This is a genomic window from Catenulispora sp. GP43, assembly GCF_041260665.1.
Taxonomy (GTDB): domain Bacteria; phylum Actinomycetota; class Actinomycetes; order Streptomycetales; family Catenulisporaceae; genus Catenulispora.
The window spans coordinates 57672-113249 of the sequence record NZ_JBGCCT010000040.1 but is presented as its reverse complement, the minus strand read 5'-3'; the positions used below and the strand labels follow the sequence as shown (position 1 = coordinate 113249).

The following is a 55578-nucleotide window of genomic DNA, read 5'->3' as shown; positions in this document are numbered from 1 at the left end:
CAAAAAACGCCTGTCGCTTGCAACCCAGGTTCCGGCGGCGGCCCTCAGCCCTGAAGCTGGTCCGCCTTCTTCTCCTTCGGCAGCGGCGCTCCGCCGCTGATCCCGGTCGCGATCGAGACGTTCGAGGCGGCCTCGGCGACCGTCGTGCCCAGGTCCGTGTACAGCGGCGCCTTGGCCGCGCGCAGCGCCCTGCGAAGCCTGGTGAGGAACTCCATGCCCGGCAGGCTAGCTGAGGCCCGCATCACTGTGCGACCCACCAGCGTGCGACCCACCAGCGTGCGACCCGCCACCGTGCGACCCACCCACAGGACCCGCCTACAGCAGCGGCCGCAGCGCTTCCCGCACCCGCCGCTCGACCACGGCCAGCGCCAGGTTCGCGTCCTCCCGGGCGAACGGGGCCCCCTCGCGGTCCACCAGCGGCCCGCGGCCCCCGGACCGCCCGCCCGCGACGCCGAGTTCGCGCAGCGAGGTCCGGGCGCCGTCGGCCGCCGGCAGGCCCCGGGCCGCGGCGCGGTCCAGGACCGCGCGGCGGTGCCGCCAGCGCCAGGGGTCGGCGGCCGCGCCGGCGGCGGCGTGCGGGGCGGCGAACAGCAGGCGCGGGGCCGCCGCGGCGGCGTGCCAGCCCTCGACCAGGGCCGCCGCGACGCCCAGGCCCGGCAGCCGGTCCACGCCCCGGTAGGCCGCCGCCACCGGCTCCAGGACCAGGCCGTGGATCTCGATCAGGGCCAGGCCCGGGGCGGCCGAGCCGGACAGGTAGACCGTCACCACGGTCTCGGCCGGGTCCGCCGCGATGCGGAAGCGGCGGAAGACGCGGGGCGCGGCGGCGTTGCGGGGCGAGGGCAGCAGACGCAGGGAGGCGTCGGTGGTCTGGCCGACGGCCAGGACCGGGCCGGTGGCCACCACGAAGTCGTCCCAGGCCACCTTGTCCAGCAGCCCGTCCGGGCCCAGGCCCGGCACGCCGGCGGCCAGCGTGTCGGTCACGCGCTCGATCAGGTCCTCGACGTCGTAGCGGATGGGGCCGGTCTCCAGCAGCCAGCGCCGGCGCAGGACCTGGCGGCCGGAGCCGGCGAAGGGGCGCGCGGGGTCGGCCAGGACGTGGCGCTCGCTGGCGGCGCGCGCCGCGAGTTCGGCCAGTGCGCGGCGGGCCCAGACGGTCTCGGTGGTGATCCAGCGGTGCGTGCCGAAGCGGTCCCGGCGCAGCTTGTCGACCAGCACGTGGCGGGCCGCCAGCCGTTCGGCCAGCACGATCAGCCACGCGGTCAGGGCCCCGGCCAGCGGGACGAACAGCCACGCCACCCACGGCGCGCCGGGGCCGGCGTCGTGGAAGCGTGCCGGGACCCGCAGTCCGAAGGGCCGCGCCAGGCCCGCGGCGGAGGCGATCGCACCCGCGCCGGCGACGCCCCACACCAGGGCCACGAAGCGGGCCAGCGGCGCGAAGGAGGGCGTCGCGACCCGGCCGTGCGGCGCGGGCGCCGGGCCGGTCTGCGGCGGCCGCAGGGCCTCCGCGGGCCCGGAGCCGGCCCAGTCCTCGGCACCGCCGGCCTGGCCGCCCGACGCGCCGCGGCCGGCACCGGCCAGCAGCAGCCGCAGCCCGGCGCCCCACACCAGCCAGGCCGCCACGGTCCACACCGACACCAGCAGCGCGACGCCAATGAGGGCGACCAGCGCCGTGTCGCGGTGCAGACGGCGGGTGCGCGCGGCCAGCGCGTGGCGCAGCACCAGGACTTCGTCGACGCCGGTGGTCGGGGCCGGGGCGCGGCCTTCGTCGAAGACGAACTCCTTCAGGGCGCGCCGCGTGAAGGCGGCGTCGAGGTGGGTGGCGGCGCACAGGTAGCGGGTGGCTTCGTCGCCGGGGGCCGGGTCGGACCAGGTGGGGGTGGTCATGCGGGACGCGGCCGGGGCGGCGGCCACGCTCGGTGCGGGCTCGACGGGTTCTGGGGCGTGGGTGGAGCGGGCGGAGTGGGTGGAGCGGGCGGAGTGGGTGGAGCGGGCGGTCCTGGGGCTTTGTCCGAGGCCGCGTCCGAGGTCCTGCCCGAGGTCCTGCCCGGGATCTTGTCCGCGGTCCTGCCCGGAATCCTGCCCGGGCTCGGTCCGTCGGCTCTCGCCCTGTTTGGCACGTCCGGCCCCGCCGCCGAACAGCACCTCGCCCAGGACGTCCGAAGCCCGGCGTAACCGTCCGCCCTCGCCGGCCTCGCCGGCCTGCTGCGCGGGGGCGGCTTCGAGGCCGGCGTCATCGCCCTCGGCCGACCCAGCATCGTCCGCCGCCCGGCCCGCCGACTTCAACCCGCACTCCCCACGCTCGCTCACGCCATCGCGCCCTCAGCAAACCACGAACCTCGCTCCCCCCGGGCTGCGATCGCATCAGAGTATGGACTGCGGCCCGGCCCCGCATGCCGCCACGCCCACTTTGATGAAGTTGTGACCCGCGGCTTGGGATACTTGCGCCCATGTCCGCCCGCACCGCCCGCCACGCGTTCCTCGAGCACCCCGGACCCATCGCGTTCGCCCACCGGGGCGGCGCGGACGGTCCGGCCGGCGAGAACACCCTGTCCGCGTTCAAGATCGCCGTCGACACCGGCTACCGGTACCTGGAGACGGACGTGCACGCCACCTCCGACGGCGTGCTGCTGGCCTTCCACGACCGGCGGCTGCAGCGCGTCACGGACACCAAGGGCCGCATCCGGGAGCTGACCGCCGCCGAGGTGGCCCAGGCGCGGATCGGCGACGAGCCGATCCCGACGATGGCCGACCTGCTGGAGGCCTTCCCCGACGCGCGGTTCAACATCGACGTCAAGGAGCCGAACGCGATCGAGCCGCTGACGGTCCTGCTGCGCCACATGGACGCGGTGGACCGGGTCTGCATCAGCTCCTTCTCCGACACCCGGCTGGCCGCGATGCGCGCCGCCTTCGGGCCCGACCTGTGCACCAGCGCCGGGCCGCGCGAGGCGTTCCGGTTCTGGCGGGCCTCGCGCCGGCTCAAGCCCGGCGAGGTGCCCCAGGCGGCCGCGCTGCCGCCGCTGGCCGCCGCCTGCCTGCAGCTGCCGCCGGCGCTGGGCCGCATCATCGTGGTCGACGACCGGCTGCTGGCCGCCGCCCACGCCGCCGGGCTGCCGGTGCACGTGTGGACGATCAACGAGGCCGCTGACATGGAACGGTTGCTCGACCTGGGCGCGGACGGCATCATGACCGACCGGCTGGACACGCTGAAAACCGTGCTGACGAAACGAGGGACCTGGTCCTGATGCCGATCGACGACACCGCCGACGCGTTCACCGCCGACGGCGCCGGGGCCAGACCCAGAACCGGCTACGACCCGGGGGCGCTCGACTCCGCGGGCCTGCTCGGTGCGGGGACGGCCGGTGCCGGGACAGCCAGCCTCGGTGCCGCGCCGCAGCCGCAGCCGCCCACCGCCGCCACGCTCGCCGACCCAGCACCCGCGCCCGCCGCCACCACCCCCGACCCGGCCCAGCTCTCCCGCCGCAAAGGCTGGTACCGCTACGCCTGGGGCGCCCACGCCTTCCCCACCACCGTCACCGCGGTCTTCCTCGGCCCCTACCTCACCGACATCGCGCGCACCGCCGCCGGCGGCCCGGACCACTACCTGCACCTGGCCGGCCTGAGCGTGCGCGCCGAGTCCTTCTACCCCTTCGCCGTCACCGCCGCCGCGCTCCTGCAGGCCGCGATCCTGCCGCTGGTCGGCGCCGCCGCGGACCGCAGCGGGCGCACCCGCAGCCTGCTGACCGCCGCGATGGGCGTCGGCGTCGTGGCGACCCTGCTCTTCTACACCGTCAGCGGCGGCGCCTACCTGTGGGGCGGCGCGCTGTTCCTGGCCGCCTCGCTCGGCTACTCCACCGCCAACGTGCTGGCCAACGGCTACCTGCCGACCCTGGCCGCCCCCGACGAGCGCGACGCCATCAGCTCCAAGGGCTGGGCTGTGGGCTACCTCGGCGGCGCCGTGCTGCTCACCGTGAACCTGGTCGTCTACACCGCGCACAGCGCCCTGGGCCTGTCCCAGGGGCACGCCGCACGCGTCGCGCTGGCCTCGGCCGGCCTGTGGTGGCTGGTGTTCGGCACGGCCGGCATCCGCCGCCTGACCGCCGGCACCTCGCGGCTCCCGAAGGCGCAGCGCCCCGAGTCCGGGACCGGCTACCGCCAGCTCGGCCGCACCCTGGCGGCGCTGTCCCGCAATCGGAACGCCTTGCTCTTCCTGCTCGCCTACATGGCCTACAACGAGGGCGTGCAGACCGTCATCTCCTTCGCCTCCACCTACGGCACCAAGGAGCTGGACCTCGGCCAGTCCGTCATGGCCAGCGCCATCCTGGTGGTCCAGTTCGTGGCCTTCGGCGGCGCGCTGTGGATGGGGCGCCTGGCCGCCCGGCACGGGACCCGGCGCACCATCAGCGGCTCGCTGCTGGCCTGGATCCTGCTGCTGGCCTCGGCCTTCGCGATGACCAAGCACGCCGCCTGGCAGTTCTACGTCCTGGGCTGCGCGATCGGCCTGGTGCTCGGCGGGACGCAGGCGCTGTCACGCTCGCTGTTCGCCCAGATCATCCCGGCCGGGCAGGAGAGCGAGTACTTCGGGCTGTACGAGGTCAGCCAGAACGGCGTGGCCTGGATCGGCTCGCTGACCGTGGCGCTGGCGATCCAGTTCACCGGCTCCTACCGGCTGGCGATCATCTCGCTGGTGGCGTTCTTCGTTCTGGGGCTGGTCCTGCTGGCCCGTACCGACCTGCGGACCGCCATCCGCACCGCGGGCAACCCGGTCCCCGAACGGCTGTAGCCCGCCAGACCCCTCCCCCAGGTCACCATCACGCAGTGTGACAAACACCACGTCGCACTACTCCTATGAGCTGACTAAAGACGTTTGCCCGTTTTTGCCCGGTGGAACCCATCCGTGGGAGGCTCGGACCGGCACACCCGCCCACGCCGACCGGCCCACGGCCCGGAACAAAACGTACGCCGCGACGCGTTGTGAGCGGGTGAGACGATCTGGAGGGAACACCAATGAGCGAGCGGGCACTGCGCGGGACGCGCCTCGGCGCGACCAGCTATGAAAGCGACGCGGGGATCGACTTCGCCCCCCGCCAGGACATCGAGTACGTGTGCCCGAACGAGCACCGCTTCGTGATGCCGTTCTCCGTGGAGGCCGACGTTCCGGCGACCTGGGAATGCAAGGTCTGCGGGGCCACCGCCCTGCTGGTCGACGGCACCCCGCCGGAGGAGAAGGCCGGCAAGCCGGCCCGCACCCACTGGGACATGCTGCTGGAGCGGCGCACCGTGGCCGACCTCGAGGAAGTCCTGGCCGAGCGGCTCGCCGTCCTGCGCGACGGCGGCATCACCACCAGCGACGCCATCCGCCCCACCCCGGCCCGCACCATGGCCGGGCGGGCCAAGAAGTCGGCGGCGGCGGCCAAGGCATCTTCGGTGAAGGGCCCGACCGCACCGGCCGGGAAGCCGAAGCCGGCGGCGGCGCGCGCCGGCGCGCGCAAGGCCGCGGCGCACACGTCCGACTGAGTCCTGCGTCAGGCGGCATTGATCCGCGCACAGAACCCATCGATACGACTACAGTAGGAACAGCGCAGTCACCCCGTCATCGGTGACGCGCCCACAATCCCCGAGCCGCACTGCATCCCCCCGACAGTGCGGCTCGGGCCTTTTTCGCCTCCAGGGCTGCCCTAAGAGGCGCCCCCTCAGGGCAGCCTCAGAGCTGCCTCAGGGCCGCCCTCAGCGCCGCCCCAGCAACCGGTTCACCCGGTACTGCATCCCCCACACCGTGGTCCGCCACAAGGCCTCGACGACGATGTTCGAGCTCATCTTCGACGCCCCGAGTTCGCGTTCGACGAAGGTGATCGGCACCTCGACCACCTTCATGCCGGCCCGCACCGTGCGCCAGGCCAGGTCCACCTGGAAGGTGTAGCCGGCGCTGGCGACGGTGGAGAGCTCTATGCGCTCCAGCGTCTCGCGGCGGAACAGGCGGTAGCCGCCGGTGGCGTCGGCCAGCTTCATGCCGGTGACCAGGCGGACCCAGGTGTTGCCGCCCTTGGACAGGATCTCGCGGTGCTTGGGCCAGCCGACGGTCTTGCCGCCGGGGACGTAGCGCGAGCCCAGCACCAGGTCCGCCTTCTGCTCCACCAAAGCCTTCAGCAGCGCCGGGAAGTCCTCGGGGCGGTGCGAGCCGTCGGCGTCCATCTCGCAGATGACGTCGTACTCGTGCTCGATTCCCCAGGCGAACCCGGCCAGGTAGGCCTTGCCCAGGCCCTCCTTGCCGGCCCGGTGCAGGACCTTGATCCGCTCGTCGTCGTCGGCGAGCTCGTCGGCGAGCTTGCCGGTGCCGTCCGGGGAGTTGTCGTCGGCGACCAGGATGTGCACGTCGGGATTAGCCGTGTGCACCCGGGCGACGATCTTGGGCAGGTTCTCCGCCTCGTTGTACGTCGGGATGATCACCAGGACGCGCAGGTTCGTCAACGTGCTCGGCCTTTCGCAGGGGTCTGGACGGGTTGGAGGCCGGCGTCGGTGTCGGACCCGTCGGGGGCCGCCTCGCCGTCCGGGGCACCGGGCAGGGTATCGGCTGGACTTCTGAAAGCCGGGATCAGGGCCCGAGTACGCCGCCATGTCGTGGCCGCGCCGCCCAGACCGATCGCGGCGAGCAGCCCGAGCAGCGCGAAGACGTACTCCGGCCAGGCCCCGACCCGGTCGGCCAGGGTGATCGCGGTGTTGCGGTGGACCTGCATGTCCAGGTAGCGCGCCTGGTACTCGCCGGTCTGCGCCAGGATCCTGCCGTGCGGGTCGATGACCGCCGACACCCCGGAGGTGGCGGCCTCCATGGTCCAGCGGCCGTGCTCGACGGCGCGGAAGCGGGCGATCGCCAGCTGCTGGTAGGTCTGGCCGGTGCCCATGTAGGAGGCGTTGTTGCTGGGGACCAGCAGGACCTGGCCGCCGCCCTTGACCGCGTTGCGGACCACGTCGTCGTAGGCGACCTCGAAGCAGATGACCGCGGCGACGGTGACCCCGCCTAGCGTCAGCACGCCCTTGCCGTGGCCGGGCACGAAGTCGCGCGGGATCATGTTGAACCGCTTGATCATCTTGGTCAGGATGCCGCGGAAGGGCAGGTACTCCCCGAAGGGCACCAGGTGGGTCTTGTCGTAGGTGGCGCCCATGCCGCCGGTCGGGCCCGGGGTCCACACGATCAGCCGGTTCAGCACGTTGGTCCCCGCCGCGTTGGCGTTGATCACCGCGCCGATGAGCACCGGGACGCCGACGTCGTCGACGGCCTGCTGGATCTGCGCCGCCACGCCCGGGTCGGAGTAGGGGTCCATGTCCGAGCCGTTCTCCGGCCAGACCACCAGGTCCGGCTTGACCGCCTTGCCCGAGCGGATGTCGGCGGCCAGGACCTCGGTCTCCTTGACGTGGTTGTCCAGGACCGCGGCCTCCTGCTCCTCGCGCCCGAACCCGACGCGCGGCACGTTGCCCTGGATCAGCGCGATGCGCACCGGCGTACCGGAGTCCGGGGACTGCAACGGCACGGCGAAGCCCAGGGCGGGGATCACCAACGCCCCGGCGACCAGAGCGGCGACCCATTTGATCCCGGCCCGCTGATCGCGCCGCAGCACCACCACGGCGCGCCACAGCAGCGCGCCGGACAGCGCGACCGCGAAGGTCACCAGCGGCGCCCCGCCGACGGCGGCCAGCGGCGTGAACGGCGAGTCCGGCTGGGAGAACGCCAGCCGGCCCCAGGAGAAGCCGCCGAAGGGCCAGCGCGAGCGGCCGTACTCCTCGGTGACCCACAGGCACGCCTGCCACAGCGGCGCGAAGCGCATCATCGACACCCGCGCCATGCCCCACCCGAACGGGATGAAGTAGAGCGACTCCACGATGCCGACCGCTTCCTGCGCCCCGGGCCCGAAGACCCGCAGCCACTGGAACATGACCCAGCAGAAGCCGGTCCCGAACCAGAACCCGATGAGCATCCCGCGCCGTCCAGTCCTGCCCGACACCAGCGCCGAGAACGCGGCCACCGCCAGCGGCGCCACCGGCCACCAGCCGATCGGCGCGAACGCCAGGTTCAGCGCGGCCCCGGCGAACAGCGCCAGAGCGGCCAGGCGCACCGACTGCGCGCTCGGCCGGCGGAACCGGAACCGCCGCCGCCGGCGGGTACCGGCCTCATCCACGTTCGCCACCAGCGGGACCCACCCTAGAAAAGATCTGCGGACACACGTTGAGCGCACCCTATACGAGCAGGGTGTGAATCCAGGATCTCAAGATTGGCGGCGCCGGGAAACAGTCTTCACCTGCCGGAAAGCCCCAGGACACCTTCGGCGGTGAGCATGAGGGCGGGTTCACCAGCTCGAAGCCGCCGGCGGCGCGCCGCCGGTGCGGGGTGCCCGGTTCCGGGCGCCCGCAGTCCACGCGAAAACCCGGCGGCACCCTTCGGACCGGCTGCGGACCCGTTGGTTGCGAGTCCCGCACGCCGTTGTCTACTGGATCCGCCGGGTTCCCGGTGAAGACCCACCATCGTTCGCCGCAACCGCCGCCGTGCCCCCGTTCCGACGCCCCGGCGCCGGATCGCACCGCGGCCAGACAGGACCACCGTGCGACGCGTGCGGCCGGTGGACGTGGTCACCCACGCTACGCGGACTGCAGGGACTCCTGTCAACCAGTGATCCGACCAGTCGTGGCCTGCGCGAACGCACTTAAAGTGCAGGTCACGGCATCGTCGGCGAAAGCGGGAGGCACCGACGACGATCACTCGGAAGGGCGTGGCGGATTTTCGTGACCGAACCGTGCTGAAACGACGGGACGTCAGACCGCCGGCACGCCTCAGACCTCGGGCAGCGACGGGTCGGGCGTCCAGGGCTTCGGGGCCGTGATCGACCACCGCTCGTGGTCGCGCCACGCCCCGTCGATGAACAGATAGTCCTCCGAAAGGCCTTCGTACTTGAAGCCCAGACGTTGAGCCATGGCCAGGGACGCCTTGTTGCCCGGCTGGATGTCGGCCTCCAGCCGGTGGAGCCGCAGGGTGGTGAAGGCGTAGTGCAGGGCCAGTACGAGGCCCTCTGTCATATAGCCCTGCCCTGCGGACGGAGCGAAGGCCGCATAGCCCAGCGACGCGCCCTGGTAGCGGCCCCGGATGATCGAGTTGATGTTGATCATGCCGGCGGCCGCCCCGGTCTGCCGGACGCGGACCAGGAAACCCAGGTTGGTCCCGACGGTCCCGTCCTCGAAGCGGCGCATCCACTTCTGGAAGTCCTGCGCGGTCGCGGGCAGCTGCATCCACGGTGCGTGCAGGTCGGCGCTGGCCCGGACGAGCGAGCAGAACTCGTCCTGATCGGCCGCTGTGAGCGGGCGGAGTTCGACGCGTGCGGGTATCTCGGGCATGGGGGCAAGGCTAGGGCCCGCGCCGGGCCGTCGATCAGCCAGGTGATCAGTCAGTCCGCGAGCCGCCCGGAGTCGAACACCGTCCGCCCCCGCACCACGGTGCGCGCCGCGACCGGCAGCGGACGGCCCGGCGTCAGGTCCGGCAGGCCCGGCACGCCCGAGCGCGGGTCCGTCGACCACGCCGACAGGCGCTCGTCGGCCGCCTGCACGACCACGTCCTCCGGCGCCACGTCCCACACCGCGTACGTCGCCGGCTCCCCGACCCGCAGCACGCCGGTCGACGTCGCCCGGGCGCCCAGCGCGCGCCAGCCGCCGCGGGTGTGGGCCGCGAACGCCGCGCGGACCGAGATCCGGTGCTCGGGGGTCTGGTGGAACGCCGCGGCGCGCACCGTGCCCCAGGGGTCCAGGGGCGTCACCGGGGCGTCCGAGCCGAACGCCAGCGGGACCCCGGCCTTCTGCAGCGCCGCGAAGGGGTTCATCGCGGCGGCGCGGTCGGCGCCGAGCCGCTCCACATACATGCCGTCCGGGCCGCCCCACGCCGCGTCGAAGGCCGGCTGGACGCTGGCCACGATGCCGAAGTCCAGCAGCCGGCCGATGCCGCCGGCCGGGATCATCTCCGCGTGCTCGACCCGGTGCCCGATCCGGTAGAGCGCGTCGCGCCCGACCTTGGCGGCCGCGGCGTCGAAGCCGTCCAGCAGCGTCGCCATCGCCGCGTCGCCGATCACGTGGAAGCCGGCCTGCATCCCGGCCTGCGTGCACTCCACCACGTGCTCCGCGACCTGCTCGGCGCCGGCATAGGCGGCGCCGTGCGTGTCCTTGTCGGCGTAGGCATGGGCCAGGCGCGCCGTGTGCGAGCCGATCGCGCCGTCCAGGAACAGGTCCCCGCCGGCCCCGACCGCGCCCAGGAAGGCGGCCTTCTCCACACCACCGAACTCGCCCCAGTACCCGAACACCTCGGGCCCGGGCACCGCCAGCCCGGAAGCCAGCACCTGCAGGAAGTCCGCCTCGCCGCCGATGTCCGGACCGCCGCACTCGTGCAGCGCGCCGATGCCCAGCTCCGCGGCCCGGCGCAGCGCCGCGGCCTGCACCTCGCCGCGCACGGCCGGACTCAGCATGCTGAAAGCCGCTGTGCGCACCAGGTGGTGTGCCTGCTGCCGGAGCTGGCCGGACTCGTCGAAGCCGACCGCCCCGCGTACCTCCGGGACCGCGGCGATCAGCGCCGAGGAGGCCAGGGCGCTGTGCACGTCGGCGCGCGACAGGTAGGCCGGGCGGCCGCCGACCGCGCGGTCCAACTCGGCCGGGGACGGCGCGCGCCGCTCGGGCCAGCGCGACTCGTCCCAGCCCTGGCCGATCACCATCTCGCCAGCCGGGACGGTCGCGGCGAAGGCGGCGACGCGGTCCAGCGCGGCGGCCAGCGAGGGCGCGTCGTGCAGGTCCAGGCCGGCCAGGGTCAGGCCGGTGGAGGTCAGGTGCACGTGCGCGTCGACGAAGGCCGGGGTGACCAGCGCGCCGCGCAGCTCGACGATCTCGTCGACGGAATCGGCGTGCGCCACGTCCGCCGCGCTGTCCGAGCCGAGCCAGGCCACCGCGCCGTCCTCGACCAGCATCGCCGTCGCGAACGGCTCTTCCGGGGAGTGGATGGTGCCGCCGCGCAGCAGGACGCGCTGCGGGAGGGGGCGTTCGGGATCGAGCTCGGCGGTGTTCGTCATGATGACCAGTGTCTCGTACGCCCGGGGGCGCCCCACGCCTGCCTCAGGGCATCCTCAGGGTCAGGGCAGGCATCCTCAGGGTCAGGGCATCCTCAGGGCGACCCGTTGTTCCCGCGCATCCGGGCCTCGAACGGTGTCGACAGCACGACGGTGGTCCGGGTGGACACCTCAGCGGCGGTACGGATGCGGCCCAGCAGGGACTCCAGCTGTCCCGGCGTCCCGACGCGCACCTTCAGGATGTAGTTCTCGTCCCCGGCGACGCTGTAGCAGTCCTCGACCTCTTCCAGGCCCTTGAGGCGGTCCGGCACGTCGTCCGGCGCCGCGGGGTCGATCGGCTTCACCGAGATGAACGCCGTCAGGCTCAGCCCCAGCGCCTCGGGGTCCACCACGGCCCGGAACCCCCGCAGCACCCCGCGCTCCTCCAGCTTCTGCACCCGCTGGTGCACCGCCGAGGTCGACAACCCGATGAGCTTGCCGAGGTCGGTGTAGCTCATCCGGCCGTCGGCGACCAGGGCCGCCACGATGTGCCTGTCGATATCGTCCACGCGCCCACGGTAAGTGCTGCGGTGCCCGGCCGCCTACACGGCATACCCTGCCGTTCCGGAACCGGCTTGAGTCTCCATCTACTGGAGCCCCGAAGGTGAGGCCATGAACGAGGACGGCACCCGCTACACCATCGGCGATCTCGCACGGCGCACCGGCCTGCCGGTGAAGACGATCAGGTTCTACGCCGACGCGGGCGTCGTCCCGGAAACCGGCCGCACCCCGGCCGGCTACCGCGTCTACGACATCGAAGCCGTCGCACGCCTGGACCTGGTCCGGACGCTGCGCGAACTCGGCGTGGACCTGCCGACGGTGCGGCGCGTCCTGGCCCGCGAGGCGACGCTGAGCGAGGTCGCGGCATCGCACGCGCAGGCGCTGGACGTACAGATCCGCACACTGCGACTGCGGCGCGCGGTACTCGGCGCGGTGGCCACCCGGGATGCCACACATCAGGAGATGGACTTGATACACAGGATCGCCAGAATGTCCGACGCCGAACGCCGGCGCATGATCGAGGACTTCGTCGAGAGCACCTTCGGCGGCCTCGACGCCAACCCGGAGCTGGTGGAGCTGGTCCGGGCCGCCACCCCGGACCTCCCCGAGGACGCCACCGCCGAGCAGGTCGAGGCCTGGATCGAGCTGGCGGAGCTGACCCAGGACCCGGACTTCCGCACCAGCGTCCGGCGCATGGCCGAATACCAGGCCGCCGAACGCGCCGACGGCGACACCACCGGCCTGCACAACGAGCTGACCACCCTGGTCCGCGAACGCATCACCGGCGCGATCGCCGACGGCATCGATCCGGAATCGCCGGCCGCCGACCCGATCATCGCCGACCTGGCCGCGCAGTACGCCACCACCTTCGGCAAGCCGGACGACCCGGAGCTGCGCGCCTGGCTGTGGCGGCGGCTGGAGGTGGCGGCGGACCCGCGGGTGGAGCGGTACTGGCGGCTGCTCGCGGCCGTGAACCGGTGGCCGGAGCCGGAGAGCCTGGGGCCGGTGTTCGAGTGGTTCCAGCGGGCGCTGCGGGTGCGGATGGGGCGGTTGGAGGACGCCTCTGCGGAGTAACCGCAGGGTCCCGGCGATCGGCGGGTGCGCCGGCGCCTGTCAGGAAGTAGCCGGGCGCTGACCATCCGGCCCGCCGACTCCGCCGTCCACCTCTCCCCCCACCACCGCCCGCAGCCACCGTCCCAGCACCTCGAAGTCCATCCCGGTCAGCCCGAGCAGCGCCCCCACATGGTGCACCAGCGCGCGCCCCGGGTGGTTCTGCGCGACCCACTCGCGGTCGGCGGCCGTGACCTCGTCGTCGGCCCAGGCGAAGTCGCGGCCGCCGGCCCATGCGACGACCTGGCGGGTCTTCCAGTGCAGGCCGAAGTAGTCGTCGAGGGTCTCCTCGGCGCGGGTCGGCAGCTGCCACTCCACCACCGGGAGGCGGGGCAGGCCTATGCGGGGGGCGATCTCGTCGTTCGCGCCGTGTTCCCAGGCGGTGGCCCAGACCAGTTCCGCCGGGAGTGCGGTCAGGCGGGGGCCGAGGTCGGTGGGGAGGTCGTCGGGTTCCGCGCCGAAGGGCAGGACGACGCCGTCCACGTCCAGGAACAGCAGGGGCGCGCTCATACTGAACACAGTATGTCAGTGTCCTCAGAATGCCAGCCGAAGGGGTCGATCTCGCCACGGTCCACCCCCGTGCGCCGCACCGTCCGTTCCCCTGCGTCCCGGGAGTCACTCGCGTGTGCTCGGGACCTGTCAGACGCGTGTCCTAGCGTGAGCCTCGGTCCGTCCGGTTGTGCCGTGTGGCAGGCTGGGAGGCGGGCCAGTTATCTGTAGCCCATCGGCCACCAGGGAGAGGAACGCGCCGTGCCGAAGCAGCCATCACCGGCGGAGAAGGCAGGCAAGCCGAACCCGGCGAGCACGGCGAGCATCGAGGCCTGGACCGAGCGCGTCATCACCGAGCGTGAGGTCAGCAAGTCCCGCGCCCGCCAGCTCCGCTGGGTGGCCGGCGAGCTCGCGCTGGTGCGCAACCACGAGGAGTTCCCGTTCCGCGAGGCCTCCGGCGCCGCCGACCTGCTCGAGCCCGGCCCGATAACGGCCTACCTCGACCTCGCCGCGCGCGGTGAGCTGCGGCGGCGCGCCAAGGCCGGCGACGCCCGCGCCACCAGCGCCTCCATGCGCATCCGCGCGGACTGCCTGAAGATCCTCGGCGAGCACGCCGGCATCCTGGTCGCCGTCGCCGACCGGCCGGGTCTGCCGGAGCTGCGCGAGACCGTGGACGGCCCCTCGCGCTCCCAGCTGCGCGACTACCTCGCCAAGCGGGCCGAGCACGTCGGCGCGCCGGCCGCGCGGGTCCGGCTGTTCGCGCTGATCGGCGTGGAGCTGGACACCGGCGCCCGGGTCGGCGAGCTCGCCGCGCTGACACTCGAGGACCTGGCCGATGATCTCAGCACGCTGCGGATCATCCGCCGTCCGCAGGCCCGCACCGTGAGCGAGGCGGTGCACGACACCGTCAAGCTCTCCGACGGCACCCGCGCCGCCCTCAAGGCCTGGCTCGAGGTCCGCGAGACCCTGGTCCAGCCGCTGCACGGCACCGCCAAGGCCCTGTGGGTCTCGGTGATGCCCAACCACGCCGGGCGGCTGAACGTCGAGGGCGAGGCGATCCGCCGGCCCCCGGGCATGCCCCTCATGCCCCGCGGCATGCAGCGCGCCTACACCCGCGCCGTGGTGGAGGCGAACATGGCCCTGGCCGGCTCCCCCGGCTGGATCCCGCTGCCGGTCCGGTTCGAGCAGCTGCGCCGGGCCGTCACCGAGCGCCAGCAGCACGATGACCATGATGAGAACCCTGAGGACCAGGAACAGGGCTGAGAACGAAAAACTGCGGCGGCCCGTGGATGACTCCACGGACCGCCGCTCCCCTATGTACTAACGCAGGATTCAGCAGCCGCTGCTGAAGATGCCCCGTGCGCTGATGACGTTACTGCTGCTGCGGCGGCTGCTGCTGGCCGGGCATGTAACCGGGCTGCACGGCCTGCGTCGGCTGGTTGGCCGCCGGGTCGCTGTAGCCGCCCCACTGCTGGCCGCCCTGCTGCGGGGGCTGCGGGTTGCCCCACTGCTGCTGCCCCTGCTGCTGCTGGCCCCAGCCGCCCTGCTGCTGGGCCTGCTGCTGGCCCTGCTGCTGGCCCTGCTGCTGGCCCTGCTGCGGCTGCTGGTAGCCCTGCTGCTGGCCCTGCTGGGCGTAGCCGGCCTGCGGCTGCTGGTAGCCCTGCTGCTGGTAGCCCTGGTTGTAGGACGGGGCGGAGGCGGTGGCCCCGGCCTGGTTGATCGACAGCTGCGCCAGCACCGCGAACACCACCGCGATCAGGGCCGCGGCCAGACCGAGGTAGGCACCCATGCCCAGGCCGATCGAGTACTTGGTGCCGGCCGGCAGACCGCTGTTCAGGATCTCCTTCTTGGCGTCGGAGGCCTTGCCGTTGAAGTACAACGTGGCGATGACGGCGACCACGAACGCGGCGCCGCTGCCACCGACCGCGACCCAGCCGGACCACGGGGTCTTCATCACGAACACCATGACCACGCCGGCGATGGCCACGACCGCGGTGACCAGGAGCAGCCAGCCCCAGATCGGGGTGACGCCGCTGTTGCTCGTGTCGGCGTCCTTAACCGAGGAGGAGGCCGAACCGATCGCGTTGATCGTGTTGGTGATGCCCTTGCCACCGAGCGTGACCTTCTCGCTGGCCCAGGCCAGGAACACCGCTACGGCCGCGACCACGGCCAGGCCGCCGGTGGCGTAGAAGCCCCAGGCCTTGCCCCACACCGCGGTACCCGCCCCACCGCCGGCGGTACCGCCGCTGTACTGGGCGCCCCCGCCGTACTGCTGCTGGGCCGGCTGCGCCTGCCCGTACTGGGGCTGCTGGGCCCCCCACTGGCCGCCGCCGCCCTGCTGCTGCGGCTGCTGCTGTCCCCAACCCTGCTGCTGCGGTTGCTGCGCGGGCTGCTGACCCCATCCCCCTTGCTGGGGGTAGTTCTGATTCGGCTGCTGCGTCATGGGCAGCACGGTACATGGTCCGCCGATGTACTGATAAGACGATCCGCGACCAGGAGTCGTAAGGCCCCGATTCATCCCGATCTGGGAATGACGGGTTACTCCTCGGGGCCCGCCGTTTTACGTATGCGCTTGTACGGTGGCTGTCATCGGGCCGACCATCACGGCCGCGTCAGCGTCCTACTGATAACGAGGCGCTGTACCTGATTGGTTCCCTCGACGATCTGCAGCACCTTCGCCTCGCGCATGTAGCGCTCGACAGGAAAGTCTGCGGTATAACCGTACCCGCCGAATACCTGCACTGCGTCGGTGGTCACCTTCATCGCCATGTCCGTACAGAACAGCTTTGCCATGGCCGCTTCGGTCCCGTACGGCAGCCCCGCGTCCCGGCGCCGCGCCGCCGCCAGGTAGGCCGCACGTCCGACGGCCACCGAGGTGGCCATGTCGGCGAGCATGAACCCGACGCCCTGGAACTCCGAGATCGCCCGGCCGAACTGCTGCCGGGCGGTGGCGTACTCCACCGCCGCGTCCAGCGCCGCCTGCGCCACGCCGACCGCGCAGGCCGCGATCCCCAGCCGGCCGGCCTCCAGCGCCGACAGCGCGATGGAGAAGCCCTGGCCCTCGGTCCCGATGAGCCGCTCGGCCGGGACCTGCGCGCCGTCCAGCAGCACCTGCGCGGTCACCGAGCCGCGCATGCCCATCTTCTGCTCCGGCTTGCCGAAGGACATGCCGGGCGTGTCGCCCTCGGCCAGCAGGGCGCTGATGCCCTTGGCGCCGTTGTCGGAGGTGCGGACCATCAGGGTGTAGAAATCGGCCTGGCCGGAGTGCGTGATCCAGGCCTTCGTGCCATTGACCGTATAGACACTGGCATCCCCGGAAAGCACCGCGCGCGTGGTCAGCGCCGCGGCGTCGGAGCCGGACTGCGGCTCGGACAGGCAGTACGCGCCGAGCTGGTCGCCGCCGAGCATGCCCGGCAGCCACTTGCCCTTCTGCTCCTCGGAGCCGAAGTTCGCCAGGCCGTAGCAGGCCAGGGAGTGCACTGAGACGCCCAGGCCGATGGTGAGCCAGTGGCGCGCCAGTTCCTCGACGACCTGTAGGTACACCTCGTAGGGCTGACCGCCGCCGCCGTACTGCTCGTCGTAGGGCAGGCTCAGCAGGCCGGCCTGGCCCAGGGTCCGGAACACCTCGCGCGGGAAGCGCTCGGCGGCCTCGTACTCGGCCGCGCGCGGCGCGAGCTCCTTGGCGCAAAGATCCTGAACCAATTCAAAAAGGGCACGCGACTCGTCGCTGGGGAGAGTCCTGTCGACCGCGACCATCAGAGATCCACCACCACGAGCTCGCGGGTGGTCAGGTTCAGGCGCTCGCCGCCGTCGGCGGTGCACACCGCGATGTCCTCGATGCGGGCGCCGTGCTTGCCCGCCAGGTAGATGCCGGGCTCCACGGAGAAGGCCATGCCGGGCTCCAGCGGACGCGCCGAGCCGGAGACGATGTAGGGCTCCTCGTGCGTCTCCAGGCCGATGCCGTGGCCGGTGCGGTGGATGAACTTGTCGCCGTGGCCGGCGGCGGTGATCAGGTCGCGGCCGACCGCGTCCAGCTCCTCGGCGGTGATGCCGGGGCGGATGGCGTCGCACTGCGCCTTCTGCGCGGCCAGCAGGACCGCGAAGTACTCGGCGTACTCCGCCGAGGGCGCGCCGAGGCTGTAGTTGCGGGTGGAGTCCGAGCAGTAGCCGTCGGGCATCGCGCCGCCGATGTCGACCACCACCTGGTCGCCGGCCTGGATCACGCGGTCGGACAGCTCGTGGTGCGGGGAGGCGCCGTTCGGGCCGGAGCCGACGATGACGAAGTCGACGGTGGCGTGCCCGGCGGCCAGGATCGCGTCGGCGATGTCCTTGCCGACCTCGCGCTCGGTGCGCCCGGGCCGCAGCCACTCGGGCACCCGGCGGTGCACGGCGTCGATGGCGGCCGCCGCCGCACGCAGCGACTCCACCTCCGCCGCGGTCTTGCGCATGCGCAGGTCGCCGAGGACCTGCCCGGCCAGCGCCTGCTCGGCGCCGGGCAGCACGCGCCGGAAGTTCAGGACCTTCTCGGCCCACATGTGGTTGTCCAGGCCGACGGTCCGGACCGTCCCCGGCAGCCGCGAGGCGACCAGGGCGTAGGGGTCGTCGGTCTCGGCCCAGGCCAGGATGTCCAGGCCGAGTCCGCCCAGCGGCGAGGCCTCGGCGGCGGGCTTCTCCAGCGCGGGGACGACCATCAGGGGGTCGCCGCCGGCGGGAAGGAGCAGACAGGTGAGCCGCTCCAGCGGTAGTGCCTCATAGCCGGTCAGGTAGCGCAGGTCGGCACCAGGGCTGATCAGGAGGGCGTCCATACCGGCCTCGGCGGCAGCCTTTTGGGCGCGGGCGAGGCGGTCGGTCAGATCATGTGTGTGGTGTGTCACGAGGGCCAGGATAGTGGCCGCGCGGGCATCCATCGATGCGGAGGAATCACCAGATGTCCGGCGTGGCACTCCCGACTTCCCGTCCGCGTAACACACGCCACAGCGGCACCCCGGCCGCGGCCACGAACAGGCCGAACGACGACATGGGCAGCAACCCGACCGGAGACCAGAACAAACAGGGGTCCGCGCGGATGGCGGACCAGTTGTAATGCCAGTTGGAACCCAGGTCCAGGACCATGATCGCGACACCGAGCGGCACCACCGCCGGATGGGCCCGCAGCGCGAGGTACACCGCGAGCGAGTCCCACACCACGAGCGTGTAGTAGAGCACCTGCGAGGGCCACCAGACCCAGTCGTAGGTGTGGACGCCCCCGCCGGCGATCTGCAGGACGTGCGAGCCGGCGCCTTCCAGGAACCCGATCGCGTAGACCGCCAGCACCACCCTCGCCGCCGTCGGCAACCCGGCCCACCCCCGCGGCTGCCGCCACCGTATGCCCTTGTCCACCGCGACAGCCTCCCACGCCGCGACTATGGTCGGCCTCATGAGCGCGAAAGCCGCCGCGATCGGCATCGTCGTCGCAGACCTGGCCGTGTCCGTCGCCTTCTACGAGCACCTCGGCCTGGCCTTCGCCGAGCCCGAACACGGCCACACCGAGGCCGGCCTCGGCGACGGCCTGCGCCTGATGCTGGACACCGAGGAGTCGATCCAGACCTTCACCTCGGCCTGGACCCGGCCGTTCGGCAGCCCGCGCACCACCGTCTGCTTCGAGTTCGAGGCGCCGCACGACGTGGACGCGAAGTTCGCCGAGCTCATGGAGGCCGGCTACCACGGCCTGCGCGGGCCGTGGGACGCGCCGTGGGGACAGCGGTACGCGTCGGTCATCGATCCGGACGGCAGTGGCGTGGACCTGTTCGCGCGGCTTTAGCCGGACCCTGGAAAAAGTGAAAGGCCGGGCCTGCGGAGGCCCGGCCTTTCACCATGATTTCGGTTTTCCGCCACCGCTCCACAACGATCACGCCACCCGGCCCACCGCGTAAAAATCATCCCCAACCCCCCTCCCCAAGCAACGAATCGGTTACGGAACCTTGACGCCCACCGCCGGGCGGAGCACCCTCTGAGCAATCCCAATGAGAGCGCTCTCACACCCCGCGCACATCCGGATGAGAGCGCTCTCACTCCATCGCACCTCACCTCGTGGCCGCCGCGCGCGGTCCACATCAGGAGGCATAAACAATGCTCAGGGCACGGAAGAGAACCGCTGCGGTGCTGGCCGTCCTCGCCGCCGGCGCGCTGCTCGCGTCCGGGTGCAGCAGCAGCAAGTCGTCCTCGTCGGGCGGCGGTTCCGCGGCTGCCGGCAGCGGCCAGCAGATCACGTTGAAGATCGGCCTGTTCGGGACCTTCGGCTTCAAGGAGGCCGGGCTCTACGACCAGTACATGAAGCTGCACCCGAACATCAAGATCGTCGAGAACAGCGTCGAGGACGAGGGGCAGTACTACACCGCGCTGCAGACCCACCTGTCGGCCGGCAGCGGCCTGGACGACATCCAGGGCATCGAGGTCGGCCGCATCGCCGACGTCGACCAGAACCTGTCGAGCAAGTTCGTCGACCTGAACACCCTGGGCGCGGCCAGCCTGAAGAGCACCTTCTACCCGGCGAAGTGGGCCGCCGCGACCACCTCCGACGGCAAGGTGATGGGCCTGGGCACCGACTACGGACCGCTGGCCATCTGCTACCGCACCGACCTGTTCAAGGCCGCGGGCCTGCCGACCGACAGCGCCTCGGTCAGCGCCTTGTGGCCGGACTGGGCCAGCTACGTCAAGACCGGGCTGCAGTACAAGGCCAAGGCCCCGGCCAACCAGGCCTGGACCGACACCGCCGGCGGCACGTTCAACGCGATCGTCGGGCAGTCGGCGAACCAGTACTACGACGGCAACGGCAAGGAGATCGCGGACAGCAACCCGGCGGTCAAGAACGCCTGGGACATCGCGATGCAGCTGTCCACCCAGGGCCTGACCGCCAAGCTGAGCCAGTTCACGCCGGCCTGGAACCAGGCCTTCACCACCGGCTCGTTCGCCACGATCGCGTGCCCGGCGTGGATGACCGGCTACATCAAGAGCGAGGCCGGGGCGATGACCGGCGACTGGGGCGTGGCCAAGATCCCCGGCGGCACCGGTGACTGGGGCGGCTCCTACCTGGGCATCCCGAAGGCCGGCAAGCACCAGAAGGAGGCCTACGACCTGATCAGCTGGCTGACCGCGCCGGAGCAGCAGAAGACGATGTTCACCAGCCAGGGCCACTTCCCGTCCTCCTCGACGGCGGCCCAGGACCCGTCCATCGCCTCGTACACCGACCCGTACTTCGGCACCTCGCCGCTGGGCCAGATCTACTCCGCCTCGGCGACCACGATCCCGCAGGCGGTGCTCGGCGCCAAGGACGGGACCATCAAGGACACGTTCTCCAAGGCGATCACCCGCGTGGAGGCCCAGGGCCAGTCCCCGACCGCTTCGTGGTCGCAGGCCCTGTCCGACATCAAGTCCGCGACCAGCGGCTGACCCGTCGGTGAGACGGCGGTCCGTCCTCGGGGCGTGAGGACGGACCGCCGGATTCCCCATTCTTCCCGATCAAGGGCCGCCCCCGACGGGCCGCCCATCTTCAGGTGCGAACGTGACCGCGAAATTTGAGGACGAAGCATGGCCGTGGCGACCACAGAATCCCCGCTCGAGAAGGCTCTCCCCCCGCCGGGGGGCAGCTCCTGGCGCAGCAGGCGGGCCCGTTGGGACCTGAAGTTCTCCCCGTACGCGTTCGTCTCCCCGTTCTTCGTCCTGTTCGCGGCCTTCGGCCTGTACCCGCTGATCTGGACCGCCTGGACCTCGCTGCACAAGGTCGAGCTGGAGAACCCGGACCAGTCCAGCTGGGTGGGCCTGAAGAACTACACGGACCTGCTCACCGACCACAACTTCTGGAACGCCTTCCGCAACACGTTCCAGATGGGCGTGCTCTCCACGGTCCCGCAGCTGCTGATGGCCCTGGGCCTGGCGCACCTGCTGAACTACAAGCTGCGCGGCCGCACCTTCTGGCGGGTGGCGGTGCTCTCGCCGTTCGCCACCTCGGTGGCCGCCGCGACCCTGGTCTTCGCGCAGCTGTTCGGCCGCGACTACGGCTTCATCAACTGGGTGCTGCACTTCTTCGGCATCCACAACATCGACTTCCAGAACGGCACCTGGTCGGCGCAGATCGCCATCTCGGTGATCGTCACCTGGCGCTGGACCGGCTACAACGCGCTGATCTACCTGGCCGCGATGCAGGCCATCCCCGGGGAGCTGTACGAGAGCGCGGCCATGGACGGCGCCAACCGCTGGCAGCAGTTCCGGCACGTCACCATCCCGGGCCTGCGCCCGACGATCGTGTTCACCATCGTGGTCTCCACCATCGGCGCCAGCCAGCTGTTCGGCGAGCCGCTGCTGTTCAGCGGCGGCGGCTCCAACCCGGAGATGGGCGGCGTGAACCGCCAGTTCCAGACCCTGTCCATGTACTTCTACGAACGCGGGTTCACCGACCAGCACCTGGGACGGGCCGCCGCGATCGCCTGGGCGATGTTCCTGATGATCGTGCTGTTCGTCCTGATCAACACCCTGCTGGCCCGCCGTACGCGGTCGGCGAAGTAAGGAGCGTGCGCTGACATGGCGACAGTGATACCGACGACCGCCCCAGGGCGGCCGCCGCGCCGCGGCCGCAGGAGCGGCGTGAACATGGCCGGCAAACAGATGCACGGCTCCAAGCTCACCTACGTGATCCTCTCCGTGGTGGTGCTGATCTCGATCTTCCCGTTCTACTGGACGATCCTGGCGGCCTCGACCTCGAACACCGAGATCAACAAGGTCCCGCCGAACTGGTTGCCCGGCGGCAACCTGTTCAAGAACTTCCGCGCCGCCCTGGACAACGTGGACATGGGCAAGGCGCTGCTGAACTCGCTGATCGTCTCCGGCTGCGTGGCCGCCGGCACCGTGCTGTTCGCGACGCTGGCCGGGTTCGCCTTCGCCAAGCTGCGCTTCCGGTTCCGCAACGTGCTGCTGGGCCTGACCATCGGCACCATGATGGTGCCCTACCAGCTGGGCATCGTGCCGCTGTTCCTGCTGATGACCAAGCTGGGCTGGAGCGACCACCTGGAAGCGGTGATCTTCCCGACCCTGGTCAGCGCGTTCGGCGTGTTCTTCATGCGGCAGTACCTGCTCAACGCGCTGCCGGACGAGCTGGTCGAGGCCGGCCGGGTGGACGGCGCCTCCAGCCTGCGCATCTTCATCTCGGTGGTGCTGCCGATCGCCCGGCCCGCGATGGCGGTGCTCGGGATGCTGACCTTCATGGCCAGCTGGAACGACTTCTTCTGGCCGATCGTGGTGCTGACCAGCGACAACCCCACGGTCCAGGTGGCCATCGACAACCTCGGCTCGGGCTACGTGCCGGACGAGTCGATCATCATGGCCGGCACCCTGCTCGGGACACTCCCGGTGCTCGCGGTGTTCGTCCTCCTCGGCCGGCAGATCGTCGGCGGGATCATGCAAGGAGCTGTCAAGGGATGAGCGACGGGGTGTTTCCAGAGAGCTTCCTGTGGGGCGCGGCCACGGCGGCGTACCAGATCGAGGGCGGTGCCGCCGAGGGCGGCCGGGGCCCGTCGATCTGGGACACGTTCAGCCACACCCCCGGCCGGGTCCTGGCCGGGGACACCGGCGACGTGGCCGCCGACCACTACCACCGGTTCCGCGAGGACGTCGCCCTGATCGGCAAGCTGGGCCTGGGCGCCTACCGGTTCTCCACGGCCTGGCCGCGGGTGCAGCCCGGCGGGCGCGGCCCGGCCAACGCCGAAGGGCTCGCGTTCTACGACGCGCTGGTCGACGAGCTGCTCGGGGCCGGCATCGAGCCGGTGCTGACGCTGTACCACTGGGACCTTCCGCAGGAGTTGGAGGACGCTGGCGGGTGGGGAGCCCGCGACACCTCCTACCGCTTCGCCGAGTACGCGGCGATCGTGGCCGAGCGCTTCGGTGACCGGGTCAAGCAGTGGACGACGTTGAACGAGCCGTTCTGCTCCTCCTTCCTGGGCTACGCCTCCGGGGTGCACGCCCCCGGCCGGCACGAGCCCGAAGTGGCGCTGCGGGCGGCGCACCACCTGCTGCTCGGGCACGGTCTGGCGCTGCGCGCGCTGCGTGAGAGCCTGCCGGAGCACGCGCAGGTCTCGATCACGCTGAACGCCACCGAGTTCCGCGCCCTGACCGACTCGCCCGAGGACCGCGACGCGCAGCGGCGGGTGGACGCCATCCAGAACCGGGTCTTCCTGGACCCGCTGTTCCGCGGCGCCTATCCCGAGGACCTGATCCGCGACACCGCCGCGGTCACCGACTGGTCCTTCGTCGAACCCGGGGACCTGGAGCTGATCAGCGCGCCGATCGACCAGCTGGGGATCAACTTCTACAACCCCTCCCTGGTCGCCGCGCCGCTGCCGCCCGGCGTCGAGACCGGACCGGGCGACGACGGCCACGGCGCCTCGGAGTTCTCCCCGTGGGTGGGCAGCGAGGACGCGGTGCGGTTCGCCCGGCAGGACGGCGAGCGGACCGCGATGGGCTGGGTCGTCGACCCCTCCGGGCTGTACGACCTGCTGCTGCGGGTGAACACCGAGTACGGCCCGATCCCGATGGCGGTGACCGAGAACGGCGCCGCGTTCGAGGACGCCGTCGGGCCGGACGGGGAGGTGGACGACCCGCGCCGGATCGCCTACCTGCAGGCCCACATCGCGGCGGTGCGCGACGCGCTGGCGGCCGGCGTGGACATGCGCGGGTACTTCGTGTGGTCGCTGCTGGATAATTTCGAGTGGAGCTACGGATACTCCAAGCGGTTCGGCATCGTACGTGTCGACTTCGCGACCGGGAAGCGCGTCGTGAAGGCCAGTGGACATTGGTATCGCCGGATCGTCGAGGGCAACGGGAGCGGTTTGTGAGTGCGGGGGACGCTGGAAGCGTCGGCGGCAAGGGTCCGGCCGGGGGCGTGGCCTCGCCCACCCTGGAGACGGTCGCGGCCGCGGCCGGCGTCTCCCGCGCGACGGTGTCCCGGGTGGTCAACGGCGGCGCGCGGGTCTCCCCGGAGGTCCGCGCCGCCGTCGAGGCGGCGATCGCCGACCTCGGCTACTCCCCGAACCGGGCGGCGCGGTCCCTGGTGACCCGCCGCACCGGCTCGGTGGCCCTGGTGGTCAGCGAGCCGGAGGCGCGGGTGTTCAGCGACCCGATGCTGGCCGGCATCACCCGGGCCATCGGCCAGGCCCTGGCCGAGACCGACCTGCAGCTGGTGCTGATGATGGTCCCGGCCGACTCCGGCCGCCGCCGGCTGACCCGCTACCTGCTCGGCGGGCACGTCGACGGTGTGATGCTGATGTCGCTGCACGGCGACGACCCGCTGGTGAAGCAGCTCTCGGACTCGCCCCTGCCGGTGGTCCTGATGGGCCGGCCGATGAGCCCGCTGCCGATCCCGCACGTGGACTCCGACAGCGTCGACGGCGCCCGCCAGGCCACCGGCCACCTGCGGGCCCTGGGCCGTACGAAGATCGCCACCATCGCCGGCCCCGCGGACATGTGCGCCGGCGTGGACCGGCTGCTGGGCTACCGCCAGGCGCTGGACGGCCCCGGCATCGTCGCGCACGGCGACTTCAGCATGGCCTCCGGCGAGGCCGCGATGACCGAGCTGCTGCGGCGCGAACCGGACCTGGACGGCGTGTTCGCCGCCAGCGACCTGATGGCCGCCGGCGCCCTGCGCGCGCTGCGCGCCTCCGGCCGGCGCGTCCCGGACGACGTGGCGCTGGTCGGCTACGACGACCTGGACGTCGCGGAGCTGACCGAGCCGCCGCTGACCACGGTCCACCAGCCGCTGTCGGACATGGCGCGCGCCATGGTCGCCTCGCTGCTGAAGCAGATCGCCGGCGACCGCGCGCCGGAGTCCGTGGTGCTGCCGAACTCGCTGGTGGTGCGGGCTTCGGCGTGAGGTGCCCCCGAGCAGCCGGGCCCCTCAGCATGGGAGCGGGGGCCCGGCGCCGGACGCGGCCCGGCCGGAGCGGTGAGGGATCCGGCCGGGCCGCTCCAGTCTTCTGAAACCTAGCTTGCTGAAAGCGGCGCCCCGAACAGCGCCACGTAGTGCCACACCCGCTTGAGCGACTGCGGGTCGTACTCCCCGGTCGCGACGGCCTCGCCGATCACCCGGGGCGTCAGCAGCCCGCCGGGGGCGATCTCGCGCGCCAGCTCGACGAACTCCGGCCCGCGGTAGTCCGGATGGCGGGCCATCTCCTCGACCGTGAGGCGGAATCCGGGATGCCACTGCACGGGGCAGGGCAGCTTGCCCGCCAGTTCCTCGACCTCCGTGCCCTGATAGCAGGGGTCGAGCACCAGCGCCTCGAGGTCGGCGTCGAGCCGGACCGGGCCGTGGACCTGGGCCTCGATGTAGCCGTCGAGGGGGTCGCCGCCGGTGTCGGCCAGCGCCACGCCGATCAGGTCCATGGCCGTCGCGACGCCGAAGTGCTCGGGGTCCAGATAGCTGTCCGGGTAGCAGAACGTCGCACGGTCCACGGCCTGCGCGCCGAGCACGAAGTACGCCGACCCGAAACGCGGCGCGGCTCCGACCGGCTTGCGGCGGAAGTTCAGCGCGCCGTAGACCGGGCGCTCCTCGGCCGCGGCGTCGTCGTACGCGCCGCCGAAGATGCGGCTCTCCCAGCGCCAGCGGTCGCCGCCGGGGTGTGCGGTCAGGCCGCCGTTGCTGGTACCGGTGACGAACTGCGAGCGGTAGACGCCGGCCTCGGCGAGCGCCGTGAGGATCGGCGGCTCGCCGCGATCGGGATGGAAGTTCAGCGTGACGCGCAACGCCTCGTCCACCCGCGGCCCGGAGGAGCGTGCCGCCACATGGTCCAACGCCTGCCTCGCCGACTCCGGCACCCCGCCATAGATCATGACGGAAGTATGCCCGAGGGTCGGTCACACGTCCCCGATGATTTCCGCCATCCCCTCGGCCGACAGCAGGTGCCGCGCTGCCAGCCGCACCGCGCCGAGCATCCCGGCGCGCTCCCCCAGCACCGAGGTCTCGATCGCCAGGCTGCGCGTGGCCAGCGGCAGCGCGCGGCGGTAGATGACCGCGCGCACGTCGGCGAGCAGGTCCTCGTGCAGCTGCGCCAGGACGCCGCCGATGACGATCGTGTCCGGGTTGTGGAACGACACCAGCGAGGCCAGCACCTCGCCGATGCGCTGCCCGGCCAGCCGGACCTGGCGCCGGGCCCCGGCGTGCCCCTCGGAGACCAGGCGGACCACGTCGGCGGCGCGGGAGGCGTCGGCACCCTGCGCGCGCAGCGCCGCCGCCATCGCCGCGCCGGAGGCCACCGCCTCCACGCAGCCGGTGTTGCCGCAGTGGCAGAGCACGTCCTCGTGCGCGGGCAGCTGGATGTGGCCGATGTCGCCGGCCGCGCCGGAGGCGCCGCGGTGCAGGACGCCGTCGGAGACGATGCCGCAGCCGATGCCGGTGCCGACCTTCACGTACAGCAGGTGGCGGCTGGCCTGGCGGTGCGTGTACTCGCCCAGGGCCATCGCGTTGACGTCGTTGTCGACCAGCACCGGCGCGGCGTAGCGGCCCTCGAAGAAGGCCGGCACCCGGCAGCCGTCCCAGCCGGCCATGATCGGCGGGCGGACCACGGTGCCGCTGGCGAACTCCACCGGGCCCGGGACGCCGATGCCGACGGCCCGCAGGTGGTCCGCGGGGCGGCCGGCGGCGGCGAGCAGTTCCTCCAGGTCGGCGCGCACGCCGGCCAGCACGGCCTCGGGGCCGGCGTTGATGTCGATGGCCCGGGCCCGCTCGGCCAGCACCCGGCCGGACAGCGTGGCGACCGCGATCCGGCTGTGGGTGGCGCCCAGGTCGCAGCCCGCGACGACGATCCGGGCGTCGGACAGGTCCAGCGCCAGCGGCGGCCGGCCGCGCTCGGTGGCCGCGGGCTCGGTCTCGACCAGCAGCCCGCGCTCGATGAGCAGGTCGACGCGCTGCGCTATGGCGGCCCGGGACAGTCCGGTGGCGCCGACGATGGCCGAGCGGGTGGTCGCCGCACCGTCCGCGACCAGTCCGGCGAGCTCGCTGAGCGACGCCATGCGCCGCTTGGCCGCGCTGTTCATCAGACCCCTCCCGACCGCTTCCCCGCCTGCTTCTTTATGACAGAACTAAGCCTAATGATGACTCTTGCTAGTCGTAAAGAGCAGCCATATCGTCGATCTCGGAGCCGGTGAGGGTCGGCTCTTGTGGCGGGAACGGTGCTCGGGAGGGCAGATGACGACAGTGCGAGCGGGCATAGCCGGAGCGGGAATGGTGGCGGCGGTCCACGCCGACGCGATCCGCCGCGCCGGGGGCTCGGTCGCCGGCGTCGCCGCCTCGACGCCGGAGCGGTCGAAGGCGGCGGCCCCCAGAGTGGGAGCGGGCCGCGCCTTCGACTCCGCCGAGGAACTGGCGGTCAGCGACGAGATCGACGTGCTGCACGTGTGCACCCCGAACGCCCTGCACGGCCCGCTGGTCCGGGCGGCGCTGTCGGCCGGAAAGCACGTGGTCTGCGAGAAGCCGCTGTCGCTGACCGGCGCCGACTCCGAAGACCTGGTGGTGCTGGCCGCCAACAGCGGCCTGGTGAACGCGGTCCCGCTGGTCTATCGCTACCACCCGATGACGGTCGAGGCCCGCGAGCGGGTGCGACGCGGACAGATCGGCGCCGTCCGCCTCATCCACGGCCACTACCTGCAGGACTGGCTGGCGCGCCCGGACGACAACAACTGGCGCGTGGACCCGGCGGTCGGCGGGGCGTCCCGGGCGTTCGCCGACATCGGCTCGCACTGGTGCGACCTGGTCGAGTGGATCAGCGGGCACCGGATCAGCGAGCTGACCGCCGCCACGCAGACCGTGCTGCCGCAGCGTTCCGCTGCCGGTCGGGAGACTTTTACCGGAAGCCAGACCGAAAGCTCGGCGGAAACGACGGAAACTGCGCAAACCACCCAGGTCGCCGTCACCACCGAGGACGCGGTCCAGGTCCTGTTCCGCACCGACCTCGGCGCCACCGGCGCGCTGGTCGTCTCGCAGGTCTCGCCGGGGCGCAAGAACCGGCTCTGGTTCGAGATCGACGGCGCCGAGCGCAGCCTGTCCTACGACGGCGAGGACCCGGAGAACCTGCTGCTCGGCGGCCGGGACCGCACCGAGGTCCTGCGCCGCGACGCGCTGAGCGAGCAGGCGAACCGGATCAACGCGGTGCCCGCCGGCCACCCGTGGGGATACCGTGACTGCTTCGCGGCGTTCACCGCCGACGTGTACGCCGCGATCCGGGACCCGGATGCGGGCGCCCGCAAAGCGCCGCCGTACCCGACCTTCGCCGACGCCGCCCGCACCGCCCACATCACCGACGCGGTCCTGCACTCGGCCGCGCACCGCTCCTGGATCGAGGTGTCCTGACATGTTGCTCGGCTTTCTCACCGCTTGTCTGCCGCAGGTGCCGCTCGCGGACATCGCCGCCTGGGCCGCCGAAAACGATTACGCCGCCCTGGAGGTCGCGGTCTGGCCGAAGGTCGGGGGCCGGGAGTTCGAGGCCAGCCACATCGACGTCGCGCACTTCGGCGGCGCGCAGGCCGAGGAGGTCACCGAGCTGTTCGCCAAGCACGGCCTGACGCTGTCCTCGCTGGCGTACTACGAGAACAACCTGCACCCCGACGAGGAGCGCCGCGAGGAGATCGCCGCGCACGTGCTGCACGCCGTGGACGCCGCGGCGCTGCTCGGCGTGGAGACCGTCGGCACGTTCATCGGCCGGCACCCGGGCCTGAGCGTGAAGGAGAACGTCGCGCTGGCCGAGCAGACCTTCCCGCGCCTGGTCGACTACGCCGGCGAGCGCGGCGTGAAGATCATCATCGAGAACTGCGTCATGGAGGGCTGGCACCCCGACGGCTACCCCGGCAACATCGCCTACTCCCCCGAGCTGTGGGAGTGGATGTTCTCCCTCGGGCTGTACCTGAACTACGACCCCTCGCACCTGCTGTGGATCGGGATCGACCCGGTGACGGCGCTCAAGCCGTACGTCGACCGGATCCCGCACGCGCAGGCCAAGGACACCCAGCTGGACCCGCTGGCGCGCGACCGCTACGGCTTCTTCGGCAAGACCCTGAGCCGGGAGCACCCCTGGGACGAGGGCTGGTGGCGCTACCGCGTGCCGGGCCTGGGCCAGGTGGACTGGAGCGGCGTGGTGGACGCGCTGTACGAGGGCGGGTTCACCGGCGTGCTGAGCGTCGAGCACGAGGACCCGGTGTGGGGCGGCACCGAGGAGAAGGTCAAGCAGGGACTGCGGATCGCCCACCGCACGCTCTCGCCGCTCATCGTCGGCTGACCGGGGCGCGCCACCGCCCGCCGGGAAGGGGACAGCTCTCGATGCCCCCTGACCACCGCTTAACCGCTTAACACTTTCGAAGAGGGCTTACTCATGACCCGCAAGCCGAGCGTGCAGCTCTACACCGTCCGCGACCACATGACCGACCGCGAGGGCACCCTGAGGCGCCTGGCAGACATCGGCTTCACCGCCGTCGAGCCCTTCGACCCGACGACCGACCCGGCGGGCTTCCGGGCCCTGGCCGACGACCTGGGACTGACGGTCTCCGGCGCGCACGCCATGGCGATGCTGCGCGAGCCGGACCCGGCCCCGGTGTTCGAGGCGATCGCCACCATCGGCACCGACCTGGCGATCCTGCCGGCCGGCATCCCGGAGGAGGAGTTCACCTCCCACGACGGCCTGAAGCGGGCCGCGGACCAGCTCAACGCGCTGGCCGCGAAAGCCGCCGAGGCCGGCCTGCGCTTCGGCTACCACAACCACTGGTGGGAGTTCGAGCCCGTGCTCGAGGGCCGGCACGCCCTGGAGATCCTGGTCGACCTGGTCGACCCGGCGGTGGCGTTCGAGGTCGACACCTACTGGTCCACGGTCGGCGGCGCCGACACCCCGGCGGTCCTGGGGCGCCTGGGCGAGCGCGTGGCGGCCCTGCACGTCAAGGACGGCCCGACGGTCAAGGGCGAGCCGAACGTGGCCGTCGGCACGGGCGCGATGCCGGTGCCCGCGGTGCTGGCCGCCGCGCCGGAGGACGCCTGGCGGGTCATCGAGTTCGACGACTGCGCGACCGACGTCTTCGAGGCGCTGGCCGCGAGCCTGGCGTACGTGAACGAGTTGGAGGGGGCGTGAGCGACATCAGCGGGGGCGGCCCGGACCGGACCGGGCCGGTCGGCATCGCGGTCGTCGGGGCGGGCAACATCAGCACGCAGTATCTGCGCAACCTGACCCGTTTCCCGGACCTGAGCGTCCTGGCGATCGCTGACCTGGAAGTGGACCGGGCCGCGGCGGCGGCCGCCGAGTACGGCGTCCCGGCCTCGGGCTCGCTGGCGGAGATCCTGGCCCTGCCGGAGGTCGAGCTGGTCGTGAACCTCACGATCCCGGCCGCGCACGCCGACGTCGCCCTGGCGGCGGTCCGGGCCGGCAAGCACGTCTACGGCGAGAAGCCGCTCGCCCTGGACCCGGCGGCGGCCCGCACCGTACTGAGCGAGGCGACAGCCGCCGGCCTGCGCGTCGGCAACGCCCCGGACACCTTCCTCGGCGCGGGCCTGCAGTCGGCCCTGCGCGCGGTGGCCACCGGCCTGATCGGCACCCCGGTCGCGGCCACCGCGGCGTTCCAGAGCCCGGGCCCCGAGAGCTGGCACCCGAGCCCGGAGTTCCTGTTCGCCCAGGGCGCGGGCCCGCTGTTCGACATGGGACCGTACTACCTGACGGCGCTGATCTCCCTGCTCGGCCCGGTCGGAGCGGTCGCCGCCACCGGCCACAAGGCCCGCGAGTCGCGGGTGATCGGCTCGGGCCCCAAGGCCGGCACAGCGTTCCCGGTCGAGGTCCCCACGCACGTCACAGCCCTGCTGGAGTTCCGAGCCGGCGCCGGCGCCACCACCACGTTCAGCTTCGACTCGCCGCTGTCCCGCCAGAGCATCGAGATCACCGGCACCGAGGCCACCCTGCTGGTCCCGGACCCGAACAACTTCGAAGGCGCCCTGCGGCTGCGCAGACCCGGGGCCAAGGAGGCCGAGGAGATACCGACCACCGGCACCACGGTCGGCCGCGGCATCGGCGTGCTGGACATGGCCCGCGCCCTGCGCACCGGCGCGGCACACCGGGCGTCCGGGGAGCTGGCGCTGCATGTGCTGGACGTCATGACGGCGATCGCCGCGTCGGCGCGGGGCGCGGTGTTCGAGGACCTGCCCGCCTGGACGGAGAAGCTGGAGGCGCTGCCGGAGGGGTGGGATCCGTTGGAGGCGACGTTGTAGGGGCGTCGGCGTCTCAGGGGGCGAAGTGCCCGGTCTGGCTGGCCAGTGTGCCGGCGGGGCCGGGCCTTTCGATGTGCTCTTCGATGTTCCCGGCCAGCCCTACCGAATCCCCCCAGTAACCACCCGCAGCCGCCGCCGCACCGCGTCTCGCGGATCCGGCTGCCGCGCCAGCAGCGCCTCGGCGATCCGCTTCGCGCGCATCGCCGGCTCCGGATCGCCCTCGCGCACCGCGGTCACGATCGCGCCGTCGACCAGCAGCATCAGCTCCGGCGCCAGTTCCTCATGATCCGCGCGGCCGGCGTCGGCCAGGAGTCCGTCGAGGTACTCGGTGACCGCGCTCTTGTGGGCGGCGGCGACCTGATGCGCCGCGCTGTCGCGGTCCGCGGCCTCGACCATGGTGTTGATGAAGGCGCAGCCACGGAAGTCGTCGGCGGCGAAGCGCTCGGCCAGGGCGTCGAAGACTGCCAGCGGTCGGTCGGCCGGCGGTAGGCCGTAGCCCTCGACGGCTGCGCGCAGCCAGTCGCGCCAGCGTTCGTCGCGGCCGGACAGGACCGCGACCACGAGTTCGTCCTTGCTGGCGAAGTGTCGGTAGAAGGACGCGCGGCCCACGCCGGATTCCGACAGGATGCGCTCCACTCCCACCGCGCGAATGCCCTCCGCATAGAAGAGCTCTTCCGCCGTAACCAGCAGACGTTCCCGGGCTTTCACTGCCATGCCCCAGATGGTACCGGTCAGTGCCGTCTCCACACCAGCCCTGAGCCGGGTGACGGGACCAACCGGTACCGAATCCTCGCGATCCTCTTGCACAACAACGGTACCGATCGGTACCGTCTGAGGCATGCCAAGGATCGCCATGGTCACGCCCGAGACGGCGGACCCCGAACAGCGGGACCTGCTGGACGCCACCAAGCGCCGGCTCGGACGGGTCCCCAACCTCTACGCCACGCTGGTCCAGAGCCCTGCTGCCCTGCGCGGCTACCTGGCCCTGCGCGACAGCCTCTCCGACGGCGTGCTCACCGCGCGCCAGCGCGAGCAGCTGGCCCTGCTCACCGCCCAGGAAAATGACTGCGACTACTGCGTCGCCGCCCACACCATGCGCGGCGAGCGGCTGCTGAAGATGACCCCTGAGGAACTGCGCGACACCCGCCTGGGCCGCGACGCCGACCCGCACACCGCTGCGATCCTGTGCGTCGCCGCCGAGCTGGTCGAACAGCGCGGCCGGGTCGACGACGGCGTGCTGGAGCAGGCCCGGGCGGCCGGCGTCAGCGACGCCGAGCTCGCCGAGACCGTCGCGCACGTCGCCCTCAACACCCTGTCGAACCACTTCAACCACCTGGCGCGCCCGGAGCTGGACTTCCCGGCCGCCCCCGCCCTGGACCCGGAGGAGCTCGCCGCCATGGACCTGATCTGGCAGAACGCCGACCTGCTCGAACTGTGCGACGGCTACACCGCCGACGACGCCGACGGTGTGCCGGCCAGCACGCTCAAGGACATCCGGATCGCGGTCCAGGGCGGCTACCTGCACGTCGCCCACGCCGACGACCCCCGGATCCAGATCGTCTCGGCACCGGGCGTGCGCCGCATCGTCTACACCCGCGCATAGCGGCGGAAACGACAGCGGACCCCGGCTCCCCACGAGGGGGAGCCGGGGTCCGCTATGTCAGATCTCCGAGCAGGCCGGCCTCTAGCCGATGGCCTTCTTCAGCGCCTCGGCGCGGTCGGTGCGCTCCCACGTGAAGTCCGGCAGGTCGCGGCCGAAGTGCCCGTACGCCGCGGTCTGCTGGTAGATCGGCCGCAGCAGGTCCAGGTCGCGGATGATCGCGGCCGGCCGCAGGTCGAAGACGCTCAGCAGGGCCTGCTGGATCTTCACGTCCTCCACCACGCCGGTGCCGAAGGTCTCCACGAACAGCCCCACCGGCTCGGCCTTGCCGATCGCGTAGGCGACCTGCACCTCGCAGCGCTCGGCCAGGCCCGCGGCGACCACGTTCTTGGCCACCCAGCGCATCGCGTAGGCCGCCGAGCGGTCCACCTTCGACGGGTCCTTGCCGGAGAAGGCGCCGCCGCCGTGCCGGGCCATGCCGCCGTAGGTGTCGACGATGATCTTGCGGCCGGTCAGCCCGGCGTCGCCCATCGGGCCGCCGATCTCGAAGCGGCCGGTGGGGTTCACCAGCAGCCGGTAGTCGGAGGTGTCCAGGTCCAGGGCGGCGATCTCCGGGGCCACGACCTGCTCGCGGATGTCCGGGGTGAGCAGGTTGTCCAGGTCGATGTCCGAGGCGTGCTGGGTGGACAGGACCACGGTGTCCAGGCGGACCGCCTTGTGCCCGTCGTACTCGATGGTCACCTGGGTCTTGCCGTCCGGGCGCAGGTAGGGGACGGTGCCGTCCTTGCGGACCGCGGCCAGGCGGCGCGAGAGCCGGTGCGCCAGCGCGATCGGCAGCGGCATCAGCTCGGGGGTGTCGGTGCAGGCGTAGCCGAACATCAGGCCCTGGTCGCCGGCGCCCTGGCGGTCCAGCTCGTCGTTGTCGCCCTCGACGCGGGACTCGTAGGCGGTGTCCACGCCCTGCGCGATGTCCGGCGACTGCGAGCCGATGGACACCGACACGCCGCAGGAGGCGCCGTCGAAGCCCTTCTTGGACGAGTCGTACCCGATGGCCAGGATCGTGTCGCGGACCAGGCGCGCGATGTCGGCGTACGCGGTGGTGGTCACCTCGCCGGCGATGTGCACCTGGCCGGTGGTGAGCAGGGTCTCGACAGCGACCCGGGACTTCGGGTCGTCCTTGAGCAGGGAGTCGAGGATCGCGTCGCTGATCTGGTCGGCGATCTTGTCGGGGTGCCCCTCGGTCACCGATTCGGAGGTGAACAGGCGGCGGACGGTACCGGACATGGGTACTCCTCAGTTCGCAGCGGCTGCTGACTACAGGTCGACGCGACGCCCCGGTCCCCGAACGGCACGCACGCGCCTGCCTCTAGGCGCGTGCGGGGCACGAAGATCGAAACGACCGCACCCCCAGCTTAGTCGTTGGGGGTGCGCACCTTAAGTACCCGGTCCCAGATCACATCCGCGAGCCGCCCCTTCGGACCGTCCGGAACCGGCTCCTCGGAGCCGTCCGCGCCGATCACCACGGCCGCGCTGTGGTCCGCGCCGAACGTCAGATCGACACCCACTTGATTGACGACCAGCAGGTCGACGCCGTATTTGGCCAGCTTTGCCCGGCCGTGCTCCAGCCACGTCCCAGAGGCATCACCGGTCTCGGCGGCGAACCCCACCACCGTCTGCCCCGGCCGCGACCGGGCGTGACCGAGCTCACGCAGCACGTGCGGGTTCTGGACCAGCGCGATCTCGGGGGCTGAGCGGTCGTCGGTCTTCTTGATCTTCGAGGCGGCGGTCTCGGCGGGCCGGAAGTCGGCCACGGCCGCGGCCATCACCACCACATCCGCGTCGGCCGCCGCGGCACGCACCGCATTGCGCAATTCCGAAGTCGTCGACACCCGCACCACATCGGCCCCGGCGGGGTCCGGCAGCGCGGTGTTCGCGGCGACCAGCGTCACCCGGGCACCGCGCGCGGCGGCCGTACTCGCCAGCGCGTACCCCTGCTTACCCGAGGAGCGGTTGCCGATGAAGCGCACCGGGTCGATCGGCTCCCGGGTGCCGCCGGCGGAGACCACGACGTGCAGCCCGGCCAGATCCGCGGCGGCGGTCCCGCGGGCCAGCAGCGAGCGGCAGTACTCGAAGATCGCCGAGGGGTCCGGCAGCCGGCCCTTGCCGGTGTCGGCGCCGGTCAGCCGGCCGACCGCGGGCTCGATGACGAACAGGCCGCGCCGGCGCAGGGTGGCCACGTTCTCGACGGTGGCGGCGTTCTCCCACATCTCGGTGTGCATGGCCGGCGCGAACACCACCGGGCAGGTGGCGGTGAGCAGGGTGTTGGTCAGCAGGTCGTCGGCCAGCCCGTGCGCGGCCCTGGCCAGCAGGTCGGCGGTGGCCGGGGCGACCACGACCAGGTCGGCGTGCCGTCCGAGGCGCACGTGCGGCACCTCGTGCACGCGCTCCCACACCTCGGTGGCCACCGGCCGCCCGGACAGCGCGGCCCAGGTCGGCTCGCCGACGAAGTGCAGCGCGGAGGCGGTGGGCACGACCGTGACCCCGTGCCCGGACTCGGTGAACAGCCGCAGCAGCTCGCAGGCCTTGTACGCAGCGATGCCGCCGCCCACGCCGAGAACGACGTTGGGCGACGGCATCGAGAATTCTTCAGTCACGCTACCGACCCTAATAGGATCAGCGCGCACTTACTGAATGACCGACCCCGGGGCGCCGGCCTCGATCGGCTCGGCGGTCAGCAGCCCGGCGTTGATCTCGCGCAGCGCGATCGACAGCGGCTTCTCGTGGACGTGGGTGTCGACGAGCGGGCCCACGTACTCCAGCAGCCCCTCGGAGAGCTGGGAGTAGTAGGCGTTGATCTGCCGAGCGCGCTTGGCCGCGTAGATCACCAGGCTGTACTTGGAGCCGGCGGCGTCGAGCAGCTCGTCGATCGGCGGGTTGATGATGCCTTCGGGCTCAGTGGCGGACACGCGTGAGGACTCCTGTCGCAGCAAGATCATTTCTGGGTGTGCAGTGGGTCTGCACGACCCGGACGTACAAGGATAACAGTTCCGGCGCCCCCGACCTGCCGGTCCGGTGATAACACCTGCGCTGACTAGGCCTTCGACCCGGAGGCGGTGACCAGAGCGACCAGCTCGTCGGCCGCGGCCTCCACCGTCGTGTTCACGACGGTCACGTCGAACTCGCTCTCGGCGGCCAGCTCCACCCGGCCGGTGGCCAGCCGTGCCTCGATGACGTCCTCCGGCTCGGTGCCGCGGCCGCGCAGCCGCTGCTCCAGCACCTCCCACGAGGGCGGGGCCAGGAAGACCAGGCGGGCGGCGGGCATCGTGGCGCGGATCTGGCGCGCGCCCTGCAGCTCGATTTCCAGCAGGACCGGCTGGCCGGCTTCCAGGCGCTGCTCGACGGCGTGGCGCGGGGTGCCGTACAGGTTGCCGGCGTACTCGGCGTGCTCCAGGAACTCGCCCTTGGCGATCAGGTCCTCGAAGGCGGGCCGGTCGTAGAAGAAGTAGTGCACCCCGTCGACCTCGCCGGGCCGGGGCTTGCGGGTGGTGGCCGAGACCGACAGCCACACCTCGGGATGGGCCTCGCGCACGTGCTTGGCAAGAGTGGTCTTGCCGACGCCTGACGGGCCCGAGAGCACTGTGAGCAGTGCGGGGCAAGAGGTGTCGGAACCGTGGCCGTCCGTTCCGGCGCGATCGCTCATGGGAGAAGATCGTACCGGGCCGCAGGGCCGCGATTCCGACGGTTGTTCCGCGTCGCCCTACCTCGGCGTCTCAATGAGGCGCCGGGGTATGGAAGACGTCACGCGCCGAATTCGCGCTCCAGGGAGGCGATCTGGTTGGCGCCGAGGCCGCGGATACGGCGCGTCTCGGAAATGTCGAGACGCTCCATGATCTGCTTGGCCCGGACCTTGCCGATGCCGGGCATCGATTCCAGAAGAGCCGAGACCTTCATCTTGCCGATGATCTCGTTCTTCTGGCCTTCGCGCACGACGTCGGACAGCGTCACGCCACCCGCCTTGAGACGGAGCTTCAAAGCGGCGCGCTCACGCCGCGCTTCGGCTGCCTTCTGAAGTGCGGCCGCACGCTGTTCTGGAGTGAGGGGCGGAAGAGCCACGCCTGTTCACCTCTGGACTTCGAGTACTGTCGGTGGACTTGTCCGGGTTCGACCGAGACCTATGGCACGCCTCGAACTCCCCCAAGACATACGGGACCTCACCTGGCGGACGAGTCCCGCGGATACAACTGGTGGAACGAATCCGCAGCGTACACCCGTAGTCGGGGGCAAGGAGAGGGGATCTGCGGTTCTCGTGAGCTGGACCGGTGTACATACCCTTGGAAACAGGGGTGAACCGGGCATAAATCGTCGTGGATTACAGGGCTCGAATCCCACCGTCATGCCCCTGATATCGCGTCAGATCCGTTTGCCCGAACCGGCATTCAGGCGCGCCGGGGTATCGGTCGCGAACGCTCGCGACCCATGACGCATCCATGCTTTGAGTAACCCCGGGACAACGGCGGAATATCGCACGGAGGTTCACACGGCGCCGGAGAAAGTATCGCAGGACTGGAAGTTTCCCGTTTGGTAACCGGTGAGGAACCACTGCTGACGCTGCGCCGCCGAGCCGTGGGTCCAGGTCTCCGGCGTGACCCGGCCCTGGTACTGCGCCTGGATCCGGTCGTCGCCGACAGCGGCGGCGGCGTCCAGTCCGTCGGAGATGTCCTGTTTGGTGAGGTCCTTGATCAGGGTCCTGCCGCCGGTGTCCTTCGTCGTCGTAGCGTAGTGGGCCCACAGCCCGGCGTAACAGTCCGCCTGGAGTTCGACCCGCACCGCGCCACTGTTCGCCCCTGTCGGGAGGACTGGCTGTTGCGCAGCGCGCCGGTGAGGCTCTGGACGTGGTGCCCGTACTCGTGGGCCAGGACGTAGGCCTGCGCGAACGGTCCGCCGCGCGCGCCGAACTTGGTCCGGAGCTCCTGCCAGAAGCCCAGGTCCAGGTAGACGGTGCGGTCCGAGGGGCAGTAGAAGGGCCCGACGGCGGAGGTCGCGGCGCCGCAGCCGGTGCGGGTGGCACCGCTGAAGATGACGGTCTGGGCGGGCGGGTACTTCTTGTTGTTACGGGCGAAGAAGCCGGTCCAGTAGTTACGCGGCGGGCCGGTCGGGCTCGCGCGAGGGGCCGGAGCCGCTGCAGGTCGGGGCGATTCGTCCAGGAAGATCGCGCTATGCAGTTCGACGACGACGCCCAGCTGGACTCCGGCCAGGTCCGCGATGAGCACCGCCGCGGCGATCAGCGCCAGGATCATCCGCCGGGCAGGCCGAAGCCGCCGGGCAGGCCGCCGATCCGCGGGAGCGCGGGGGCGGCCGCACGGCCCGGCCTCTGGAAATCCGGACCCTGACCCACTAGCCTGCGCGCGTTCCGCGAGTGTCGAGTGTCACGGGTCACACGGAAGGAACCTTCATGGCACACGGGCACCTTCATCGCTCCCCCGCACCGCGTGGCGCCCGGATGTCGGTGCCGATCACCCTGGTCGTGGTGCTCGTGCTGGGCGCCTCCGGCGGCGGGGCGGCGTGGTACGCCGCAGGTCACCGGCACGCCGCCGACTCCGCCGGGGCCGGGGCCGCCGCGCCGGCGACCTGTCCGGCGGGGCCGACGACGATCTCGGCGGCGGTCACGCCGGAGCTGGCGAGCGCCCTGGCGCCGGTGCTCGCGCAGCAGCCGGTGCCGTGTGTGCGGGTGCTGATGACCTCGGCCGACTCCGCGGACATGGCGCACTTCCTGGCCGGCAGCGGTGCGGCGCCGGCCGGGGTGCGCGGGCGTCCGGACGTGTGGATCCCGGACGCCTCGCTGTGGCTGGAGCTGGCCCGGGCGACCGGTGCGGGGCAGGCGCTGCTGCCGCAGGGCGGGAGCTCGGTGGCGGACTCGCCGACGGTGGTGGCGGCGCCGAAGGCGGTCGCGGCACTCCTGGGCGGTCAGGGTTCTCAGGGTTCTCAAGGATCGCAGGGGTCGTTCAGCTGGGAGCAGCTGGTGAAGATGGCGCTCGCGCAGTCGCAGAGTTCTGACTCCACCGCCACCAGCACCAGCACCGGCACCGCCGCCGCCGGTGGACCGGTCGTGGCCATCGCCGATCCGACCCATGACGGCGCCGGGCTCTCGGCCCTGATCCAGCTGAACGGGATGCTGACGCAGGCGGTGGACGATCCGCAGCTGAAGGTCGGGATCACCGGGTTCGTGAAGAGCATGGCGAACAACGTCGCGGCGTCGATGGCGCAGCTGACGGGCAAGGTGTTCCCGGCCTCGGAGCAGCAGGTGTTCCGGTACAACGCCGGCAAGCCCGCGGCGCCGTTGGCCGCGCTGTACCCCTCGGACGGTTCGGCGTCGTTGGACTACCCGTTGGTGGTGCTCAACGGGGAGGACGACGCGCACGCGATCGCCTCGAACCGGCTGCTGGCGTATCTGCAGACGACGGCGCAGGACGCCTTGCGGCGGCAGGGTTTCCGCTCGCCGGACGGCGGACCGAGCCAGGTGCTGGCCGCGGACCCGGAGCTGCACGGCGACCAGCTGGCGGCGTCGACGCGCGCCGCCTATGGGGCCGCCGGGCAGGCGCTGGCGCTGTGGGCGACGCTGACGCGGCAGCTGCGGATGCTGGCGGTGGTGGACGTGTCGGGGTCGATGGCGCAGCCGGTGGCCGGGACCGGGCAGACCCGGCTGCAGCTGACGGCGGCGGCGTGCGAGAAGGCGATGGCGCTGTTCGGGAGCCATGCGGCGATGGGGCTGTGGACGTTCACCACCACGCACGACGCCGCCGGCTCGACGGTCATCGACCCGGTGCTGCCGATCGCCGAGCTGGGCTCGGCCGAGCCCGGCGGCGGGACGCACGGGCAGCGGATGATCGCGGCGTACGGGGCGCTGACGGACAAGGCGGGGTCGCGCAACGGGCTGTACGACGCGCTGCTGGCGGCGTATCAGCAGGTCCAGAAGGGCTGGGACGCGACGCGGGTGAACACGGTGGTGGTGTTCACCGACGGCAAGGACGACGACCTCAACAGCATGACCTCGGACCAGCTGATCGCCAAACTGCAGGCGGTGGTCGACCCGGCCCGGCCGGTGCGGGTGTTCGTGGTCGCCCTGGGCACGAACGCGGACCTGACCCTGCTGAACAAGATCACCGCGGTCACCGGCGGCGCGGCGGTGCACTTCCAGGACATGGGCCAGATGACCGCCGCGATATTGGGGAGCACAGACACCCGGTAGTGAGGCTCTCGTGTTAACGATCTGGTACGAACCGCATGACAGACCAGACCCGGAATCGGGAAACTGCCTCCATGGCATTTCACTGCGGCGCGCCGACACGCGACGGAAGCGCGTGCCAACGCCACGTCCGCGAACTCGGCACCCGCTGCCCCCAGCACCGCAACCTGGGCGGCCCCGCCCTGCGCCCGCCCCGCCACGCGATGCGCACCATCGAACTCGCCGACCCGGCCCTCACCAGCGCCCCCGCGATCTGGACCGCCGCCCGCCCCGCCGCACCGCGCGATCGGGTGACGCCGCCCCCGAGCCAGGAGTCAGAGCCCGCCGAAGCGGGCACCCTGGCTGACGAGGAGCCGATGTTCTACGACGCGGAGCCGGAGGACACGGCCGACGACGACGCGGTGCCGACGACGCCGGTCTGGCTGCGGCGGGCCGCCGAGGGGCGTGAGCAGGCTGTGAGGGATGCTGAGCGGGCGGGGAGCGAGCGGGGTGGCGAGAGCCGGCCTGCGGCCGGGGCCGGGCTGGTCGGCGCGAGGTGGCTCGCGGCCGGGGCCGAACACCGGCGTGCGGCCGAAAACAAGCCGGCAGCCGAGACCGAGCCGAAGCACGCTCCTGAGACTGATCCCAAGCACGAGCCCGCGCCTGAGGCCGAGGCCGAGGCCGAGCAGGAGCATCCCCGGATCAACGGTCATGCGGCGGAACCTGTGGCGGAACCTGTGGAGGATCCCGAGCCGCGCATCGATCAGCGTCCGCTGTTGCGCAAGGAGCGTGCCCTGGATCCGGACTGGATCGGCGCGCGCCCGCTCTTCCGCGACGAGGCTCCGACCCGGCCTATGCCGCGTATCGAGTTCGAGCCCTCTGAACCCTCCGAGCCGTCCAAGCCCGTCGCGCCGCGCAGGCCGCCTCGGATCGCGGCGATGCGGAGCGTCGTGCTCAATCCGCCGCCTGCCGAGCCGGTGCCCGAGGCCGATCCGCCGACGCTGATCGACCGGATGCCGCCGATCGATCCCGACGACCTTGTCGTGCCCGACTTCCTGCGGCCCGACTTCGTCGCTCCGGCGCCGGAGCAGAAGCCGCAGCCCGCGCCGCCGACCGAGCGACCGACGGCCAAGGATCGCCCGACAACCGCCGACCGACCGCTGCCCATCGACCAGGCGCTGTCCGCCGACCGACCGCTGCCCATCGACCAGGCGCTGATCGCCGAGCCCCCGCTGACCCCCGGCCGTCCGCCGCTGCCCGTCCGTCAGCGCAAGCCCTGGCCGACCTCTGCGCCTGTGCCTACTACCGCGTCAGCCACCGCTGCGCCGGCCCCCGCCCAGAAACCCGCACCCACACCCGAACCCGATCCGCCGACCCTCGTCGACCTCCGCCCCGTCGCGCCGCCGGAGGACATCTCGGTCCCCGACTTCATCGTGCCCGGCTTCTCCAAGCCGGCGCCGGAGCCGCCGCTGCGCACCGTCCTGTCCACCGTGCTGGGCCCCGAACTGTGGCAGCGCTGCTATGGCGAGTGGGGGCCGGCGCACTGTACGGCGCTGGCGCGCATCGCGCGGGCCGTGGACGGGCTCGCGCCCTCGGCCGGGGCCGCCATGCGTTCGACGGCGGGGGCCGGGATGCGGTGGCTGGGGGTGGCGCGGGAGCGGGAGATGCTGGCCGATCTGGTGGCTGAGGCCATCTCGCATCCGGCCGGCGCCACTGCTGCGAACCAGGCCAGGACCGTGCGGTTGTACGGCGCGGCGATCTGTGTGGCGCTGAACGTGCCGCTGCGGCGGTGTGCCTGTCACCGGGATCTGGAGCGTGACGTCTCCGGGGAGCTCATCCGCCTCGGGTTGGAGGAACTGGCCGGCGAAGTGCCCTGATTCCCTGCCGGATTCCCCAATCTGACGCCCCATCAGATTTCCGCTACGATGCCGCCATGCGAGGAATCCTGGGGTGGGGCGTCCACCTGCCTTACCGACGCCTGGACCGCACCGGCATCGCGGCCGTGGCCGGCACCGGCGGCGGGACCGGCACCCGCGCCGTGGCCTCCTACGACGAGGACACGACCACCATGGGCGTCGCCGCCGCGCGCGCCGCCGTGCCGCCGACCGCCGCCGACAGCGTCAGGACCCTGTGGTTCACCACCACCGCCCCGGCCTACGAGGACCGCACCAACGCCACCGCCGTGCACGCCGCCCTGCGGCTGCCTCGCACGACGGCCGCCTACGACGCCACCGGAGCCGTCCGCTGCACCGTCGCCGCCCTCGACGCGGCGCTGACCGGCGCCGGAACCCACCTCGTCGTCGCCTCCGACCTGCGCACCGGCCGCCCCGGCAGCGCCGACGAAGCCGCCGGGGGCGACGCCGCCGCCGCGCTGCTCGTCGGCGAGGACAGCGAGGCCGCGGGGCGCCCCGTGCTGGCCGAGCTCCTCGCCCACACCGGCGCCAGCGAAGAGTTCCTCGACCGCTGGCGCGCCCCCGGCGAGCAGACCTCGAAGACCTGGGAAGACCGCTTCGGCGAGACGCATTACGTGAACCTGGCTACCGAGGCCTGGAACGCGCTACTGGCCGCGACCGGCACCGCCCCCGGGGACATCGACATCCTCCTGGTGGCCGGCATCCACGAGCGGGCCGCGAAATCCGCCGCCAAGAAGACCGGCGTCCCCGCCGACCGCCACCACGACCCCTTCGCCAAGACCGTCGGCAACTCCGGCGCGGCCCACCCGGCCCTGCTGCTCGCCTCCGCCCTGGAGAACGCACGGCCCGGCCAGAAGATCGCCCTGCTCGTCCTGGCGGACGGTGCCGACGCCTTCCTGTGGCGTGCCACCGAAGCGCTGCCCGGCTACCGTCCCGCGCGCCCCGTCGCCGACCAGATCGCGCGCGCCGGCAGCGTCCCCTACGGCCGCTACCTCGCCTGGCGCGGCTTCCTGCCGGTCGAGCCGCCGCGCCGCCCGGAGCCGGCGCGCACCTCCGCCTCGGCCGCGGCCCGGTCCGCCGGCTGGAAGTTCGCGCTCGTGGGCTCGGCGGGCGAGGACGGCACCACGCATCTGCCGCCCTCGCCGTTCGACCACACGCCGCACCCGGCCGCCGGCGCCGAGGGCACCATCGTCACCTTCACCGTCGACCGCCTCGCCTACTCCCCCAGCCCGCCGGTGGTCTTCGCCGTCGTCGACTTCGACGGCGGCGGGCGGCTGCCGATCGAGCTGACCGACGTGGACGCCGGCGAGGTCGCGATCGGGCTGCGCGTGGAGGCCACGTTCCGCCGCCTGAGCAGCGCCGACGGCATCCACAACTACTTCTGGAAAGCCCGCCCCGTCCGCCGCCTGGAACCGCTGAAGCTGGAACAGGAACAGGAACAGGAGGGCCGCTGATGGCCTCGCACGGCATCAAGGACCGCGTCGCGATCGTCGGCATGGGCTGCACCCGCTTCGCTGAGCACTGGGACAGCGGCCCCGACGAGCTCCTGCTGACCGCGACCGGCGAGGCGTTCGCCGGGGCCGGGCTGGCCAAGGAGGAGATCGACGCCTACTGGCTGGGCACCGCGCAGTCCGGCATGAGCGGCATCACCCTGGCCCGGCCGCTGGAGCTGGAGGGCAAGCCGGTGACGCGCGTCGAGAACTACTGCGCGACCGGCTCCGAGGCGCTGCGCCAGGCCGCGTACGCGGTCGCCTCCGGCGCCTACGACGTGGCGATGGCCGTCGGCGTGGAGAAGGTGAAGGATTCGGGCTACCAGGGCCTGAACGCCTTCCCGATCCCCGGCGACGGCACCGCCCGCACCGTCACCGCCGCCGCGATGTTCTCGATGGTGGTGCCGGCCTACGGCGCCAAATACGGCGTCGCCCCCCAGGAGATGCGCGAGGTCCTGGCGCGCATCGCGTCGAAGAACCACGCCAACGGCGCCCGCAACCCCAAGGCCCAGTTCCGCAAGGAGTGGCCGGTCGAGCAGCTGCTGGCGATGCCGCGGGTGGCCGGCGAGCTGTCGGTGTTCGACTGCGCCGGGGTGGCCGACGGCGCGGCGGCGGCGATCGTGGTGCGCGCCGAGGACGCCCCGCGCTACACCGACAAGCCGCTGTACATCAAAGCCCTGTCACTGGTGGCGGGCAACGGCCTGCCGCTGGGCGACCCCGGCTACGACTACACCACCTTCCCCGAGATCGTGGCCGCCGCCCAGGACGCCTACCGCCAGGCCGGCGTCGCCGACCCGCGCGCCGAGCTGGCGATGGCCGAGGTGCACGACTGCTTCACCCCCACCGAGCTGGTCCTGATGGAGGACCTGGGCTTCTGCGGGCGCGGCAAGGCCTGGCAGGACGTCCTGGCCGGGGCCTTCGACCTGGACGGGGACCTGCCGGTCAACCCCGACGGCGGACTGAAGTCCTTCGGACACCCGGTCGGCGCCTCCGGGCTGCGCATGGTCTACGAGGCCTGGCTCCAGCTGCGCGGCGAGGCGCCGGAGGACCGGCGGATCGGGACGTTCGGGCAGCGGGAGCTGGCGCTGACGCACAATCTGGGCGGATATCCCGGCGAAATGGTGGGGTTCGTATCGATTCTGGGCACGCGGGCGGGCTGAATCAGGCGGTGCCGTTACAGGTTCCCTCGACCGTGTCCACCCAGCCGCTGCCCGACGGGAGGGACGAGATGATGACGATGTTCGTGCAGCCCGTGTACTTCGCGGTGAGAGCGGCCTTGGCGTTGATGTAGGCGAACAGTGAGTCTGTCCCCCAGGCCGTAGCCGTGGCGGTGAATGTGGCGGGTGCCGGTGCCGGCGCGGCGGCCACGGACGCGGTCGCCGTACCGCTCGCCAAGCCGGCCGACAGAACACCAGCCGCCGCCAGTATCAGTGGGCGCATTCGCATGCCGTCTCTCCTGTCGTGGACATAGCTGGCAGCCTTGCGTCCGCACCCTACTCGTGCACGCACTCCACCGGCTCGTCCCTCAAATGCGACCGGTAGTACGCGATCTTCTCCCGCACCTTGCGCCGCAGCTCGATCAGCCGGGCCATCTCCGCCTCGACGCTGGCGTCGTGCTCCTCCAGCAGCGCCAGCCGCTCGGCGACCGTCCCGTCGCCGTCGCGGACCAGCTCGGCGAAGGTCTGCATCTGCGCGATCGGCATGCCGGTGCCGCGCAGGCAGCGCAGCATGTCCAGCCAGCCGAGGTCGTCGTCGCTGTAGCGGCGGTGGCCGCCGGCGGCGCGGCGGACGGGCTCGATCAGGCCGATGCGCTCGTAGTAGCGCAGGGTGTCGAGGGAGAAGCCGGACATTTCGACAGTCTGCGCCGGGGAGTAGTCCATCGTGGTCATGGCGCTCATCGTAAGAGGGCTTGACCTTGAGCGCGCTCCAGATTCCACGATGGTCGCCATGGACACCACGATCTTCGGCGGCCACGGTGGGCCGCGAGTGAGCACGCTGGCGCTGGGCACCATGATGTTCGGCACCACCATCGACGAACCGACCTCCTTCGCGATCCTGGACCGCTTCCGCGAGGCCGGCGGGACCTTCCTGGACACCGCCGACTGCTACTCGTTCTGGGTCGAGGGCGCCACCGGGCACGAGAGCGAGCAGACGGTGGGCCGCTGGATGGCGGCGCGCGGCTGCCGCGAGGAGATGGTGATCTCCACCAAGCTCGGCGCGCAGCCGGACCCGGCGCTGGGCTCGGTGCCGTGGCCACGCAACGCCGAAGGACTGTCGGCCCCCGCGATCCGCAAGGCCATCGAGGGCAGCCTGCAGCGGCTGGGCACCGACCACGTCGAGGTGCTGTTCGCGCACATCGAGGACCTGTCGGTCACCTTCACCGAGACCGCCGGCGCGTTCGGGGAGCTGATCGTGCAGGGCAAGGTCGCCGTCGCCGGCGTCTCGAACCACCCGACCACGCGGGTCAAGCGGGCCCGGGCCGCCGCTGAGGAGCTGGGCGTCCCCGGCTACACGGCGGTCCAGCAGCGCCACGGCTTCCTGCGCGCGCTGCCCGGCGCGAGCTTCACCTCGCCGCAGGAGCCGGCCGACGACGAGCTGCTGGCCATGGTGCGGGCCGGCGAGCTGTCGATGATGGCCTACTCCTCGCTCCTGGAGGGCTCGCTGGTCCGCGCCGACCGGCCGCTGCCGCGGCAGTATCAGAGCCCGGAGAACCAGCGGCGGGTCCAGGCCCTGTGGCACGCCGCCGACGAGGCCGGGGTGAGCCGCACGCAGCTGGCCCTGGCGTGGCTGATGAAGGGCGATCCGGCGATCGTGCCGGTGTTCGGGGTCAGCTCGGTGGCGCAGCTCGAGGACGGGCTCGGGGCGGTGGACGTGCCGCAGGAGGTGGCCACCGCGCTGGCGAAGACTCTGGCCGAGATGGAATTGGACGCGGAGGCGGCCGTGTAAGCAGCCGCCACGACCACGACACCATCGCCGCCGCGAACCGCTAAACCCGCGGCGGCACCGGATGCCGAGGCATCCACGGCGGCCACTGCTCGGCCGGCCGCCCGGCCGGCTCGGGCCCGGCCTCTGCCTCGGCCTCGGCGCCGAGCAGGCCGCCGGACCCGGCATCGAGCCCGAGCAGCTTGCGCAGCTCGGCCGTCACCGGCGAGGACGTCCCGTCGAACACCGAGTACGCGTCCTGCCACGCCGCGCGGGCGCCGTCCGGGTCGCCGAGCCGCTCGCGGATGCGGCCGACCAGCGCCAGCGCCAGGCCCCGGCCGGGGCGGTCGCCGAGTTCGGTGAGCGTCTCGGCGGCCTGGCCGGCCGCCTCCAGCGCCTCCTCGTCCACGCCCTGGTCGGCGAGGGCCTCGGCGAGCCGGAGCTGCGACCAGCCCAGCCGGCGGTGCTGGCCGATGCCCCGGTGGATGTCGGAGGCCTCGCGGTGGCAGGCCGCGGCGCGGTCGGGGCAGCCGGCCTCGCGCAGCACCATCCCGGTGGCGTGCAGGCCGTCGGCCAGGCCCCGGGCGTCGCCGTGGGCACGGCGCAGGGCCAGGCCGCGCTCGGCGAGCTCCCGGGCCTCCTGCGGCCGCTGGACGCGGCACAGGCTCTGGGACAGGTTGAGCTGCGCCTCGGACAGCTGCTCCCACCCGGCGTCGTTGTCCTCCAGCAGGCGCAGCGCCTCGGCGGCGGCCCGCATGGACTCCTCGTCGTGCCCGGCCCGCCAGTGGTTCGCGGACAGCACCGACAGCGCTTCGAGCAGGTAGCCGGGCTCGGAGAGGCCGCGGGCCACGGCGACGGCCGCGGAGGCCTGCACGTCGGCCTCGGCCAGGTACCAGGACTGCGACAGCGAATACGCGAGCTGCGAGCGGGCGATGACCTCGGCGCGGCGGTTGCCGTCGCGGTCGGCCTCGTCGATGACGACCGCCGCCAGCCGCGCCAGGTCCTGGTCGCCGGGGCCGGACTGGCACAGGATGCCCAGCCAGTACAAGAGATCGGCGACGGTGTCGACGGTCTCGGCCGCGCCGGCGCCGGCGTCGACGCCAACACCGGCACCGGCACCGACGCCGGAATCAGAGCCCGCATGCCTGCTCAGCAGCGCCTGCGCGGCCGCCGCGCACACCGCCTCGCGCTCCCGCTCGCCCCACGCCATGCACTCCCCGGGATCGGCCGGGACCTGGACGCCCCGCGGCGCCGATATCAGCCCGACGAGGTTGGCCGCGCAGCTGTTCACCGTGCTCGCCGCGGCGGCGGAGAGGCCCAGGTAGTGCCGGATTAAGCGGTCCAGCGCTGCGCGCGGCGCAGCCGGGCCGTCGATCTCCGCCGCCAGCCGGCGCGCGAACATCCGCAGCAGCGCGTGCAGCCGGTAGCGTCCCGGGCTCGGCGACTCCACCAGGCACAGGTCGACCAGCCCCTCGGCCAGGTCCTCGGCCTCCTGCTCCGGGCAGCGCAGCAGGGCCGCGACCGCCTCGACGCCGATGTCCGGGCCGTCGGGCACGGCCAGCAGCCGGAAGGCGTGCGCCTGCTCCGGCCGCAGGTGCTCGTACCCGAGCCGGAACGTCGCCTCCACGGCCAGGTCCCCGGCCCGCAGCTCGTCCAGCCGCCGGGCCTCGTCGCACAGCCGGCCGGCCAGCGTCTCGGCGGTCCAGTGCGGCCGGGCGGCCAGGCGCGAGGCCAGGATCCGCACTGCCAGCGGCAGGTGTCCGCACACCGCGACCGCGCGCCGCACGGCCGCCTCCGAGCCGGCCACCCGGTCCGGGCCGGCCACGGCGCTGAACAGCGCCAGCGCCTCGTCGGGGTGGAAGGCGCCGAGCTCCAGCAGGCGCGCGCCGGGGACGCCGGTGAGCCGGGAGCGGCTGGTGGCCAGGACCGCGCAGCCGGGGATGCCGGGCAGCAGGGGCCGGATCTGCTCGGCGTCGCGGACGTCGTCGAGCACGATCAGCACCCGCCGTCCGGCCAGGGTGCTGCGGAACAGCTCGAAGCGCTCCTGCACGGTGTCCGGCACGGCGCCCGGATCGGTGCCCAGGGCCCGCAGGAACCCGCCGAGCACGCCGCCGGGATCGGCCGGCTCCCGGTCGGTCCCGCGCAGCGCGGCGAACAGCTGGCCGTCGGGGAACCGAGCGGCGGCCAGGTGCGCGGTGTGGACCGCGAGCGTGGACTTGCCCGCGCCGCCGATGCCGGAGAGCACGGCCAGCGGCATGGCGTCGCCGGGCTGCATCAGCTCCAGCAGCTGGCGCGACCACAGGGCGCGGCCGGTGAAGTCGGCGACGTCGGCTGGGAGCTGGGCCGGGACACACGGGGCAGCCGGGGCGGCCGGGCCGGCCGGGCCCGCGGCGGACGGCGAAGCCGCCGCATCGGTGGCGACCGTGCCAGCCGTGCCAACCGTGCCAACCATGGCGACCATGGGAGCCGACTGCCCCGACAGCCCCGACGCACCGCCGAAGCCCGGCGACGCAGAGCCGGAGTCCCCCGGACCCCCGGACCGCCCCGCACCGCGTCTGGAGCCGTTCACCGAGTCGGCATCGGCCGATCCGGCCGCCACCCGCCGATACAGCGCCCGCAGATCAGGACCCGGATCGACCCCGAGCTCCTCGGCGAGCGTGCGCCGCGTCTGTTCGTAGACGGCCAGTGCCTCGGCTTTGCGTCCGCTGCGGGACAGCGCGACCATCTGCAGTTCGCGGAAGCGTTCCCGGAGCGGGAACTCCGCCGCCAGCGCCGCCAGCTCGGCCGTCACCGCGCCGTAGCGTCCGACCTCCAGGTCCAGCGCGATCCTGACCTCCAGCGCGCCGAGGCGGCGCTCGGTCCACTGCGCGCGCTGCGCCAGCGCGAACGGCCCGGTCAGCCCGGCCAGCGGTTCCCCCTGCCACAGCTGCAGCGCCTCGTGCAGCCGACGGGCCGCGCCGATCAGGTCGCCGCCGGCCCGCAGGCCCGCCGCCGCGGTCCGGCCGGCCTCGAAGGCCAGCGCGTCCACCGCCGCCGGGGCGACGGTGAGGGCGTAGCCGCCGGCCACGGAGCTGATCGGGCTGACCGGGTGCTCCGGGTCGGACAGCGCCCGGCGCAGCCGCGAGGCGTAGGTGCGGATGGTGCTCAGCGCGCCCTTCGGCGCGTCGCCGCCCCACAGCGCGTCGATGAGCTCCTCGGCCATGGCCGCGCGGCCGGGCCGCAGCACCAGCAGGGCCAGCAGTTCGCGCTGCTGGGGCGAGCCGAGGTCGAGTTCGCCGTACGGACCCCAGCCCCGCACCGGGCCGAGGACGCTGAACCGCCACGCGCTTTCTGCCACCCGGGCAGGATACGCGGGCCGGTGGCGAGTATTGATCTGACATGCCGTCAGATATATGTTCACCGCACTATGGACTTCGACTTCACGCCCGAGCAGCGGGCCTTCGCCGCCGACGTCGAAACCTTCCTCGACACCGAACAGACCCCCGGTGACACCAGCGTCTTCGACGTCACCCGGGAGAACATGGCCCAGATCGTCGACACCCCGCCGCGCCGCGCGTTCATGAAGAAGATGGGCGAGCGCGGCTGGCTGGGCATCACCTGGCCCAAGGAGTGGGGCGGGGCCGAGGGCGACGGGGTCTACGAGTACCTGCTGAACGAGGCGCTGGCCCGGCGCGGCGCCCCGCAGATCGGCAAGGGCGTCGGCATCATCGGCAAGACGATCCTGGCCCACGGCTCGCCGTACCTGAAGCAGGAGTTCCTGCCCAGGATCCTGCGCAACGAGGTCGAGTTCGCGGTCGGCTACAGCGAACCGGACTCCGGCTCGGACGCCGCCTCGATGAAGCTCAAGGCCGAGCGCACCACCCGCGACAGCGTCGAGGGCTGGATCCTGAACGGCCAGAAGACCTGGACCACCTCCGCGCACTTCGCCGAGTGGTACTGGGTCGGCGCGCGCACCGACCCCGAGGCGCCCAAGCACTTCGGCATCACGCTGTTCCTGGTCCCGCTGGACCATCCCGGCATCACGATCCAGGGCATCTGGACGATGGGCGACGAGCGCACCAACTCGGTGTTCTTCGACGACGTCTTCGTCCCCGACGACCACCGCGTCGGCGAGCTGAACAAGGGCTTCCAGTACATCTCCGAGGCCCTGGACCTCGAACGCTTCACGATGTTCACCTACTCCCCGATCGCCGCGCGCTTCGAGCTGCTGGTCGACTGGCTGCGCACCGCCGAGGTCGACGACGAGCCGGTCCGCGGGGATCCGGTCACCCGCCGCCGCGTGGCACGCCTGGCCACCGAGGCCGAGGTGGCCCGGCTGCTGGGCCTGCGGGTGGTCGCGGCCTCGATGAGATCCGGCCCGCCGCCGACCACCGAGTCCAGCGAGTACAAGCTGTACGCGACCGAGCTGTCCCAGCGCGTCGCCGACGCCGCGATGGACCTGGCCGCGCCGGGATCGCAGCTGCGCGTGGGCACCGAGGAGGCGCCGATGGCCGGACGCGCGGAGTCGACGTACCGGTACACGGTGCTGGACACCATCGGCGGCGGCACCTCGGAGGTGCAGAAGAACATCATCGCGCGCCGGCGCCTGGGCCTGCCGAAGAACTTCTGAGATGGCGGGACCACTGCTGGCCGGTGTCAAGGTGCTGAACCTCGCCAGCGTCGGCCCGGCGGCGCGCGCCGGGCGGTGGCTGGCGGATTACGGGGCCGAGGTGGTGAACGTCGGCGCGGTGCCCTCGCGCGGCGCGGTCCAGATCACCCCGGTCTTCCACGCCTACAGCGGCCACCGCGGCATGCGCCGGATCCTGCTCGACCTGAAATCCGACCGCGGCCGGGAGACGTTCCTGCGCATGACCGAGCGCGCCGACGTCGTGATCGAGTCCTTCCGACCGGGGGTCACCGACCGGCTCGGCATCGGCTACGACGCGGTGCGCGCCGGCAATCCGGAGATCGTGTACTGCTCGACCACCGGCTTCGGGCAATCCGGCCCCGCCGCCCAATGGGCCGGCCACGACCTGGACTACCTCGCCGTCGGCGGCTACCTGGCCGTCGGCGAACCCGGCGCGCGCGGCAACCCGGCGCTTCCGGGCGCGACGCTGGCCGACAGCGCCGGCGGCGGCATGCACGCGGTGATCGCCATCCTCGCGGCGCTGGTGCAGGGCGAAGGCGCCTACCTCGACGTATCCGTCGCGGACGGAGTGCTGTCGCTGATGTCACTGGCCGTGGACGAATTCCTGGCCACCGGCAGCGAACCCGGCTATCAGCATTCGATGACCACCGGCCGCTACGCCTGCTACGGCACCTACCCGGCCGGCGACGGCCGCTGGCTCGCCGTCGCCGCGATCGAGCCGAAGTTCTGGGCGAACTTCTGCCGCCTGCTCGGACTCCAGAAATGGGCCGCGCACCAGAGCGACGACGCCGTCCAAGACCGGATCCGCGCCGACATCACCGAGGCGCTGTCCGCGAAGGACCGTGACACCTGGGTCGCGGTGCTGTCCGGCGCGGACACCTGCGTCGCCCCGATCCTCACCGTCGCCGAGGTGACCGAGGATCCCCAATACCGGTCCCGGGACGCGTTCGTCGAAGCGATCCACCCCGAGCACGGCGTCGTGCGCCAGACCGCGCCGCTGTTGGCCGGGATGCTCCGTCCCGAACTCCCCAACCACCTCCCCGCCGGCACCCACAGCCCCGAGCTGCTGCTGGAAGCCGGATTCACCGAGGCCGAGATCAAGGAACTGCTGGAGGAAGGCACCGTGGCATGACCGACGAGCTCTCCGACAACCTCTCCGACGACCTCCCGGGCGACGTCACAGCCCTCATCGACCAGACGGTCCACGAGCAGACCGCCGACTTCCCCGTGGAGCGCGGCTACATCTGGACCTCCTGCGCCTCGGTCGAGAACGGCAACCCGCTCTACTGGAACGAGACCGCCGCCGCCGAGATCACCGGGGGCCCGATCGCGCCGCCGTCGATGCTGTCGACCTGGTTCCGGCCGCACCACTGGGCTCCCGGCCGGGACGAGCCGCAGCTCCCGCTCCAGGTGCACTTCGACCTGAAGAGGCGGCTGGACCTGCCCGAGGCGATCATCGCGGAGTTCACCACGGTCTTCCACGAGCCGGTCCGCCCCGGGGACGTCCTCACCACCTGCCAGCGCCTGCGCTCGGTGAGCGGCGTGAAGACCACGAAGCTGGGCCGCGGCCGGTTCTGGACCATCGACGTCGAATACCGGAACGTGCGCGGCGAGCTGTGCGGCGTGGAGTCCTACACCGGGTTCGGCTACCGGCGCGAGGAGGCGAGGAGCTCGTGAAGCCGCAGCTGACCCTGGACCAGGTCGCCGTCGGCGACACGCTGCCGGTCCTGACCTACGAGGTGTCCGCCACGACCGTCGTCCTGGGCGCGCTGGCGACCCGCGACTGGCGCCCGATGCACCACGACCACGCCTTCGCCGTCGAGCGCAACGGCGTCCGGGACATCTTCCTGAACACCCCGAATCAGGCCGCGTGGTTCGAGCGCTACCTCACCGACTGGACCGGCCCGCACGGGCGCCCGGGGCGCATGCGCTTCCGGATGAAGGACTCGGTGTTCCCCGGCGACACGATGACGATCAGCGGCACGGTCACCGCCACGGCCGTGGACGAGGCCGGCTGCGGCTGGCTCGAGGTCGCCCTGGACCTGGCGGTCGGCCCGGACTCCAAGACCGGGTGCACCGCCCGCATCGCCGTCCCGCTCTCCCCCGACGACAACCCGTGGACCCGGCGCGGCGAGCGCTGGCGCCCCTAGCGAGCGAGAGAAGGCCCTGATGGACCTCGACTTCAGCGACGAGCAGATCCTGCTCCGGGACACGGTGCGGGACCTGTGCGCCAAACACGTTCCGCCGACGACCGTGCGCGCCCTGGAGAACGACCCTGAGCGCTACCCGGAGGACTTCTGGAAGCAGGCCGCGCAGCTCGGCCTGCACGGAATGCGGCTGCCGGAGGAGTACGGCGGCACCGACATGACCCTGCTGGACGCGGCGCTGGTGTACACGGAGTTCGGACGCGCGCTGGTGCCCTCACCGCACTTCGCGAGCACGGTGCTGGCCGGGCAGGTGCTCGCGAGGGCGGGCAGTGCGGAGCAACGGCAGCGCTGGTTGCCGGGGATCGCGTCCGGCGCCGGGGTGGTCACGGTGGCGTGGCTGGAGCCGGACCGGAGCTGCGGGCCGCGCGGCGTGCGGGCGCAGGCGGTCGCGGCGTTGGGCGGCGGTTACCGGCTGACCGGCGTCAAGCGCCACGTGCCTTATGCGCGCGGCTCGGAGCGCGTCATGACCTTGGCGCGCGACGAGGCCACCGACGAGGTGCTCTTCCTTCTGGTGGACCCGGCCGCCGAAGGCGTGCGTCTGACGCAGCAGCTCACCGTCGCCTCCGACACCCAGTACCGGATCGACTTCGAGGACGTGTTCGTCCCCGGAGACTCGATCATCCGCGGCGGCTGGGCGGTCTGGGACGAGGTCATGCACGACGCGATCGTGCTGGCGGCGGCCCAGGCGTCCGGCGGAGCCCGCCGGACCCTGGAGTTCACCGTCGACTACGCGCTGACCCGCCGCCAGTTCGACAAGCCCCTCGGCGCCTTCCAGGCCATCGCGCACTATCTGGCGGACGCGGTGACCACCGTCGACGGCGCCGAGACCCTGGTGTGGGAGGCGGCGTGGGCCCGCGACGCGGGGCGCTCCACGGCGAAGCTGGCGCCGATGGCGAAGCTGTTCGCCGGGGACACGTTCCGGGACGTGACGGCGAAGGCCCAGCAGATCTTCGGCGGCAACGGCTTCACCGTGGAGTTCGACACGCAGTTGTACTTCCGGCGCGCTAAGCAGTGGCAGATGGCGTGGTGGGACGCGCGGTATCTGGAAGAGTTGGTCGCGGTGCAGGTGCTTGACGCCTGACGAGCACCAACGCCACCGGGACCGCGGCCAGGCCGATGAGCCCGCAGACCCACAGAGCCTGCTGGAAGCCGCCGGTCAGCGCATCGGCGGCGGCATGGCCGTGCCCGAGCATCGCCTGGGAGCGCGCCGCCGCGACGGTCGAGGCGATGGCGATCCCGATCGCGCCCCCGAGCTGCTGGGAGGAGTCGATGAGGCCGGAGGCGACACCGGCCTCGCGTTCGGTGACGCCGACCAGGGCCCCGATCGACACCGGGATGAACACCCAGGTGACCGTCCCGGTCAGGAAGAAGGGGCCGGCCAGGTCCGACCAGAAGCTCCCGTGCGCGGACACCTGGGTGGCCCACAGGATCCCGGACGCGGTCACCGCCATCCCGACCGCCATCACCAGCCGCACCGACGCCTTGGTGACCAGGATCTGGGCCGGCCCGGCCATCACCACCCCGGTCAGGCCCACGGTCAGCCAGGCCAGGCCGGTCGTCATGGGGGAATAGCGGAGCACCTGCTGCATGTAGAGCGTGCCGATGAAGATGTAGCCGTAGAAGCTGGCTCCGAGCAGGAAGCCGACGGTGTTGGAACCGGCCAGGGTCTTCAGACGGAACAGCCGAAGCGGCAGCAGCGGCGCCTCGGTCCTGGCCTCGACGATCACGAACGTGACCAGCAGCACCGCCGAGACCGCGAGCGGCACCAGGGTCCGGGCGGCGGTCCACCCGACGGTCGGTGCCTGCGAGATCGCGTACACCGCGAGGACCAGGGCGCCGGTCACGGTGACGGCGCCGGGGACGTCGTAGCGGCGGCGGGCGTCGGGAACCCTGCTTTCTGGCAGCACGCGCGGAGCCACCAGCAGCACTGCGCCGCCGATGAAGACGTTCAGGTAGAAGATGTAGGGCCAGCCGGCGTACCGGGTGATGGCGCCCCCGGCCAGCACCCCGAACGTCGCCCCGCTGGCGCCGACGGCGCCCCAGATGCCGAGCGCCTTGTTGCGCTCGGGGCCCTCGGGAAACATGTTCATCACGATGGACAGCGCGGCGGGCAGCACGGCAGCG

49 protein-coding genes and 2 pseudogenes (1 of these 51 cut by a window edge) are annotated in these 55578 nt (G+C 72.2%); 26 read left to right on the top strand and 25 right to left on the bottom strand.

Going from position 1 to position 55578, the window contains the following annotated elements:
- Nucleotides 1–44: 44 nt before the first annotated feature.
- Nucleotides 45–215, bottom strand: a complete 171-nt coding sequence (locus ABH926_RS47525) for a hypothetical protein (RefSeq protein WP_370373962.1) — start codon at nucleotides 213–215, stop codon at nucleotides 45–47.
- Between the two features lie 100 nt (nucleotides 216–315).
- Nucleotides 316–2307: a hypothetical protein gene (locus ABH926_RS47520; protein ID WP_370373960.1), complete on the bottom strand. Its 1992-nt coding sequence runs from the start codon at nucleotides 2305–2307 to the stop codon at nucleotides 316–318.
- Between the two features lie 140 nt (nucleotides 2308–2447).
- Between ABH926_RS47520 and ABH926_RS47515 the strand changes: the two genes are divergently transcribed.
- The 3 genes and pseudogenes from ABH926_RS47515 to ABH926_RS47505 form a co-directional block, all read left to right on the top strand.
- A complete protein-coding gene (locus tag ABH926_RS47515; RefSeq protein WP_370373958.1) occupies nucleotides 2448–3242 on the top strand; it encodes a glycerophosphodiester phosphodiesterase family protein in 795 nt (264 codons plus the stop codon).
- Nucleotides 3242–4780 (top strand): MFS transporter, encoded by a 1539-nt coding sequence (locus ABH926_RS47510; protein WP_370373957.1) that lies wholly within the window; start codon nucleotides 3242–3244, stop codon nucleotides 4778–4780. Before ABH926_RS47515 ends, ABH926_RS47510 begins: the two co-directional genes overlap by 1 nt.
- Nucleotides 4781–5004: 224 nt before the next feature.
- Nucleotides 5005–5382 (top strand): annotated as a pseudogene (locus ABH926_RS47505) (RNA polymerase-binding protein RbpA); the annotation flags it as partial.
- Between the two features lie 342 nt (nucleotides 5383–5724).
- On the opposite strand, the gene ABH926_RS47500 reads toward ABH926_RS47505, so the two are convergent.
- The 5 genes from ABH926_RS47500 to ABH926_RS47480 all read right to left on the bottom strand — a co-directional run bounded on the left by ABH926_RS47500 (nucleotide 5725) and on the right by ABH926_RS47480 (nucleotide 11629).
- Nucleotides 5725–6465, bottom strand: coding sequence for a polyprenol monophosphomannose synthase (locus ABH926_RS47500; protein ID WP_370373955.1), 741 nt, complete (start codon nucleotides 6463–6465; stop codon nucleotides 5725–5727).
- Nucleotides 6462–8177, bottom strand: a complete 1716-nt coding sequence (lnt, locus tag ABH926_RS47495) for an apolipoprotein N-acyltransferase (RefSeq protein ID WP_370373953.1) — start codon at nucleotides 8175–8177, stop codon at nucleotides 6462–6464. Before lnt ends, ABH926_RS47500 begins: the two co-directional genes overlap by 4 nt.
- Nucleotides 8178–8817: 640 nt before the next feature.
- Nucleotides 8818–9375 carry a GNAT family N-acetyltransferase gene (locus ABH926_RS47490; RefSeq protein WP_370373951.1) on the bottom strand — a complete coding sequence of 186 codons (558 nt, stop codon included), beginning with the start codon at nucleotides 9373–9375 and terminating at the stop codon, nucleotides 8818–8820.
- A 50-nt stretch (nucleotides 9376–9425) separates the two neighbouring features.
- Nucleotides 9426–11084, bottom strand: coding sequence for an amidohydrolase (locus tag ABH926_RS47485; RefSeq protein ID WP_370373949.1), 1659 nt, complete (start codon nucleotides 11082–11084; stop codon nucleotides 9426–9428).
- Between the two features lie 92 nt (nucleotides 11085–11176).
- A complete protein-coding gene (locus ABH926_RS47480; RefSeq protein ID WP_370373948.1) occupies nucleotides 11177–11629 on the bottom strand; it encodes an Lrp/AsnC family transcriptional regulator in 453 nt (150 codons plus the stop codon).
- 103 nt (nucleotides 11630–11732) lie between these two features.
- Here ABH926_RS47480 and ABH926_RS47475 point away from each other — a divergent pair, with 103 nt between their 5' ends.
- Nucleotides 11733–12695 carry a MerR family transcriptional regulator gene (locus ABH926_RS47475; RefSeq protein ID WP_370373947.1) on the top strand — a complete coding sequence of 321 codons (963 nt, stop codon included), beginning with the start codon at nucleotides 11733–11735 and terminating at the stop codon, nucleotides 12693–12695.
- Nucleotides 12696–12734: 39 nt separating this feature from the next.
- On the opposite strand, the gene ABH926_RS47470 is transcribed toward ABH926_RS47475, so the two are convergent.
- Nucleotides 12735–13241 (bottom strand): hypothetical protein, encoded by a 507-nt coding sequence (locus tag ABH926_RS47470; RefSeq protein WP_370373945.1) that lies wholly within the window; start codon nucleotides 13239–13241, stop codon nucleotides 12735–12737.
- Nucleotides 13242–13481: 240 nt separating this feature from the next.
- On the opposite strand from ABH926_RS47470, the gene ABH926_RS47465 reads away from it, so the two are divergent.
- Entirely contained in the window at nucleotides 13482–14483 is a 1002-nt protein-coding gene (locus ABH926_RS47465) for a tyrosine-type recombinase/integrase (protein WP_370373943.1), read from the top strand.
- A 109-nt stretch (nucleotides 14484–14592) separates the two neighbouring features.
- Here ABH926_RS47465 and ABH926_RS47460 read toward each other — a convergent pair whose 3' ends face one another.
- From ABH926_RS47460 to ABH926_RS47445, 4 genes are all read right to left on the bottom strand, one after another.
- The gene (locus ABH926_RS47460; RefSeq protein WP_370373941.1) at nucleotides 14593–15663 is read right to left on the bottom strand and encodes a hypothetical protein; all 1071 of its coding nucleotides are present in this window, start codon (nucleotides 15661–15663) and stop codon (nucleotides 14593–14595) included.
- Nucleotides 15664–15821: 158 nt separating this feature from the next.
- On the bottom strand, nucleotides 15822–16976 hold the full coding sequence (locus ABH926_RS47455; RefSeq protein ID WP_370373939.1) for an acyl-CoA dehydrogenase family protein: 1155 nt from the start codon (nucleotides 16974–16976) through the stop codon (nucleotides 15822–15824).
- On the bottom strand, nucleotides 16976–18127 hold the full coding sequence (locus tag ABH926_RS47450; protein WP_370373937.1) for a M24 family metallopeptidase: 1152 nt from the start codon (nucleotides 18125–18127) through the stop codon (nucleotides 16976–16978). Before ABH926_RS47450 ends, ABH926_RS47455 begins: the two co-directional genes overlap by 1 nt.
- Before the next feature lie 13 nt (nucleotides 18128–18140).
- A complete protein-coding gene (locus tag ABH926_RS47445; RefSeq protein WP_370373935.1) occupies nucleotides 18141–18638 on the bottom strand; it encodes a hypothetical protein in 498 nt (165 codons plus the stop codon).
- Between ABH926_RS47445 and ABH926_RS47440 the strand changes: the two genes are divergently transcribed.
- The 6 genes from ABH926_RS47440 (at nucleotide 18637) to ABH926_RS47415 (ending at nucleotide 25116) form a co-directional block, all read left to right on the top strand.
- Entirely contained in the window at nucleotides 18637–19020 is a 384-nt protein-coding gene (locus ABH926_RS47440) for a VOC family protein (RefSeq protein ID WP_370373933.1), read from the top strand. The genes ABH926_RS47445 and ABH926_RS47440 overlap by 2 nt on opposite strands.
- A gap of 308 nt (nucleotides 19021–19328) precedes the next feature.
- Entirely contained in the window at nucleotides 19329–20648 is a 1320-nt protein-coding gene (locus ABH926_RS47435) for an ABC transporter substrate-binding protein (RefSeq protein WP_370373931.1), read from the top strand.
- A gap of 138 nt (nucleotides 20649–20786) precedes the next feature.
- Nucleotides 20787–21761 carry a carbohydrate ABC transporter permease gene (locus tag ABH926_RS47430; RefSeq protein WP_370373929.1) on the top strand — a complete coding sequence of 325 codons (975 nt, stop codon included), beginning with the start codon at nucleotides 20787–20789 and terminating at the stop codon, nucleotides 21759–21761.
- A gap of 15 nt (nucleotides 21762–21776) precedes the next feature.
- Nucleotides 21777–22673: a carbohydrate ABC transporter permease gene (locus tag ABH926_RS47425; RefSeq protein ID WP_370373927.1), complete on the top strand. Its 897-nt coding sequence runs from the start codon at nucleotides 21777–21779 to the stop codon at nucleotides 22671–22673.
- The gene (locus ABH926_RS47420) at nucleotides 22670–24082 is read left to right on the top strand and encodes a GH1 family beta-glucosidase (RefSeq protein ID WP_370373925.1); all 1413 of its coding nucleotides are present in this window, start codon (nucleotides 22670–22672) and stop codon (nucleotides 24080–24082) included. The genes ABH926_RS47425 and ABH926_RS47420 overlap by 4 nt, the downstream gene beginning before the upstream one ends.
- Nucleotides 24079–25116 carry a LacI family DNA-binding transcriptional regulator gene (locus tag ABH926_RS47415; RefSeq protein ID WP_370373924.1) on the top strand — a complete coding sequence of 346 codons (1038 nt, stop codon included), beginning with the start codon at nucleotides 24079–24081 and terminating at the stop codon, nucleotides 25114–25116. Before ABH926_RS47420 ends, ABH926_RS47415 begins: the two co-directional genes overlap by 4 nt.
- Before the next feature lie 110 nt (nucleotides 25117–25226).
- Here the strand turns inward: ABH926_RS47415 and ABH926_RS47410 are convergent, their stop codons facing one another.
- Entirely contained in the window at nucleotides 25227–26072 is an 846-nt protein-coding gene (locus ABH926_RS47410) for a DUF3626 domain-containing protein (RefSeq protein WP_370373922.1), read from the bottom strand.
- A gap of 24 nt (nucleotides 26073–26096) precedes the next feature.
- Entirely contained in the window at nucleotides 26097–27275 is a 1179-nt protein-coding gene (locus tag ABH926_RS47405; RefSeq protein ID WP_370373920.1) for an ROK family protein, read from the bottom strand.
- 151 nt (nucleotides 27276–27426) lie between these two features.
- On the opposite strand from ABH926_RS47405, the gene ABH926_RS47400 reads away from it, so the two are divergent.
- From ABH926_RS47400 to ABH926_RS47385, 4 genes are all read left to right on the top strand, one after another.
- Nucleotides 27427–28587, top strand: coding sequence for a Gfo/Idh/MocA family protein (locus ABH926_RS47400; RefSeq protein ID WP_370373918.1), 1161 nt, complete (start codon nucleotides 27427–27429; stop codon nucleotides 28585–28587).
- A gap of 1 nt (nucleotide 28588) precedes the next feature.
- A complete protein-coding gene (locus ABH926_RS47395) occupies nucleotides 28589–29509 on the top strand; it encodes a sugar phosphate isomerase/epimerase family protein (protein ID WP_370373916.1) in 921 nt (306 codons plus the stop codon).
- A 93-nt stretch (nucleotides 29510–29602) separates the two neighbouring features.
- Nucleotides 29603–30349: a sugar phosphate isomerase/epimerase family protein gene (locus ABH926_RS47390; RefSeq protein ID WP_370373914.1), complete on the top strand. Its 747-nt coding sequence runs from the start codon at nucleotides 29603–29605 to the stop codon at nucleotides 30347–30349.
- On the top strand, nucleotides 30346–31473 hold the full coding sequence (locus ABH926_RS47385; RefSeq protein ID WP_370373912.1) for a Gfo/Idh/MocA family protein: 1128 nt from the start codon (nucleotides 30346–30348) through the stop codon (nucleotides 31471–31473). The genes ABH926_RS47390 and ABH926_RS47385 overlap by 4 nt, the downstream gene beginning before the upstream one ends.
- A gap of 99 nt (nucleotides 31474–31572) precedes the next feature.
- Here the strand turns inward: ABH926_RS47385 and ABH926_RS47380 are convergent, their stop codons facing one another.
- The gene (locus ABH926_RS47380) at nucleotides 31573–32187 is read right to left on the bottom strand and encodes a TetR/AcrR family transcriptional regulator (RefSeq protein ID WP_370373910.1); all 615 of its coding nucleotides are present in this window, start codon (nucleotides 32185–32187) and stop codon (nucleotides 31573–31575) included.
- Between the two features lie 124 nt (nucleotides 32188–32311).
- Between ABH926_RS47380 and ABH926_RS47375 the strand changes: the two genes are divergently transcribed.
- Complete coding sequence (locus tag ABH926_RS47375) at nucleotides 32312–33076, top strand: carboxymuconolactone decarboxylase family protein (protein ID WP_370373908.1); 765 nt, start codon at nucleotides 32312–32314, stop codon at nucleotides 33074–33076.
- Between the two features lie 81 nt (nucleotides 33077–33157).
- On the opposite strand, the gene metK is transcribed toward ABH926_RS47375, so the two are convergent.
- The 6 genes and pseudogenes from metK to ABH926_RS47345 all read right to left on the bottom strand — a co-directional run bounded on the left by metK (nucleotide 33158) and on the right by ABH926_RS47345 (nucleotide 38370).
- Nucleotides 33158–34357, bottom strand: coding sequence for a methionine adenosyltransferase (gene metK, locus ABH926_RS47370; protein ID WP_370373906.1), 1200 nt, complete (start codon nucleotides 34355–34357; stop codon nucleotides 33158–33160).
- Between the two features lie 128 nt (nucleotides 34358–34485).
- On the bottom strand, nucleotides 34486–35709 hold the full coding sequence (gene coaBC / locus ABH926_RS47365; protein WP_370373968.1) for a bifunctional phosphopantothenoylcysteine decarboxylase/phosphopantothenate--cysteine ligase CoaBC: 1224 nt from the start codon (nucleotides 35707–35709) through the stop codon (nucleotides 34486–34488).
- A gap of 48 nt (nucleotides 35710–35757) precedes the next feature.
- Complete coding sequence (rpoZ, locus tag ABH926_RS47360; RefSeq protein WP_194921380.1) at nucleotides 35758–36069, bottom strand: DNA-directed RNA polymerase subunit omega; 312 nt, start codon at nucleotides 36067–36069, stop codon at nucleotides 35758–35760.
- A gap of 95 nt (nucleotides 36070–36164) precedes the next feature.
- A complete protein-coding gene (gene gmk / locus ABH926_RS47355) occupies nucleotides 36165–36773 on the bottom strand; it encodes a guanylate kinase (RefSeq protein ID WP_370373903.1) in 609 nt (202 codons plus the stop codon).
- A 98-nt stretch (nucleotides 36774–36871) separates the two neighbouring features.
- Nucleotides 36872–37186, bottom strand: coding sequence for an integration host factor, actinobacterial type (mihF, locus tag ABH926_RS47350; protein ID WP_015793934.1), 315 nt, complete (start codon nucleotides 37184–37186; stop codon nucleotides 36872–36874).
- Between the two features lie 420 nt (nucleotides 37187–37606).
- A pseudogene (locus tag ABH926_RS47345) lies at nucleotides 37607–38370 on the bottom strand (neutral zinc metallopeptidase).
- A 155-nt stretch (nucleotides 38371–38525) separates the two neighbouring features.
- On the opposite strand from ABH926_RS47345, the gene ABH926_RS47340 reads away from it, so the two are divergent.
- The 4 genes from ABH926_RS47340 (at nucleotide 38526) to ABH926_RS47325 (ending at nucleotide 44858) form a co-directional block, all read left to right on the top strand.
- Nucleotides 38526–40319 (top strand): VWA domain-containing protein, encoded by a 1794-nt coding sequence (locus ABH926_RS47340; RefSeq protein ID WP_370373902.1) that lies wholly within the window; start codon nucleotides 38526–38528, stop codon nucleotides 40317–40319.
- Between the two features lie 71 nt (nucleotides 40320–40390).
- Nucleotides 40391–42172 carry a hypothetical protein gene (locus tag ABH926_RS47335; RefSeq protein ID WP_370373900.1) on the top strand — a complete coding sequence of 594 codons (1782 nt, stop codon included), beginning with the start codon at nucleotides 40391–40393 and terminating at the stop codon, nucleotides 42170–42172.
- A 56-nt stretch (nucleotides 42173–42228) separates the two neighbouring features.
- Nucleotides 42229–43662, top strand: coding sequence for an OB-fold domain-containing protein (locus ABH926_RS47330; protein WP_370373898.1), 1434 nt, complete (start codon nucleotides 42229–42231; stop codon nucleotides 43660–43662).
- Entirely contained in the window at nucleotides 43662–44858 is a 1197-nt protein-coding gene (locus ABH926_RS47325; RefSeq protein WP_370373896.1) for an acetyl-CoA acetyltransferase, read from the top strand. The genes ABH926_RS47330 and ABH926_RS47325 overlap by 1 nt, the downstream gene beginning before the upstream one ends.
- Before the next feature lies 1 nt (nucleotide 44859).
- Here the strand turns inward: ABH926_RS47325 and ABH926_RS47320 are convergent, their stop codons facing one another.
- Together ABH926_RS47320 and ABH926_RS47315 are read right to left on the bottom strand one after the other, a co-directional pair.
- On the bottom strand, nucleotides 44860–45144 hold the full coding sequence (locus tag ABH926_RS47320) for a hypothetical protein (protein ID WP_370373894.1): 285 nt from the start codon (nucleotides 45142–45144) through the stop codon (nucleotides 44860–44862).
- Between the two features lie 47 nt (nucleotides 45145–45191).
- A complete protein-coding gene (locus tag ABH926_RS47315) occupies nucleotides 45192–45587 on the bottom strand; it encodes a MerR family transcriptional regulator (protein ID WP_370373893.1) in 396 nt (131 codons plus the stop codon).
- A gap of 58 nt (nucleotides 45588–45645) precedes the next feature.
- Here ABH926_RS47315 and ABH926_RS47310 point away from each other — a divergent pair, with 58 nt between their 5' ends.
- Nucleotides 45646–46644 carry an aldo/keto reductase gene (locus tag ABH926_RS47310; protein WP_370373891.1) on the top strand — a complete coding sequence of 333 codons (999 nt, stop codon included), beginning with the start codon at nucleotides 45646–45648 and terminating at the stop codon, nucleotides 46642–46644.
- Nucleotides 46645–46684: 40 nt separating this feature from the next.
- Here the strand turns inward: ABH926_RS47310 and ABH926_RS47305 are convergent, their stop codons facing one another.
- On the bottom strand, nucleotides 46685–49957 hold the full coding sequence (locus ABH926_RS47305) for a BTAD domain-containing putative transcriptional regulator (protein WP_370373889.1): 3273 nt from the start codon (nucleotides 49955–49957) through the stop codon (nucleotides 46685–46687).
- 69 nt (nucleotides 49958–50026) lie between these two features.
- Between ABH926_RS47305 and ABH926_RS47300 the strand changes: the two genes are divergently transcribed.
- From ABH926_RS47300 to ABH926_RS47280, 5 genes are read left to right on the top strand one after another with little or no spacing between them, the layout of a single operon-like run.
- A complete protein-coding gene (locus ABH926_RS47300; RefSeq protein ID WP_370373888.1) occupies nucleotides 50027–51229 on the top strand; it encodes an acyl-CoA dehydrogenase family protein in 1203 nt (400 codons plus the stop codon).
- A 1-nt stretch (nucleotide 51230) separates the two neighbouring features.
- Nucleotides 51231–52379 (top strand): CaiB/BaiF CoA transferase family protein, encoded by a 1149-nt coding sequence (locus tag ABH926_RS47295; protein ID WP_370373886.1) that lies wholly within the window; start codon nucleotides 51231–51233, stop codon nucleotides 52377–52379.
- Nucleotides 52376–52924: a MaoC family dehydratase N-terminal domain-containing protein gene (locus tag ABH926_RS47290; protein WP_370373884.1), complete on the top strand. Its 549-nt coding sequence runs from the start codon at nucleotides 52376–52378 to the stop codon at nucleotides 52922–52924. Before ABH926_RS47295 ends, ABH926_RS47290 begins: the two co-directional genes overlap by 4 nt.
- The gene (locus ABH926_RS47285) at nucleotides 52921–53397 is read left to right on the top strand and encodes a hypothetical protein (protein ID WP_370373882.1); all 477 of its coding nucleotides are present in this window, start codon (nucleotides 52921–52923) and stop codon (nucleotides 53395–53397) included. Before ABH926_RS47290 ends, ABH926_RS47285 begins: the two co-directional genes overlap by 4 nt.
- Before the next feature lie 19 nt (nucleotides 53398–53416).
- Nucleotides 53417–54535 carry an acyl-CoA dehydrogenase family protein gene (locus ABH926_RS47280; RefSeq protein ID WP_370373880.1) on the top strand — a complete coding sequence of 373 codons (1119 nt, stop codon included), beginning with the start codon at nucleotides 53417–53419 and terminating at the stop codon, nucleotides 54533–54535.
- Here the strand turns inward: ABH926_RS47280 and ABH926_RS47275 are convergent.
- Nucleotides 54459–55578, bottom strand: partial view of an MFS transporter gene (locus ABH926_RS47275; RefSeq protein WP_370373878.1) — the 3' portion only. Its footprint extends 398 nt past the window's final position; the window shows 1120 of its 1518 coding nt (coding positions 399–1518); its start codon lies off the right edge, out of view — the gene reads right to left on this strand; its stop codon occupies nucleotides 54459–54461. The two genes, ABH926_RS47280 and ABH926_RS47275, sit on opposite strands and share 77 nt — an antisense overlap.

What these genes read in the sequence shown, in the direction of transcription:
- ABH926_RS47290 (WP_370373884.1), top strand. Translation starts at nt 52,376, where the DNA reads ATGACCGACGAGCTCTCCGACAACCTCTCCGACGACCTCCCGGGCGAC.
- metK (WP_370373906.1), bottom strand. Translation starts at nt 34,357, where the DNA reads ATGTCCGGTACCGTCCGCCGCCTGTTCACCTCCGAATCGGTGACCGAG.
- ABH926_RS47485 (WP_370373949.1), bottom strand. Translation starts at nt 11,084, where the DNA reads ATGACGAACACCGCCGAGCTCGATCCCGAACGCCCCCTCCCGCAGCGC.
- ABH926_RS47295 (WP_370373886.1), top strand. Translation starts at nt 51,231, where the DNA reads ATGGCGGGACCACTGCTGGCCGGTGTCAAGGTGCTGAACCTCGCCAGC.
- ABH926_RS47390 (WP_370373914.1), top strand. Translation starts at nt 29,603, where the DNA reads ATGACCCGCAAGCCGAGCGTGCAGCTCTACACCGTCCGCGACCACATG.
- ABH926_RS47510 (WP_370373957.1), top strand. Translation starts at nt 3,242, where the DNA reads ATGCCGATCGACGACACCGCCGACGCGTTCACCGCCGACGGCGCCGGG.
- ABH926_RS47310 (WP_370373891.1), top strand. Translation starts at nt 45,646, where the DNA reads ATGGACACCACGATCTTCGGCGGCCACGGTGGGCCGCGAGTGAGCACG.
- ABH926_RS47420 (WP_370373925.1), top strand. Translation starts at nt 22,670, where the DNA reads ATGAGCGACGGGGTGTTTCCAGAGAGCTTCCTGTGGGGCGCGGCCACG.
- ABH926_RS47460 (WP_370373941.1), bottom strand. Translation starts at nt 15,663, where the DNA reads ATGACGCAGCAGCCGAATCAGAACTACCCCCAGCAAGGGGGATGGGGT.
- ABH926_RS47410 (WP_370373922.1), bottom strand. Translation starts at nt 26,072, where the DNA reads ATGATCTATGGCGGGGTGCCGGAGTCGGCGAGGCAGGCGTTGGACCAT.
- ABH926_RS47445 (WP_370373935.1), bottom strand. Translation starts at nt 18,638, where the DNA reads ATGAGGCCGACCATAGTCGCGGCGTGGGAGGCTGTCGCGGTGGACAAG.
- ABH926_RS47400 (WP_370373918.1), top strand. Translation starts at nt 27,427, where the DNA reads ATGACGACAGTGCGAGCGGGCATAGCCGGAGCGGGAATGGTGGCGGCG.
- coaBC (WP_370373968.1), bottom strand. Translation starts at nt 35,709, where the DNA reads ATGCCGTCGCCCAACGTCGTTCTCGGCGTGGGCGGCGGCATCGCTGCG.
- ABH926_RS47280 (WP_370373880.1), top strand. Translation starts at nt 53,417, where the DNA reads ATGGACCTCGACTTCAGCGACGAGCAGATCCTGCTCCGGGACACGGTG.
- ABH926_RS47335 (WP_370373900.1), top strand. Translation starts at nt 40,391, where the DNA reads ATGGCATTTCACTGCGGCGCGCCGACACGCGACGGAAGCGCGTGCCAA.
- ABH926_RS47315 (WP_370373893.1), bottom strand. Translation starts at nt 45,587, where the DNA reads ATGACCACGATGGACTACTCCCCGGCGCAGACTGTCGAAATGTCCGGC.
- ABH926_RS47395 (WP_370373916.1), top strand. Translation starts at nt 28,589, where the DNA reads ATGTTGCTCGGCTTTCTCACCGCTTGTCTGCCGCAGGTGCCGCTCGCG.
- ABH926_RS47455 (WP_370373939.1), bottom strand. Translation starts at nt 16,976, where the DNA reads ATGGTCGCGGTCGACAGGACTCTCCCCAGCGACGAGTCGCGTGCCCTT.
- ABH926_RS47450 (WP_370373937.1), bottom strand. Translation starts at nt 18,127, where the DNA reads ATGGATGCCCGCGCGGCCACTATCCTGGCCCTCGTGACACACCACACA.
- ABH926_RS47475 (WP_370373947.1), top strand. Translation starts at nt 11,733, where the DNA reads ATGAACGAGGACGGCACCCGCTACACCATCGGCGATCTCGCACGGCGC.
- ABH926_RS47340 (WP_370373902.1), top strand. Translation starts at nt 38,526, where the DNA reads ATGGCACACGGGCACCTTCATCGCTCCCCCGCACCGCGTGGCGCCCGG.
- gmk (WP_370373903.1), bottom strand. Translation starts at nt 36,773, where the DNA reads ATGAGCGATCGCGCCGGAACGGACGGCCACGGTTCCGACACCTCTTGC.
- ABH926_RS47380 (WP_370373910.1), bottom strand. Translation starts at nt 32,187, where the DNA reads ATGGCAGTGAAAGCCCGGGAACGTCTGCTGGTTACGGCGGAAGAGCTC.
- ABH926_RS47300 (WP_370373888.1), top strand. Translation starts at nt 50,027, where the DNA reads ATGGACTTCGACTTCACGCCCGAGCAGCGGGCCTTCGCCGCCGACGTC.
- ABH926_RS47325 (WP_370373896.1), top strand. Translation starts at nt 43,662, where the DNA reads ATGGCCTCGCACGGCATCAAGGACCGCGTCGCGATCGTCGGCATGGGC.
- ABH926_RS47425 (WP_370373927.1), top strand. Translation starts at nt 21,777, where the DNA reads ATGGCGACAGTGATACCGACGACCGCCCCAGGGCGGCCGCCGCGCCGC.
- ABH926_RS47330 (WP_370373898.1), top strand. Translation starts at nt 42,229, where the DNA reads ATGCGAGGAATCCTGGGGTGGGGCGTCCACCTGCCTTACCGACGCCTG.
- ABH926_RS47440 (WP_370373933.1), top strand. Translation starts at nt 18,637, where the DNA reads ATGAGCGCGAAAGCCGCCGCGATCGGCATCGTCGTCGCAGACCTGGCC.
- ABH926_RS47490 (WP_370373951.1), bottom strand. Translation starts at nt 9,375, where the DNA reads ATGCCCGAGATACCCGCACGCGTCGAACTCCGCCCGCTCACAGCGGCC.
- ABH926_RS47435 (WP_370373931.1), top strand. Translation starts at nt 19,329, where the DNA reads ATGCTCAGGGCACGGAAGAGAACCGCTGCGGTGCTGGCCGTCCTCGCC.
- ABH926_RS47320 (WP_370373894.1), bottom strand. Translation starts at nt 45,144, where the DNA reads ATGCGAATGCGCCCACTGATACTGGCGGCGGCTGGTGTTCTGTCGGCC.
- ABH926_RS47405 (WP_370373920.1), bottom strand. Translation starts at nt 27,275, where the DNA reads ATGAACAGCGCGGCCAAGCGGCGCATGGCGTCGCTCAGCGAGCTCGCC.
- rpoZ (WP_194921380.1), bottom strand. Translation starts at nt 36,069, where the DNA reads ATGATCTTGCTGCGACAGGAGTCCTCACGCGTGTCCGCCACTGAGCCC.
- ABH926_RS47430 (WP_370373929.1), top strand. Translation starts at nt 20,787, where the DNA reads ATGGCCGTGGCGACCACAGAATCCCCGCTCGAGAAGGCTCTCCCCCCG.
- ABH926_RS47375 (WP_370373908.1), top strand. Translation starts at nt 32,312, where the DNA reads ATGCCAAGGATCGCCATGGTCACGCCCGAGACGGCGGACCCCGAACAG.
- ABH926_RS47515 (WP_370373958.1), top strand. Translation starts at nt 2,448, where the DNA reads ATGTCCGCCCGCACCGCCCGCCACGCGTTCCTCGAGCACCCCGGACCC.
- ABH926_RS47525 (WP_370373962.1), bottom strand. Translation starts at nt 215, where the DNA reads ATGGAGTTCCTCACCAGGCTTCGCAGGGCGCTGCGCGCGGCCAAGGCG.
- ABH926_RS47470 (WP_370373945.1), bottom strand. Translation starts at nt 13,241, where the DNA reads ATGAGCGCGCCCCTGCTGTTCCTGGACGTGGACGGCGTCGTCCTGCCC.